Annotated in this window: 49 protein-coding genes, 1 tRNA gene and 1 pseudogene (2 of these 51 running past the window's edge); 25 read left to right on the top strand and 26 right to left on the bottom strand. The window is 69.5% G+C overall.

The window, feature by feature from the left end:
• From J7E91_RS26805 to J7E91_RS26795, 3 genes are all read left to right on the top strand, one after another.
• Nucleotides 1-42, top strand: partial view of a VIT1/CCC1 transporter family protein gene (locus J7E91_RS26805; RefSeq protein ID WP_214909017.1) — the final stretch only. It extends 690 nt beyond the left edge of the window; only the last 42 of its 732 coding nucleotides appear in the window; the start codon falls outside the window, past its left edge; the stop codon is at nt 40-42.
• Between the two features lie 293 nt (nt 43-335).
• Nucleotides 336-4,895 carry a glutamate synthase large subunit gene (gltB, locus tag J7E91_RS26800; RefSeq protein WP_214909015.1) on the top strand — a complete coding sequence of 1,520 codons (4,560 nt, stop codon included), beginning with the start codon at nt 336-338 and terminating at the stop codon, nt 4,893-4,895.
• Nucleotides 4,888-6,348, top strand: a complete 1,461-nt coding sequence (locus tag J7E91_RS26795; protein WP_214909013.1) for a glutamate synthase subunit beta — start codon at nt 4,888-4,890, stop codon at nt 6,346-6,348. Before gltB ends, J7E91_RS26795 begins: the two co-directional genes overlap by 8 nt.
• A gap of 110 nt (nt 6,349-6,458) precedes the next feature.
• Here the strand turns inward: J7E91_RS26795 and J7E91_RS26790 are convergent, their stop codons facing one another.
• Nucleotides 6,459-7,355 (bottom strand): rhomboid family intramembrane serine protease, encoded by an 897-nt coding sequence (locus J7E91_RS26790; protein WP_214909011.1) that lies wholly within the window; start codon nt 7,353-7,355, stop codon nt 6,459-6,461.
• A 198-nt stretch (nt 7,356-7,553) separates the two neighbouring features.
• Between J7E91_RS26790 and J7E91_RS26785 the strand changes: the two genes are divergently transcribed.
• Entirely contained in the window at nt 7,554-8,270 is a 717-nt protein-coding gene (locus J7E91_RS26785; RefSeq protein ID WP_214909009.1) for a VWA domain-containing protein, read from the top strand.
• A complete protein-coding gene (locus J7E91_RS26780; protein WP_214909007.1) occupies nt 8,267-8,836 on the top strand; it encodes a HutD family protein in 570 nt (189 codons plus the stop codon). The genes J7E91_RS26785 and J7E91_RS26780 overlap by 4 nt, the downstream gene beginning before the upstream one ends.
• 48 nt (nt 8,837-8,884) lie before the next feature.
• Here the strand turns inward: J7E91_RS26780 and J7E91_RS26775 are convergent, their stop codons facing one another.
• Nucleotides 8,885-10,381: an FAD-dependent oxidoreductase gene (locus J7E91_RS26775; protein ID WP_214909005.1), complete on the bottom strand. Its 1,497-nt coding sequence runs from the start codon at nt 10,379-10,381 to the stop codon at nt 8,885-8,887.
• A 171-nt stretch (nt 10,382-10,552) separates the two neighbouring features.
• Between J7E91_RS26775 and J7E91_RS26770 the strand changes: the two genes are divergently transcribed.
• On the top strand, nt 10,553-11,044 hold the full coding sequence (locus tag J7E91_RS26770; RefSeq protein WP_214909048.1) for a pyridoxamine 5'-phosphate oxidase family protein: 492 nt from the start codon (nt 10,553-10,555) through the stop codon (nt 11,042-11,044).
• Nucleotides 11,045-11,177: 133 nt separating this feature from the next.
• On the opposite strand, the gene J7E91_RS26765 is transcribed toward J7E91_RS26770, so the two are convergent.
• The 3 genes from J7E91_RS26765 to J7E91_RS26755 are packed head-to-tail and all read right to left on the bottom strand — an operon-like array spanning nt 11,178 to nt 14,160.
• Nucleotides 11,178-12,161: an acyl-CoA dehydrogenase gene (locus J7E91_RS26765; RefSeq protein WP_214909003.1), complete on the bottom strand. Its 984-nt coding sequence runs from the start codon at nt 12,159-12,161 to the stop codon at nt 11,178-11,180.
• On the bottom strand, nt 12,161-13,306 hold the full coding sequence (locus J7E91_RS26760) for an acyl-CoA dehydrogenase family protein (RefSeq protein ID WP_214909001.1): 1,146 nt from the start codon (nt 13,304-13,306) through the stop codon (nt 12,161-12,163). The genes J7E91_RS26765 and J7E91_RS26760 overlap by 1 nt, the downstream gene beginning before the upstream one ends.
• A complete protein-coding gene (locus tag J7E91_RS26755) occupies nt 13,306-14,160 on the bottom strand; it encodes an enoyl-CoA hydratase (protein ID WP_214908999.1) in 855 nt (284 codons plus the stop codon). Before J7E91_RS26755 ends, J7E91_RS26760 begins: the two co-directional genes overlap by 1 nt.
• 46 nt (nt 14,161-14,206) lie before the next feature.
• Between J7E91_RS26755 and J7E91_RS26750 the strand changes: the two genes are divergently transcribed.
• The 5 genes from J7E91_RS26750 to J7E91_RS26730 all read left to right on the top strand — a co-directional run bounded on the left by J7E91_RS26750 (nt 14,207) and on the right by J7E91_RS26730 (nt 19,211).
• Nucleotides 14,207-15,013, top strand: a complete 807-nt coding sequence (locus J7E91_RS26750; RefSeq protein WP_214908997.1) for an SDR family oxidoreductase — start codon at nt 14,207-14,209, stop codon at nt 15,011-15,013.
• 53 nt (nt 15,014-15,066) lie between these two features.
• Entirely contained in the window at nt 15,067-15,678 is a 612-nt protein-coding gene (locus tag J7E91_RS26745; RefSeq protein WP_214909046.1) for a TetR/AcrR family transcriptional regulator, read from the top strand.
• A 32-nt stretch (nt 15,679-15,710) separates the two neighbouring features.
• Nucleotides 15,711-16,868: an acetyl-CoA C-acetyltransferase gene (locus J7E91_RS26740; RefSeq protein WP_214908995.1), complete on the top strand. Its 1,158-nt coding sequence runs from the start codon at nt 15,711-15,713 to the stop codon at nt 16,866-16,868.
• 265 nt (nt 16,869-17,133) lie between these two features.
• Complete coding sequence (locus tag J7E91_RS26735; protein ID WP_015607926.1) at nt 17,134-17,337, top strand: cold-shock protein; 204 nt, start codon at nt 17,134-17,136, stop codon at nt 17,335-17,337.
• 89 nt (nt 17,338-17,426) lie between these two features.
• Entirely contained in the window at nt 17,427-19,211 is a 1,785-nt protein-coding gene (locus tag J7E91_RS26730; RefSeq protein ID WP_214908993.1) for a DEAD/DEAH box helicase, read from the top strand.
• A 270-nt stretch (nt 19,212-19,481) separates the two neighbouring features.
• On the opposite strand, the gene J7E91_RS26725 is transcribed toward J7E91_RS26730, so the two are convergent.
• Genes J7E91_RS26725 through J7E91_RS26710 form a run of 4 tightly spaced genes read right to left on the bottom strand, consistent with a single transcriptional unit; the run spans nt 19,482 to nt 22,955 of the window.
• Nucleotides 19,482-20,573, bottom strand: coding sequence for a nitronate monooxygenase family protein (locus J7E91_RS26725; protein ID WP_214908990.1), 1,092 nt, complete (start codon nt 20,571-20,573; stop codon nt 19,482-19,484).
• Nucleotides 20,570-21,328: a CoA-transferase subunit beta gene (locus J7E91_RS26720; RefSeq protein ID WP_214908988.1), complete on the bottom strand. Its 759-nt coding sequence runs from the start codon at nt 21,326-21,328 to the stop codon at nt 20,570-20,572. The genes J7E91_RS26725 and J7E91_RS26720 overlap by 4 nt, the downstream gene beginning before the upstream one ends.
• Nucleotides 21,325-22,173, bottom strand: coding sequence for a CoA transferase subunit A (locus J7E91_RS26715; RefSeq protein ID WP_214908987.1), 849 nt, complete (start codon nt 22,171-22,173; stop codon nt 21,325-21,327). Before J7E91_RS26715 ends, J7E91_RS26720 begins: the two co-directional genes overlap by 4 nt.
• Nucleotides 22,170-22,955 (bottom strand): enoyl-CoA hydratase family protein, encoded by a 786-nt coding sequence (locus tag J7E91_RS26710; RefSeq protein WP_214908986.1) that lies wholly within the window; start codon nt 22,953-22,955, stop codon nt 22,170-22,172. The genes J7E91_RS26715 and J7E91_RS26710 overlap by 4 nt, the downstream gene beginning before the upstream one ends.
• Nucleotides 22,956-23,011: 56 nt before the next feature.
• Here J7E91_RS26710 and J7E91_RS26705 point away from each other — a divergent pair, with 56 nt between their 5' ends.
• The 3 genes from J7E91_RS26705 to J7E91_RS26695 all read left to right on the top strand — a co-directional run bounded on the left by J7E91_RS26705 (nt 23,012) and on the right by J7E91_RS26695 (nt 25,350).
• Nucleotides 23,012-23,842 carry an SDR family oxidoreductase gene (locus J7E91_RS26705; protein WP_214908985.1) on the top strand — a complete coding sequence of 277 codons (831 nt, stop codon included), beginning with the start codon at nt 23,012-23,014 and terminating at the stop codon, nt 23,840-23,842.
• Nucleotides 23,839-24,765: an SDR family oxidoreductase gene (locus tag J7E91_RS26700; RefSeq protein ID WP_214908984.1), complete on the top strand. Its 927-nt coding sequence runs from the start codon at nt 23,839-23,841 to the stop codon at nt 24,763-24,765. The genes J7E91_RS26705 and J7E91_RS26700 overlap by 4 nt, the downstream gene beginning before the upstream one ends.
• A gap of 189 nt (nt 24,766-24,954) precedes the next feature.
• Nucleotides 24,955-25,350 carry a ribonuclease domain-containing protein gene (locus tag J7E91_RS26695; protein WP_214908983.1) on the top strand — a complete coding sequence of 132 codons (396 nt, stop codon included), beginning with the start codon at nt 24,955-24,957 and terminating at the stop codon, nt 25,348-25,350.
• 135 nt (nt 25,351-25,485) lie between these two features.
• Here the strand turns inward: J7E91_RS26695 and J7E91_RS26690 are convergent, their stop codons facing one another.
• Together J7E91_RS26690 and J7E91_RS26685 are read right to left on the bottom strand one after the other, a co-directional pair.
• Complete coding sequence (locus tag J7E91_RS26690) at nt 25,486-27,000, bottom strand: ankyrin repeat domain-containing protein (RefSeq protein ID WP_214908982.1); 1,515 nt, start codon at nt 26,998-27,000, stop codon at nt 25,486-25,488.
• A 23-nt stretch (nt 27,001-27,023) separates the two neighbouring features.
• Complete coding sequence (locus J7E91_RS26685) at nt 27,024-27,932, bottom strand: hypothetical protein (protein WP_214908980.1); 909 nt, start codon at nt 27,930-27,932, stop codon at nt 27,024-27,026.
• Between the two features lie 209 nt (nt 27,933-28,141).
• Between J7E91_RS26685 and J7E91_RS26680 the strand changes: the two genes are divergently transcribed.
• Nucleotides 28,142-28,969, top strand: a complete 828-nt coding sequence (locus tag J7E91_RS26680; protein WP_214908977.1) for a serine protease — start codon at nt 28,142-28,144, stop codon at nt 28,967-28,969.
• Between the two features lie 188 nt (nt 28,970-29,157).
• On the opposite strand, the gene J7E91_RS26675 is transcribed toward J7E91_RS26680, so the two are convergent.
• Nucleotides 29,158-30,933 carry a beta-galactosidase family protein gene (locus J7E91_RS26675; protein ID WP_214908975.1) on the bottom strand — a complete coding sequence of 592 codons (1,776 nt, stop codon included), beginning with the start codon at nt 30,931-30,933 and terminating at the stop codon, nt 29,158-29,160.
• Nucleotides 30,934-31,120: 187 nt separating this feature from the next.
• Between J7E91_RS26675 and J7E91_RS26670 the strand changes: the two genes are divergently transcribed.
• From J7E91_RS26670 to J7E91_RS26640, 7 genes are all read left to right on the top strand, one after another.
• Nucleotides 31,121-32,008, top strand: a complete 888-nt coding sequence (locus tag J7E91_RS26670) for an AraC family transcriptional regulator (RefSeq protein ID WP_214908973.1) — start codon at nt 31,121-31,123, stop codon at nt 32,006-32,008.
• A gap of 11 nt (nt 32,009-32,019) precedes the next feature.
• Nucleotides 32,020-32,334: a chorismate mutase gene (locus tag J7E91_RS26665; RefSeq protein ID WP_028813969.1), complete on the top strand. Its 315-nt coding sequence runs from the start codon at nt 32,020-32,022 to the stop codon at nt 32,332-32,334.
• A gap of 108 nt (nt 32,335-32,442) precedes the next feature.
• Nucleotides 32,443-32,739: a type II toxin-antitoxin system Phd/YefM family antitoxin gene (locus J7E91_RS26660; protein ID WP_214908972.1), complete on the top strand. Its 297-nt coding sequence runs from the start codon at nt 32,443-32,445 to the stop codon at nt 32,737-32,739.
• The gene (locus J7E91_RS26655) at nt 32,736-33,137 is read left to right on the top strand and encodes a type II toxin-antitoxin system VapC family toxin (protein ID WP_214908970.1); all 402 of its coding nucleotides are present in this window, start codon (nt 32,736-32,738) and stop codon (nt 33,135-33,137) included. Before J7E91_RS26660 ends, J7E91_RS26655 begins: the two co-directional genes overlap by 4 nt.
• A 199-nt stretch (nt 33,138-33,336) precedes the next feature.
• Nucleotides 33,337-35,838, top strand: coding sequence for an aminopeptidase N (gene pepN, locus J7E91_RS26650; RefSeq protein WP_214908968.1), 2,502 nt, complete (start codon nt 33,337-33,339; stop codon nt 35,836-35,838).
• A 654-nt stretch (nt 35,839-36,492) separates the two neighbouring features.
• On the top strand, nt 36,493-37,923 hold the full coding sequence (locus J7E91_RS26645) for an aminotransferase class V-fold PLP-dependent enzyme (RefSeq protein ID WP_214908967.1): 1,431 nt from the start codon (nt 36,493-36,495) through the stop codon (nt 37,921-37,923).
• Complete coding sequence (locus tag J7E91_RS26640) at nt 37,920-39,335, top strand: lysine N(6)-hydroxylase/L-ornithine N(5)-oxygenase family protein (protein ID WP_214908965.1); 1,416 nt, start codon at nt 37,920-37,922, stop codon at nt 39,333-39,335. The genes J7E91_RS26645 and J7E91_RS26640 overlap by 4 nt, the downstream gene beginning before the upstream one ends.
• 50 nt (nt 39,336-39,385) lie before the next feature.
• On the opposite strand, the gene J7E91_RS26635 is transcribed toward J7E91_RS26640, so the two are convergent.
• The 3 genes and pseudogenes from J7E91_RS26635 to J7E91_RS26625 all read right to left on the bottom strand — a co-directional run bounded on the left by J7E91_RS26635 (nt 39,386) and on the right by J7E91_RS26625 (nt 42,932).
• On the bottom strand, nt 39,386-40,120 hold the full coding sequence (locus J7E91_RS26635) for a hypothetical protein (protein ID WP_214908963.1): 735 nt from the start codon (nt 40,118-40,120) through the stop codon (nt 39,386-39,388).
• 23 nt (nt 40,121-40,143) lie between these two features.
• Nucleotides 40,144-40,938, bottom strand: coding sequence for a hypothetical protein (locus J7E91_RS26630; RefSeq protein WP_214908961.1), 795 nt, complete (start codon nt 40,936-40,938; stop codon nt 40,144-40,146).
• Nucleotides 40,939-41,121: 183 nt separating this feature from the next.
• Nucleotides 41,122-42,932: pseudogene (locus tag J7E91_RS26625) on the bottom strand (bifunctional UDP-sugar hydrolase/5'-nucleotidase).
• A gap of 171 nt (nt 42,933-43,103) precedes the next feature.
• Between J7E91_RS26625 and J7E91_RS26620 the strand changes: the two are divergent.
• Together J7E91_RS26620 and pyk are read left to right on the top strand one after the other, a co-directional pair.
• On the top strand, nt 43,104-43,814 hold the full coding sequence (locus tag J7E91_RS26620) for an SIMPL domain-containing protein (protein ID WP_214909042.1): 711 nt from the start codon (nt 43,104-43,106) through the stop codon (nt 43,812-43,814).
• A 158-nt stretch (nt 43,815-43,972) separates the two neighbouring features.
• Nucleotides 43,973-45,418 (top strand): pyruvate kinase, encoded by a 1,446-nt coding sequence (gene pyk / locus J7E91_RS26615; RefSeq protein WP_214908959.1) that lies wholly within the window; start codon nt 43,973-43,975, stop codon nt 45,416-45,418.
• 61 nt (nt 45,419-45,479) lie between these two features.
• On the opposite strand, the gene J7E91_RS26610 is transcribed toward pyk, so the two are convergent.
• Nucleotides 45,480-46,268, bottom strand: a complete 789-nt coding sequence (locus J7E91_RS26610; RefSeq protein ID WP_214908957.1) for a helix-turn-helix domain-containing protein — start codon at nt 46,266-46,268, stop codon at nt 45,480-45,482.
• Between the two features lie 81 nt (nt 46,269-46,349).
• Nucleotides 46,350-46,432 (bottom strand) — tRNA-Leu (locus tag J7E91_RS26605).
• Nucleotides 46,433-46,519: 87 nt separating this feature from the next.
• On the opposite strand from J7E91_RS26605, the gene J7E91_RS26600 reads away from it, so the two are divergent.
• Entirely contained in the window at nt 46,520-47,176 is a 657-nt protein-coding gene (locus J7E91_RS26600; protein WP_138895096.1) for an ANTAR domain-containing response regulator, read from the top strand.
• A 76-nt stretch (nt 47,177-47,252) separates the two neighbouring features.
• On the opposite strand, the gene J7E91_RS26595 is transcribed toward J7E91_RS26600, so the two are convergent.
• From J7E91_RS26595 to J7E91_RS26555, 9 genes are all read right to left on the bottom strand, one after another.
• The gene (locus J7E91_RS26595) at nt 47,253-47,969 is read right to left on the bottom strand and encodes an ABC transporter ATP-binding protein (protein ID WP_214908955.1); all 717 of its coding nucleotides are present in this window, start codon (nt 47,967-47,969) and stop codon (nt 47,253-47,255) included.
• Entirely contained in the window at nt 47,966-48,901 is a 936-nt protein-coding gene (locus J7E91_RS26590; protein WP_214909040.1) for an ABC transporter ATP-binding protein, read from the bottom strand. Before J7E91_RS26590 ends, J7E91_RS26595 begins: the two co-directional genes overlap by 4 nt.
• A 5-nt stretch (nt 48,902-48,906) precedes the next feature.
• Nucleotides 48,907-50,643 carry a branched-chain amino acid ABC transporter permease gene (locus J7E91_RS26585; protein ID WP_214908953.1) on the bottom strand — a complete coding sequence of 579 codons (1,737 nt, stop codon included), beginning with the start codon at nt 50,641-50,643 and terminating at the stop codon, nt 48,907-48,909.
• 5 nt (nt 50,644-50,648) lie between these two features.
• Nucleotides 50,649-51,581, bottom strand: a complete 933-nt coding sequence (locus J7E91_RS26580) for a branched-chain amino acid ABC transporter permease (protein WP_214908951.1) — start codon at nt 51,579-51,581, stop codon at nt 50,649-50,651.
• Nucleotides 51,582-51,720: 139 nt separating this feature from the next.
• Nucleotides 51,721-52,953, bottom strand: coding sequence for a branched-chain amino acid ABC transporter substrate-binding protein (locus J7E91_RS26575; RefSeq protein ID WP_214908949.1), 1,233 nt, complete (start codon nt 52,951-52,953; stop codon nt 51,721-51,723).
• Nucleotides 52,954-53,405: 452 nt separating this feature from the next.
• Nucleotides 53,406-53,807, bottom strand: coding sequence for a hypothetical protein (locus J7E91_RS26570; RefSeq protein ID WP_214908948.1), 402 nt, complete (start codon nt 53,805-53,807; stop codon nt 53,406-53,408).
• Between the two features lie 52 nt (nt 53,808-53,859).
• Nucleotides 53,860-54,738, bottom strand: coding sequence for a trypsin-like serine protease (locus J7E91_RS26565; protein ID WP_214908945.1), 879 nt, complete (start codon nt 54,736-54,738; stop codon nt 53,860-53,862).
• A 183-nt stretch (nt 54,739-54,921) separates the two neighbouring features.
• Nucleotides 54,922-55,392, bottom strand: coding sequence for a PaaI family thioesterase (locus tag J7E91_RS26560; RefSeq protein ID WP_214908943.1), 471 nt, complete (start codon nt 55,390-55,392; stop codon nt 54,922-54,924).
• Between the two features lie 50 nt (nt 55,393-55,442).
• Nucleotides 55,443-57,441 carry the 3' portion of an FdhF/YdeP family oxidoreductase gene (locus tag J7E91_RS26555; protein ID WP_214908941.1) on the bottom strand. Its footprint extends 281 nt past the window's final position, so the window shows 1,999 of its 2,280 coding nt (coding positions 282-2,280); its start codon lies off the right edge, out of view; the stop codon is at nt 55,443-55,445.

Below are 57,441 nucleotides of genomic sequence, written 5' to 3'. Positions count from 1 at the left end.
ACGTACGCCCTCGGTGCTCTGTTCGGAACAGCCGTAGGGTGAGACACTATGCGGGGCTCCACATAAGTAATCTGTTACTCGGTGGTTTCGTCTTCGCCATCGCCGGGCAAGAGCCCACGACACCGCAGGCAATGAGGCCTGCTCTGTGACGACCCAGACAAGTGTCGGTCTGTCCGCACGTGAACCACCTGCACCGCTATGCGTGGTGTCCGCATGTTGGAATGCGCTATCCACTTCGCGAGAAGCCAGCCATCATGTAACCTGCACGAAATTTCGCGGAGGGCCAACGTCGTCCCTCGGTAGTTGCATATGCCACGACGACGACGGGAGTGCCGATGCGTTCCGACGCCTGGTCGCCCATGGACGGTCGCCCCGCCCAGCAGGGGATGTACGACCCCCGTAACGAGCACGACGCCTGTGGCGTCGGCTTTGTGGCCACCCTTACCGGTGTGGCCAGCCATGAGCTGGTCGAGCAGGCGCTGACCGTACTGCGCAACCTCGAACACCGCGGTGCCACGGGATCCGAGCCCGACTCCGGCGACGGCGCCGGAATCCTGCTCCAGGTCCCCGACGCCTTCCTCCGCGAGGTCACCGACTTCGACCTCCCCGAGGCCGGGGCGTACGCCGTCGGCATCGCCTTCCTTCCCGCAGACGGCTCCGCACAGGCCGTCTCGGAGATCGAGACGATCGCCGCTGACGAAGGGCTCGACGTCCTGGGGTGGCGTGAGGTTCCCGTCACTCCCTCGCTGCTCGGCAATGGGGCCCGCGCCACCATGCCCGCCTTCGCTCAGATCTTCGTGGCAGACGGAACGTCGACCGGGCTGGACCTGGACCGCAAGGCCTTCGTGCTGCGCAAGCGCGCCGAGCGTGAGGCCGGTGTCTACTTCCCGTCGCTCTCCGCGCGCACCATCGTCTACAAGGGCATGCTCACCACCGGGCAGCTCGAACCGTTCTTCCCGGACCTGTCCGACCGGCGCTTCGCGACGACGGTGGCTCTGGTCCACTCGCGGTTCTCCACCAACACCTTCCCGAGCTGGCCGCTCGCCCACCCGTACCGCTTCGTCGCGCACAACGGCGAGATCAACACGGTCAAGGGCAACCGCAACTGGATGCGGGCCCGTGAGTCCCAGCTTGCTTCCGATCTGTTCGGAGCCGAGAAGCTGGAGCGGATCTTCCCCGTCTGTACGCCCGACGCGTCGGACTCCGCTTCCTTCGACGAGGTACTGGAGCTGCTCCATCTCGGCGGGCGCTCGCTGCCGCACGCGGTGCTGATGATGGTCCCCGAGGCGTGGGAGAACCACGACTCCATGGACCCGGCCCGGCGGGCCTTTTACCAGTACCACGCCACGATGATGGAGCCCTGGGACGGCCCGGCCTGCGTCACCTTCACCGACGGCACCCAGGTCGGCGCCGTACTCGACCGCAACGGTCTGCGTCCCGGTCGCTACTGGGTGACCGACGACGGGCTTGTCGTGCTGTCGTCCGAGGTGGGTGTGCTCGACATCGACCCCGCGAAGGTGGTCCGCAAGGGACGGCTGCAGCCCGGCAAGATGTTCCTCGTCGACACCGCCGAGCACCGGATCATCGAGGACGACGAGATCAAGGCCGGTCTGGCCGCCGAGGCTCCGTACCAGGAGTGGCTGGAAGCCGGCGAGATCGAGCTGGAGGACCTGCCCGAGCGTGAGCACATCGTGCACACGCACGCCTCGGTCACGCGTCGCCAGCAGACCTTCGGGTACACCGAGGAAGAGCTGCGCGTCATCCTCGCGCCGATGGCTCGTACGGGCGGCGAGCCGCTCGGTTCCATGGGTACGGACTCGCCCATCGCGGCGCTGTCCGAGCGGCCCCGGCTGCTCTTCGACTACTTCACCCAGCTCTTCGCGCAGGTCACCAACCCGCCGCTGGACGCCATCCGCGAGGAGCTCGTCACCTCGCTGCGTTCCTCGCTCGGCCCCCAGGGCAACATCCTGGAGCCGACCGCAGCGACCTGCCGCAACGTCACGCTGCCGTTCCCGGTGATCGACAACGACGAGCTGGCCAAGCTGATACACATCAACGCCGACGGTGACATGCCGGGCCTGACGGCCGCCACGCTGTCCGGCCTCTACCGCGTGAGCGGCGGCGGCGACGCGCTGGCCGCCCGTATCGAGGAGATCTGCACCGAGGCCGACGCCGCCATCGAGGCCGGCGCCCGCCTGATCGTGCTCTCCGACCGGCACTCGGACGCCGAGCACGCGCCGATTCCGTCGCTGCTGCTGACCTCCGCCGTGCACCACCACCTGATCCGTACGAAGCAGCGCACCCAGGTGGGGCTGCTCGTCGAGGCCGGCGATGTGCGCGAGGTGCACCACGTCGCGCTGCTGATCGGTTTTGGTGCTGCCGCCGTCAACCCGTACCTGGCCATGGAGTCCGTGGAGGACCTCGTCCGGGCGGGTACGTTCATCGAGGGCGCCGAGCCCGAGCAGGCCATCCGGAATCTGATCTACGCCCTGGGCAAGGGTGTCCTGAAGGTCATGTCCAAGATGGGCATCTCGACCGTCGCCTCCTACCGGGGCGCGCAGGTCTTCGAGGCCGTCGGTCTGGACGAGGCCTTCGTCGAGAAGTACTTCAACGGTACGGCGACCAAGATCGGCGGCGCCGGTCTCGACATCATCGCCAAGGAGGTCGCCGCCCGGCACGCCAAGGCGTACCCGGCCTCCGGCATCGCCGCCACGCACCGCGCGCTGGAGATCGGCGGCGAGTACCAGTGGCGGCGCGAGGGCGAGCCGCACCTGTTCGACCCGGAGACGGTCTTCCGCCTCCAGCACGCCACGCGCAACCGCCGGTACGACATCTTCAAGCAGTACACGGACCGGGTTAATGAGCAGTCCGAGCGGCTGATGACGCTGCGTGGGCTGTTTGGGTTCAAGAGTGGGCGTGAGGCCATCTCGATCGACGAGGTCGAGCCCGCTTCCGAGATCGTCAAGCGCTTCTCCACCGGCGCCATGTCGTACGGCTCCATCTCCCAGGAGGCGCACGAGACCCTCGCCATCGCCATGAACCAGCTGGGCGGCAAGTCCAACACCGGTGAGGGCGGCGAGGACGCCGAGCGGCTGTACGACCCGGCGCGGCGCTCCAGCATCAAGCAGGTCGCCTCCGGGCGGTTCGGTGTGACGAGCGAGTACCTGGTCAACGCCGATGACATCCAGATCAAGATGGCGCAGGGTGCCAAGCCCGGTGAGGGCGGTCAGCTGCCCGGTCACAAGGTCTACCCGTGGGTCGCCAAGACCCGGCACTCGACGCCGGGCGTAGGGCTCATCTCGCCGCCGCCGCACCACGACATCTACTCCATCGAGGACCTGGCTCAGCTGATCCACGACCTCAAGAACGCCAACCCGGCCGCGCGTATCCACGTGAAGCTGGTGTCGGAGGTCGGTGTCGGCACGGTCGCGGCGGGTGTGTCCAAGGCGCACGCCGATGTGGTGCTGATCTCGGGTCATGATGGTGGTACGGGTGCTTCTCCGCTCACTTCGCTGAAGCACGCGGGCGGTCCCTGGGAGCTCGGGCTCGCCGAGACGCAGCAGACGCTGCTGCTCAACGGGCTGCGCGACCGTATCGTCGTCCAGACCGACGGTCAGCTGAAGACCGGCCGCGACGTGATCATCGCCGCGCTGCTCGGCGCCGAGGAGTTCGGTTTCGCGACCGCGCCGCTCGTCGTCTCCGGCTGCGTCATGATGCGCGTCTGCCACCTCGACACGTGCCCGGTCGGCATCGCCACGCAGAACCCGGTCCTGCGCGACCGGTTCTCCGGCAAGGCCGAGTACATCGTCAACTTCTTCCAGTTCATTGCGGAGGAAGTACGCGAGCTGCTGGCCGAGCTCGGTTTCCGTACGCTCGAAGAGGCCGTCGGCCACGCCGAGCTGCTCGACACCGACGCGGCCGTGGAGCACTGGAAGGCGCAGGGTCTCGACCTGGAGCCGCTCTTCTACGTCCCCGAGCTGCCGGAGGGCGCGGTCCGTCACCAGATCACCGTCCAGGACCACGCGCTGGAGAAGGCGCTCGACAACGAGCTGATCAAGCTCGCCGCCGACGCCCTGGCCGTGGACAACGCCGAGGCCGCCGGGCCGGTCCGCGCGCAGGTCGCGATCCGCAACATCAACCGGACCGTCGGCACGATGCTCGGTCACGAGGTGACGAAGAAGTTCGGCGGGGCGGGTCTGCCCGACGACACCATCGACATCACCTTCACGGGATCGGCCGGTCAGTCCTTCGGCGCCTTCATCCCCCGTGGCGTGACGCTGCGGCTCGAAGGCGACGCCAACGACTACGTGGGCAAGGGCCTTTCGGGCGGCCGGATCATCGTCCGGCCGGACCGGGGCGCCGACCACCTCGCCGAGTACTCGACGATCGCGGGCAACACGATCGCGTACGGCGCGACGAGCGGTGAACTCTTCCTGCGGGGCAGGACCGGTGAGCGCTTCTGCGTCCGTAACTCCGGCGCCACGGTCGTCTCGGAGGGCGTGGGCGACCACGGCTGCGAGTACATGACCGGCGGCCGCGCGGTGGTACTGGGCGAGACCGGGCGCAACTTCGCGGCCGGCATGTCCGGCGGCGTCGCGTACGTCATCGACCTCGACCCGGACAACGTCAACTCCGGCAACGCCGGGGCCGTCGAGGCGCTCGACGACGCCGACAAGCTGTGGCTGCACGATGTGGTGCGCCGCCACGAGGAGGAGACCGCGTCCACGGTCGCTTCGAAGCTGCTGGCCGAGTGGGACACCGCCGTGACCCGCTTCAGCAAGATCATCCCGTCCACGTACAAGGCAGTGCTCGCCGCCAAGGACGCCGCTGAGCTCGCCGGTCTCTCCGAGCAGGAGACCACCGAGAAGATGATGGAGGCGGCGACCAATGGCTGACCCCAAGGGCTTCCTGACCACCGGCCGTGAGGTCGCCAAGACCCGACCCGCCGGTGAGCGCGTCAAGGACTGGAACGAGGTCTACGTTCCCGGCTCCCTGCTGCCGATCATCAGCAAGCAGGCGGGCCGCTGCATGGACTGCGGCATCCCGTTCTGCCACAACGGCTGCCCGCTCGGGAACCTCATCCCCGAGTGGAACGACTACGCCTACCGCGAGGACTGGGCGGCGGCGAGCGAGCGGCTGCACGCCACCAACAACTTCCCGGAGTTCACCGGGCGGCTGTGCCCGGCTCCCTGCGAGTCGGCGTGCGTGCTCGGCATCAACCAGCCGGCCGTCACCATCAAGAACGTCGAAGTCTCGATCATCGACAAGGCGTGGGGGAACGGTGACGTCACGCCGCAGCCGCCCGAGCGTCTTTCGGGCAAGACCGTCGCCGTCATCGGGTCGGGGCCTGCGGGTCTCGCCGCAGCTCAGCAGCTGACGCGGGCCGGTCACACGGTCGCGGTGTACGAGCGCGCCGACCGCATCGGCGGACTGCTGCGCTACGGCATCCCCGAGTTCAAGATGGAGAAGGTGCACATCAACCGGCGCATCGAGCAGATGCGCGCGGAAGGCACCAAGTTCCGTACGGAAGTGGAGATCGGCCGCGACATCGACGCCGCGAAGCTGCGGCGTCGTTACGACGCGGTGGTCATCGCCGCCGGCGCGACGGTCTCCCGCGACCTGCCCGTACCGGGCCGTGACCTGAACGGCATCCACTTCGCGATGGAGTACCTGCCGCTCGCCAACAAGGTGCAGGAGGGCGACCTGACGGCCTCCCCGATCACCGCCGAGGGCAAGCACGTCGTGGTCATCGGCGGCGGCGACACCGGCGCGGACTGCGTGGGCACCGCCCACCGCCAGGGCGCGGCGTCCGTCACTCAGCTGGAGATCATGCCGAAGCCGGGCGAGGAGCGTAACGCCAACCAGCCGTGGCCGACCTTCCCGATGCTCTACAAGGTCACCTCCGCGCACGAGGAGGGCGGCGAGCGGGTCTACTCCGTCTCGACCACCCACTTCGAGGGCGACGAGGACGGCAACGTCCAGTTCCTGCACCTCGTCGAAGTGGAGTTCAAGGACGGCAAGCTGGAGCAGAAGCCGGGCACGGAGCGGAAGATCCCCGCTCAGCTCGTCACGCTGGCGATGGGCTTCACCGGCACCGACCAGGCGAACGGCCTGGTCCAGCAGTTCGGTCTGGAGCTCGACGCGCGCGGCAACATCGCTCGCGACGCGCAGTACGCGACGAACGTCGACGGCGTCTTCGTCGCCGGTGACGCGGGCCGCGGTCAGTCGCTCATCGTGTGGGCGATCGCCGAGGGGCGGTCGGCGGCGCGTGGCGTGGACCGGTTCCTGACGGGGACGAGCGAGCTGCCCGCCCCGGTGAAGCCGACGGACCGTGCGCTGACCGTCTGACGTACGCCCCGGCAAATAAAACGTCCCGCACAACGGCGTGCGGAACTGAACGCGGCGCCTGCCCTGTCCCCGACCGGACACTGGGTGGGCGCCGCGGCGCGTCCTGACTGTCAGGCCGCGAAGGACGTCAGCGATGACGTCTTCATCAGTACGAGCACGACCAGCAGCACCAGCACCCCGGCGCCCGCGGCCACCTGGATCGCGGTGCGGTTCTTACGGGGTGCGTACGCCAGGGCCAGGCTGACCAGGCCGCCGGTGAGCAGGCCGCCCAGGTGGGCCTGCCAGGAGGCGAAGAGGGCGGACACCACCATCCAGATCATGAGCCCGGCCATGAAGCGGTTGACCGCCTGCATGTCGCGGCCCAGGCGGCGGCAGATCACGTAGTACGAGGCCGAGACGCCGAAGATCGCGCCCGAGGCGCCCACGACGATGCTGTGCGGCGCGATCAGGTAGACCAGTACAGAGCCGCCGAGCGCGGACAGCAGGTAGAGAGCGGCGTAACGGGCCCGGCCGAGCTGGTCCTCGACCGTCCTGCCCACATTCCACAGGCAGAGCATGTTCATGACGATGTGCATGATCCCGAAGCTGCCCCCGGTCGGACGCAGGTGGAGGAACGCGCCGGTGAGCAGCCGGTACCACTCGCCGTCGGCCACCCCGGCGACGGTCGGGGCGGCGTAGCCTCCGCTCTCGGGACCCAGCAGGCCCCAGCCGAGCATGCCGAACCGGCCGACGAGGTCGGGGCGCGCCAGTTCACCGAGGTAGGCGGCAACGTTCAGAGCGATCAGCGCGTACGTCACCACCGGCGCGGCCGCCCCGGCCACCGCGCCACCGAAGACCGTGCGCGCCTGGCGGACGGACTTGTGGCCGTCCTTCACGCACTCGGGGCACTGGTGACCGACGGCCGCCTCCCGCATGCAGTCGGGGCAGATGAACCGTTCGCAGCGCGTGCAGCTCACGTACGTCTCGTACTTGGGGTGGCGGTAACACGTCGTGACGGCGGCTTCCACGGCCGGCTCCTTGGGCTTCTTCAGGACAAACGGGGAGAGCCGGTGGGGTCGGCGCCGCTCAAGATAACGCACGGGTCCGTACCGGCCGCTGCTCGCAGTGCGGGCCCCGGCCGGATGCCGGTGACGTAACCTCAGCAGACCTGCCTGCGCTGCCACTTCCCGCCAGCCCCGTAACCCCGTACGAAACGGAGATCCGACGTGGCGATAAGCCTCCACAAGGTCGAGGAGACCGCGCCCGCGCTCGTCAGCCTGTACAAGAGCGCCGGAGCCTCGGTGCAGAATCACGGGCTGAGCGGGCAGCGCGCGGCCGTCTACCTCGTCCTCGACTACTCGGGTTCCATGAGGCCGTACTACCAGGACGGCAGCGTGCAGGCGCTCGCCGACCGGGTGCTCGGGCTGTCCGCCCATCTCGACGACGACGGCAGCGTGCCGCTCGTGTTCTTCTCGACGGATGTCGACGCGATCACGGACATCGCCCTCGACAACCACCAGGGGCGCATCGACAAGATCGTCGCCGGGCTCGGGCACATGGGCAAGACCAGCTATCACCTGGCCATGGACGCGGTGATCGACCACTACCTGGACAGCGGATCGACTGCGCCCGCACTCGTCGCCTTCCAGACCGACGGCGGTCCCATCAACAAGCTCGCGGCGGAGCGGTACGTCTGCAAGGCCGCGAAGCTTCCACTGTTCTGGCAGTTCGTGGGCTTCGGCAATACGCGAAGCACGCAGTTCGACTTCCTGCGCAAGCTGGACGAACTGGCCGTCCCGGCGAGGCGTGTGGTCGACAACGCGGGCTACTTCCATGCCGGGCTGGACCCGCGCCAGGTCTCGGACGGGGAGCTGTACGACCAGTTGGTGCGCGAGTTCCCCGCGTGGCTGGCGGCGGCGCGGGCGCAGGGCATCGTGCGATGACGGTCCGGGTGCTGAGGGCGGCCGACCGTGAGGCCGTGGCGTGGAAGAACGGCGGCGGGGTCACCCGGGAGATCGCGGCTTCACCCGAGGGCGCCGGGATGGCCGACTTCGACTGGCGGATCAGCCTCGCGGAGGTCGAAGCGGACGGCCCGTTCTCGGCATTCCCCGAGGTGGACCGCATCCTGACGATGGCCGAAGGTGCCGGGATGGACCTCATGGTGGGCGGGGAGCGGCGGCTCGTGGACCAGTGTTACGTCCCGCAGGACTTCCCCGGCGACGTCGCCACCGACTGCCGGCTGCTCGACGGCCGGGTCGTGAACTTCAACGTCATGCACCGCAGGGGCCGCACCACCGCGCGGGTCGCGGTGGTGCGCGGCGGCCTGGATGTCGCAGTCCCGCCCAACGGGACGGTGGTGATCGTCGCACTCGACGGGACCGCGTCGTTCGACGGCATCACCCTCGCCCCGTACGACGCCGTCATGACCGGGTCGCCGGGCGCGCTGTCCGCCCAAGGTCACGCGGCGGTTGTCACCCTCACCCCCACTCTCACCCTCACGACCGGCTGAGCCGCGCGGCCTGCGGGCGACACCCGCGAGCGGGCCGTCCGCGCGGGTTCAGTCGCGCGGTATCGCCCCACGCGTCGCGGGCTTCCAGGAGATCCCCATCTCGCCGGCGGCGGTCGACACGGTGACGGGCTCGCTGCCGGCGGTTTCCGAGGCCCAGGCCGCGTAGCCGTCGGGACGGACGAGCAGAGTCGTACGGCGGTCACTCGCCCAGTGCGCCACGGTGAGCCGCCCGTCGTGGTCGACCTCCGCGCCTCGCGGGGTGATGAGCACGAACCGCCCCGCGCGAAGCTGCTCGTACAGTCGGCCCTCCTGCAGCTCGACGTCCGGAACGCGCTTGCCGGTGAACGGGTGGGCGCCGCGAGGAGCGCCGTACGCGTAACCGATGCCCGTGATCTGGCCGATCGCCCTGCGGGCAGCCGGGCGTACGTTGCCGACGGCCAGGGTCAGCAGGGCGCGGAGTCCGCGCTGCAGCGGGGTGTGGGCCATGGCCAGGCGGAGGAGCGCGCCGCTGCTGCGCAGCACGGCCTTGCCGACCGGGTGCCTTTCGTCGTGATACGAGTCCAGCAGGGCTTCCGGCGCCTGCCCGTTGACCACGGAGGCCAGCTTCCAGCCGAGGTTGGCCGCGTCCTGGAGGCCGGTGTTCATGCCCTGGCCACCGGCCGCGGAGTGCGTGTGCGCCGCGTCGCCCGCGAGAAGGACCCTGCCCACCCGGTACCGCGGGACCTGGCGTTCGTCGCTGTGGAACCGGGACATCCAGCGGGCGTCGTGCATACCGAAGTCGCTGCCGAAGGCGCGCCGGGTGATCGCACGCAGCTCCTCCAGTTCGACGGGCGCCGTGTCGGGGATCGCGCCGCGCGTACGGTCCCAGCCGCCCACGCGCCAGTACCCGTCCTCGAAGGGGATGAGGAAGCCGAAGGCCGTACCCATGCCGTTGATCACGGCCGTACGGTCGGGCTCCTCCGCGAGCAGCACGTCGGCCAGGACGATCGACTTGATGACCGAGTGTCCGGGGAAGGGCATGCGCAGGGCCTTGCGCACGGCGCTGCGAACCCCGTCGGCGCCCACGGCGTAGGCGGCCCGCAGCGCGTCGGCCGTTCCGTCCTCGCGCCGCACGTCGAGGGTCACACCCGTCTCGTCCTGCGTGAGCCCGGTGACCTCCGCTCCGTACACGAACGTTGCGCCGTTCTTCTCGGCCCGGCGCAGGAGCAGCTTGTCCACCTCGAACTGCGGGGTGACCAGCAAGTACGGGAAGCGCGAAGGGAGATCGGAGATGTCGAGGGAGAGCGAGCCGAAGAGCCGCAGCCGGCTGATGATCTGGCCGGTCGCGACCAGCTCGTCGGCGAGGCCGCGGGCATCGAGCTGCTCCAGGGTGCGGGCGTGCACGCCGAAGGCCCGGGTGAGATTGCTGATGCCCTGCGGGCGACGCTCCACCACCGTGACGGGGACACCGGCGGCCGCGAGGTCGCCGGCGAGGAGCAGGCCGGTGGGGCCGGCCCCCACTACGACGACGTTGCGCTGGAAAGTGGTACCGGTCGTGCCGTTCATGGCGACCTCCTGATGCCAACACCTGTTGGTCAACGCTTGTTGGCCCAATGTAGAGCGGAGGGCGGGATGATGTCAACGGGTGTTGGCCTACGCGTGTTGTCGGTTCTGGGACGGCTTCGGTGATACCCGACAGGAGATGTCGGGTATCACGGCTTCAATGTCGCCATGGCTATGAGTTGGGCAGACTTCCAGGCGGCGGAACCGCAGTTCGCGCAGGCCGCGCAGCAGCGGTTCCAGCAGTACAAGCACCATGTCCTCGCGACGATCCGCAAGGACGGATCGCCGCGTGTGACCGGGCTCGAAGTGTCGTTCCTCCATGGCGAGTTGTGGCTCGGCATGATGCCGAACTCGCGCAAGGCGCTGGACCTCCGGCGCGATCCGCGCTTCGCCGTCCAGGCGAACCCGGGTGAGGGCGACGATTTGCGGGACGGGGACGTACGGATCAGCGGCCGGGCGGTGGAGATCACCGACGCCGACGTGATCGCCCGCTACTCCGAGGGGACCAAGCCGCCGGAGCCGTTCCACCTGTTCCGCGTGGAACTGACCGAGGTGGTCGGGACCTCCATCGAGGGCGACTCGCTCGTCGTACGGGCCTGGCGGCCGGGCAGTCCGGTACGGACGATCCGCCGGGGCAACGGCGACGAAGCGCCTCGGGAGGACTGAGGGCCCGGTGGGCAGGGGTGGGGGGCGGGTGCGGATCTCGGTGCGGCGTGGCGGTGCGTCGGCCTGCGGCAAGGACCTGCGGCAGGCACCTGCGGTGCGTCGCGTGCGGCGAGTTACCGTACGCCCGGCGGCGTCATGGGCCAGCCAGTACCTTCGCCCGGCACTCCGACGGCGTCCCCCACGCGTCACGCAGCGGGCGGGCCTTGCGGAGCCAGAGGGAGAGGTCGAGCTCCTCCGTGTAGCCGACCGCCCCGTGCAACTGGAGCGCGGTCCGCCCGGCGGCGTACGCGGCCTCGCCCGCCGTGAGCTTCGCGGCGGCGATGTCGGCAGAGGTCATGGACAGTGCCGCGCCGAAAAGCAGCGGCCGGGCGAACTCCAGCCCGATCAGGGTGTCGGCCAGCCGGTGCTTGACCGCCTGGAAGCCCCCGATGGCCGTCCCGAACTGCGTGCGCTGCTTGACGTACGCCACCGTCCGGTCCAGCAGCGCCAGCCCGGTGCCCAGCGCCTGCGCGGCGGTGGCGAACGCCGCGTGGTCGGCGGCGTACGCGGCGGCCGCCGTCACCGCCGGTCCCGAGGCGAGCAGTTCGCCGCCCGGCTCCGGCCGGTACAGCCGGCGCGCCGGATCCGCCGACGCCTGGAGCGCGCCGTACCCGGGAGCGAGCCGCAGCTCGTCCCCGCGCACGGTGAGGAGGTACGTCGCCGAATCCGCGTCCAGCGCGTACGGGCCGCAGCCCTGAAGCGTGAGCGTCGCGTTCGCCGCGCCCCCCGCCAGCGCCGGCAGCAGCCGCTTCGCGGGACCCGCCTCGCCGTGCTCGGCGAGGCGGGCCAGCAGGACGGCGGCCGCGACGGTCTCCACCACCGGACCGGGCACCGCATGCCGCCCGAGTTCCACACAGGCCACCGCCAGCTCGACCGGCAGCGGCCCCACCCCCTCGTACGCCTCGGGAACGGCCAGCGCGAAGACCCCCGCCTCGGCGAGCCGCACCCACAGCGCGTTCCCGGGAACGGCGTTTGCGGCCGCCCATGCCCGTACGACAGAAGGTGTGTCCGCGGCCGTCAGCAGCGCTTCCAGGGAACGCCCGAAAGCGGCCTGCTCGTCGGTCAGCAGGAACCTCATCAGCGGCGGCCCTTCGGCAGGCCGAGGAGGCGCTCGGCGATGATGTCGCGCTGTATCTCGTTCGTCCCCGCGTAGATGGGCCCGGCGAGCGCGAACACATAGCCCTCCGCCCACTCGCTCCGCGCCAGCTCGCCGTCCGCGCCCAGCAGATCGAGCGCGGTCTCGTGCAGGGCGATGTCGTAGTCGGACCAGAAGACCTTGTTGAGGCTGGACTCCGCTCCAAGGGCCGTGCCCGCCGCGAAGCGCGAAGCGTTGGCGTACGTGAAGAGCTGATACGCGCGCGCCCCGACCACCGCGTCCGCCACCCGGTCGCGCAGCGCCGTGTCCGAAGGATCCGCCGACGTACGCCACTGCTGTACGAGCCGGTCGGCGGCGGCGACGAAACGGCCGGGGGAGCGCAGGGTCAGCCCGCGTTCGTTCCCCGTCGTCGACATGGCGATCCGCCAGCCCTGCCCCGGCTCCCCGATGACGTCCTCGTCCGGCACGAACACGTCGTCCAGGAAGACCTCCGCGAAGGCCGGTTTGCCGTCGAGCCGGCCGATGGGGCGGACCGTGACACCGTCCGCCCTCAGATCGAACATCAGGTAGGTCAGGCCGTGGTGCGGCTTCGCCGCCCCGGGGTCCGTACGGAAGATCCCGAAGGCCCGGTCCGCGAAGGCGGCCCGCGACGACCACGTCTTCTGGCCGGACAGCAGCCACCCGCCCTCCGTCCGTACGGCGCGTGACGTGAGGGAGGCGAGGTCCGATCCCGACTCGGGCTCGGACCAGGCCTGCGCCCAGATCACCTCGCCGCTCGCCATGGCCGGCAGAACGCGGGCGCGCTGCTCTGCGGTGGCATGGTCGAAGAGCGTCGGCGCGAGGAGGCTGATGCCGTTCTGCGAGACCCGCCCCGGAGCGCCCGCCGCGAAGTACTCCTCCTCGAAGAGCAGCCACTTGAAGATGTCGGCGCCCCGCCCGCCGTACTCCCGCGGCCACGACACCACCGACCAGCGGTCCGCGTGCAACCGTGCCTCCCACGCGCGGTGCGCGGCGAAACCCTCCTCCGTCTCCAGGGAGGGGAGCGGCTCCGCGGGGAGGTGCGCGGCCAGCCACGCCCGCGCCTCGGCGCGGAAGGCGTCCTCCTCCGGCGTGTGCCGCAAGTCCATCAGGTACTCGCCTTCTTCATCGCGGACACATCCATCCCGCCGAGCGGGTCCGCGGCGGTCTCGGCGTTGTGGGCGTGGGCGAGGTGGTGCAGTCCGAAGACCGAGTCCATGCCGGTGTGCATGCCCTGAAGGTCCTCCGCCTGGTTCACGGCCCGCTTCGTGAGGGCCAGGCCCAGGCGCGGCATCGCGGCGATCCGGAGGGCCAGTTCCTCGGTACGCTCCGCCAGTTCGGCCCGTTCCACGACGCGGTTGACCATGCCGACCTCGTACGCCCTGCGCGCCGGCATCCGGTCGCCCGTGTAGAGGAACTCCTTGGCGATCCGCGGCGGCATCACCCACGGGTGCGCGAAGTACTCGACTCCGGGGATGCCCATCCGCACCACCGGATCGGCGAAGAACGCGTCCTCGGAAGCGACGATCAGGTCGCAGATCCAGGCGAGCATCAGCCCGCCCGCGACGCACGCTCCCTGGACGGACGCGACGACCGGTTTCGGCAGCTCGCGCCAGCGCCGGCACATCCCCAGATAGACCTCCGACTCACGCGCGAAGCGCGACTCGGCGCCCTGCTTGTCGCAGTGGTCCCACCACAGGCCCGCCTTGCGCTCGAAGGGCAGATGGGCGTCGCGTTCGGGGGTGCCGATGTCGTGGCCGGCGCAGAAGTGCTCGCCGGCTCCGGCCAGCACGATGACCTTCACCTCGGAGTCCGCCGCGGCGCGGTAGAAGGCCGCGTCCAGGGCGTAGGTCATCGCGGAGTTCTGGGCGTTGCGGTAGCGCGGGCGGTTGAGGGTGGCGTAGGCGAGGGGTCCGCGTCGCTCGTACAGCACGGGGGGCTCGTGGGCGGTGGGCGTGGGCATCGGCTCATCCTTCCCTAACAAGTGTTTGGTAGGTTAACGTACGGCCATGAGCAGCGTCGAGGAGTTCCGCGCCCCACGCCCCGAGTACGTACCGGGCCACGGTCTGCTCAAGGGGCGTACCGCAGTCATCACCGCCGCGGCCGGCGCCGGCATCGGCGGCGCCACGGCGCGCAGATTCCTGGAGGAGGGCGCGTGCATCGTCATCGGGGACGCCCACGCCCGCCGCCTGAGCGCGGCCGAGGAGGCGCTCGCCGAGGAGTTCGGCGCCGGGAACGTCGCCTCCCTGCCGTGCGACGTCACCGAAGAGACCGAGGTGCAGGCGCTCTTCGACCGCGCGGTACGCGAACACGGCGGCCTGGACATCATCGTCAACAACGCGGGCCTCGGCGGCACGGCCGAACTCGTCGACATGACCGACGAGCAGTGGTCCAAGGTCATCGACGTGACACTGAACGGCACCTTCCGCTGCACCCGCGCGGCCCTGCGCACCCTGAAGGCGGCCGGCCGCGGCGGCGTCGTCGTCAACAACGCCTCCGTCGTCGGCTGGCGCGCCCAGGCCGGCCAGGCCCACTACGCGGCCGCCAAGGCCGGCGTCATGGCGCTCACCCGGTGCGCGGCGGTCGAGGCGGCGGCGTACGGCGTACGGGTCAACGCCGTCGCCCCCAGCCTCGCCATGCACCCGCACCTGGTGAAGGTCACCTCCGCCGAACTGCTCGCGGAACTCACCGAGCGTGAGGTGTTCGGACGGTACGCCGAGCCCTGGGAGGTCGCAAACGCCATCGTCTTCCTCGCCAGCGGCTACTCCTCGTACATGACCGGCGAGACGGTCTCCATCAGCAGCCAGCGCGCCTAGCCGATGCCCAGGCGGACCGTGCCCGGGCGGACAATGGCAGCGTGCCTAACAACGTGCCTGACAAGAAGAAGAACCAGGTGACCGCCTCGCCCGAGCGGCGCCGTGAACTCCTCGGCACGGCAGCCGAGGTGTTCGCCGCCCAGGGTTACAACGCCACCACCGTCCGCAAGATCGCGGACGCGGCGGGCATGCTCGCGGGCAGCCTCTACTACCACTTCGATTCCAAGGAATCGATGCTCGACGAGATCCTCTCGACCTTCCTGGACGAGCTGTGGCAGGGGTACGACGCCGTGCTCGCCGCCGGGCTCGGGCCGAGGGAGACCATCGAGGCGCTCGTCACCGAGTCCTTCAGGGAGATCGACCGGCACCGCGCCGCCGTCGCGATCTACCAGAAGGAGTCCAGGCACCTGTCCGCGCAGCCCCGCTTCCACTACCTCGCCGACTCGCAGCAGAAGTTCGAGAAGGCGTGGCTGGGGACGCTGGAACGCGGGGTCGCGGCGCGGGTCTTCCGCGCCGACCTCGACATCCGGCTCACCTATCGCTTCGTCCGGGACACGGTCTGGGTCGCCGCGTCCTGGTACCGGCCGGGCGGCCTGCACAGCCCCGAGGAGATCGCCCGCCAGTACCTGTCGATGGTCCTGGACGGCATCGCCCTGCGTACGTAAGACGCGACACGTAACCCGAAGGAGCAGCAGCCATGGCCGAGGCCTACATAGTCGAAGCGGTACGGACCCCGGTCGGCCGGCGCAAGGGAGGCCTCGCGGCCGTCCACCCGGCCGACCTCGGAGCGCACGTTCTGAAGGCCCTCGTCGCGCGCTCCGGCATCGACCCCTCGGCGGTCGAGGACGTCGTCTTCGGCTGCCTGGACACGGTGGGACCGCAGGCGGGCGACATCGCCCGTACGGCGTGGCTGGCGGCGGGGCTGCCCGAGGAGGTGCCCGGCGTCACGATCGACCGCCAGTGCGGGTCCTCGCAGCAGGCGGTGCACTTCGCGGCGCAGGGCGTGATGTCGGGGACGCAGGACCTGGTGGTCGCCGGGGGCACGCAGAACATGACGCAGATCCCCATCGCCTTCGCGTCCCGGCAGGCGGCCGAGCCGCTGGGCCTCACGGACGGCCCGTTCGCCGGCTCGCAGGGCTGGCGGGAGCGGTACGGCTCACTGCCGGTGAACCAGTTTTACGGGGCGGAGCTGATGGCCGGGAAGTGGGGCATCTCGCGGCTCGACATGGAGGAGTACGCCCTGCGCTCGCACCAGCGGGCGGTGCGCGCCATCGACGAGGGGCGCTTCGAGCGGGAGACGGTGGCGTACGGGGACGCGACGGCCGACGAGGGGCCGCGCCGCGACACCACGCTGGAGAAGATGGCGGGGCTGAAGCCGGTTCTGGAGGGCGGCACGATCACGGCGGCGTGCTCGTCGCAGATCTCGGACGGGGCGGCGGCGATGCTGATCGCGTCCGAACGGGCGGTCGCGGTACACGGGCTGACGCCGCGTGCCCGTATCCACCACCTGTCGGTGCGGGGGGAGGACCCGATCCGGATGCTGTCGGCGCCGATTCCGGCGACGGCGTACGCACTGAAGAAGGCCGGCATGGCGATCGACGACATGGACCTGGTCGAGATCAACGAGGCCTTCGCGCCGGTCGTGCTGGCCTGGCTGAAGGAGACGGGCGCGGACCCGGCCCGGGTGAACGTCAACGGCGGCGCGATCGCACTGGGTCACCCGCTGGGGGCGACCGGCGTCAGACTGATGACGACGCTGCTGCACGAACTGGAGCGTACGCAGGGCCGGTTCGGCCTCCAGACGATGTGCGAGGGCGGCGGCCAGGCGAACGTCACCATCATCGAACGTGTCTGAGGGGCTGAGGGGGCTGCTGAGGGGGGCGGGTTCGCGCCTCCGGTGGTACGACGATCTTCTTGCGGCGAAGGGGTGGTGCTCCGGCGTCATCGTGTTAGAGTGAGCGAGTTGCAGTTTTGGTACCCATAAACATTATGTGCGCCTGACGGGAATGCTTCCTCAGGCGCATTTTGTTTTCCGGTTCTCCGGATGGGGCTCATTGCGGCGACGTGGAATCCGTACAGTCCGGATTTCCGGATCTGCCCCAGTTTTTTAGGAGAATGACATGGCTACTGGAACCGTGAAGTGGTTCAACTCGGAAAAGGGCTTCGGCTTCATCGAGCAGGACGGCGGCGGCGCTGACGTCTTCGCTCACTACTCGAACATCGCCACCCAGGGCTTCCGTGAGCTCCAGGAGGGCCAGAAGGTCTCCTTCGACGTCACGCAGGGCCAGAAGGGCCCGCAGGCGGAGAACATCGTCCCGGCCTAATTCGCCGACGCGATACCTCGCTAGCCGGGGCCCGCACCGTGAAGGTGCGGGCCCCGGCTTGTGCTTGTTTCCAGGAAGGCAAAATCTGAATGACCCGCTCCGAACGCCCCGCCGCCGCCACCACCGCACGCTCCGCGCGTCCCGCCCGCAACCGCTCCGCGCAGCCCGCTCGCGGCAAGGCCCCCGCAAAGGGTGCCGCCCGCAGGGCCACGCCTGTGCAGGGTGAATTCGCGATGCCGGAGACGATTACCCCGGCGCTGCCGCCCGTCGAGAACTTCGCCGATCTCGACATGCCCGCGGCCCTCCTCAAGACCCTGGCGGCCCAGGGTGTGACCGAGCCGTTCCCCATTCAGGGCGCGACCCTGCCGAACACGCTCGCGGGCCGCGACATCCTCGGCCGCGGACGCACCGGTTCCGGCAAGACCCTCGCCTTCGGCCTCGGGCTGCTCGCCCGCACCGCGGGCAGGCGCTGCGAGCCGCGCGCGCCGCTCGCCCTGGTCCTGGTGCCCACCCGCGAGCTCGCGCAGCAGGTCACCGACGCGCTCACGCCGTACGCCACGGCCGTGAACCTGCGGATGGCCACGGTCGTCGGCGGCATGTCGATCACCAAGCAGGCGAACACGCTGCGCCGTGGCGCGGAGGTGCTCGTCGCCACCCCCGGCCGCCTGAAGGACCTCATCGAGCGCGGTGACGCGGACCTCGGCCAGGTGTCGATCACCGTCCTCGATGAGGCCGACCAGATGGCCGACATGGGCTTCCTTCCGCAGGTCACAGCGCTGCTGAAGCAGGTCGAGCCGGACGGGCAGCGGATGCTGTTCTCGGCGACACTCGACCGGAACGTCGACCGGTTGGTGCGGATGTTCCTGACCGATCCGGTGGTCCACTCCGTCGACCCGTCGGCGGGCGCGGTGACGACGATGGAGCACCACGTGCTGTACGTCGCCGACGAGACCGACAAGAAGGCCGTCGCCACGCGCATCGCCGCCCGCGAGGGGCGGGTGATCCTCTTCGTGGACACCAAGCGCGCCGCGGACCGCTTCGCGAAGCGGCTGCTGGCCAGCGGTGTGTACGCGGCGGCGCTGCACGGCGGCCGTTCGCAGCCGCAGCGCAACCGCACGCTCGACCAGTTCAAGACCGGGCAGGTCACCGCGCTGGTGGCGACCAATGTGGCGGCCCGCGGCATTCACGTCGACGACCTCGACCTCGTGGTCAACGTGGACCCGCCGACCGACCACAAGGACTACCTGCACCGTGGCGGCCGTACCGCTCGCGCGGGCGAGTCCGGCAGCGTCGTCACGCTGGTGCTTCCCGACGAGAAGCGTGAGATGACGCAGCTGATGTCGGCCGCCGGCATCGTCCCGCAGACCGCGCGGGTCAAGTCCAGCGACGACGAGCTGACCCGGATCACCGGTGCGCGCGAGCCCTCGGGCGTCGCCATCGTGATCGAGGTTCCGCAGCAGCAGCAGGCTTCCGCGAAGCCGAAGCGCCGTCCGCAGCAGAGCGGTGGGCGTGGTGGTGGCGCGGGTCGCGGTGCCGGCGGCGGCCTGGGCGGCGGCGCCCGTACGCAGGGTGGCGGCCGTACGCAGGGCGAGCGCGCCCAGGGTGGCGCTGGTGGTCGTGCGGGTGCTGGTGGTCGTGCGGGCGCGGGCGCGGGTGCCGGTGCTGGTGCTGGTGGCGCGGGTAGTCGTGCCGGAGCCGGTGCGGGTGGTCGTGGTGGCGCCGGTGGCCGTGCGCAGGGCGAGCGTGCCGGTGCGCGGGCACAGGGCGGTGGCCGTGCGGGAGCGGCGCAGGGCGAGCGTGCGCAGGGCAGTGGCGGTCGTGGGCGTGGGCGCGGTGGCCGCGCCCAGGGCGGTAGCCGCAGCGCGGCAGCGTAGGGGCGACCGGCTGCCCTGCGGCGCTTTTCCGCTTCGCGCCGCCCGGCCGGGCTTACGCCCCGCCGGGCTTGCGCCCCGCCGGGCGGCGCGGCCGGACTTTCACCTCCTGGAGCGGAATCAGCAGATCCGGGTGGTGTGTCAATCGGACTGCTTCAGCCACTCACGCACGTTGGCGTCGTACGCCGCGCGATAAGCGTTCGACGCCGACAGCTCCACTCCGCCGTGCGCCCGCAGCAGTACGTAACTCGCAATTGTTTTGCGGAAAAGGATTCATTCCGGTGTCGGCAGCGCGCCGGTCGAGGTGCGGAGTGACGTCGGGGGTGCCGGGAATCGTCCGAGCGTTTCGTTCGCTTCGGCCATGACGCGTGCCACCAGTTCCGCGCAGGACGGCAGATCGTCGATCAGCCCCGCCACCTGCCCGGACGCCATCACACCGACATCGGTGCGGCCCTCCACCATGGAGGCCCTGAGCAGCATCGGGGTGTTGGCGGCCAGCAACACCTGACTCCAGGTCAGGTCCCTGCCGTGTTTCATGGCCAGGCCGTCGCGGACCATCGCGGCCCAGCTCTGCCCCGAGATCCTCTTGAATCCGGCCGCACGGCGCACCGCCTGCGCCAGCGCCTTCGTACGGCCCGCCCCTTCGAGGGAGTTGACGAGGTCCGTACGGAGCATGCGGTGCGGGAGACCGTCGACGGCCGTCGTGAGCGTGACGTCCTTTACGCTCGCCGCCAGGTACCGCGCCTTGACCGTGTCCGGGACCGTCGAGTCGGAGGTGAGCAGGAAGCGCGTGCCCATCCCGATGCCCGCCGCGCCGTACGCCAGCGCGGCGACCAGGCCACGGCCGTCGTAAAAGCCGCCCGCGGCGATCACGGGGATGTCCACGGCGTCGACAACCTGGGGGAGGAGCACCGTGGTTGCCACCTCTCCGGTGTGGCCGCCGCCCTCGCCGCCCTGCACCATGACGGCGTCGGCGCCCCACGCCGCGACCTTCTCGGCGTGCCGGCGCGCGCCGATGGACGGGATGACGACGACGCCCGCGTCCTTCAGCTCCGCGATCAGGTCCTTGGAGGGCGCGAGCGCGAACGAGGCGACCTTCACGCCCTCGCCGATGATGACCCGTACACGACTCCGCGCATCACTCGCGTCGGCCCGCAGGTTGATCCCGAAGGGGGCGTCCGTACGGGACTTGACCTCGCGTACGGCGCGCAGGAGCTGCTCGGTGGTCATCGTCGCGGACGCGAGGATGCCGAGCGCGCCCGCGTTGGCGCAGGCCGATACGAGGCGAGGGCCCGCGACCCAGCCCATACCGGTCTGGACGATGGGGTGTTCGACGCCGGTGAGCTCGGTGAGCGCCGTCTTCATCGGGCCCTGACCTCGCGGTCGCGCAAGCCCTCCGGATCGATGACCTCGCGGATCAGGCGGAGTTCCTCGGCAGAGGGCTCGCGGGTGTACGGGACGTCCGTGGGGACGGTGAGCGCGAAGCCTGTCGCTTCCTGGACCTGGGCGGCCGTGACGCCGGGGTGCAGGGAGGCGAGGCGCATCGAGTGGTCGGGGGTGTCGAAGTCGAGGACGCCGAGGTCGGTGACGACACGTGGGATGCGGTGGTAGCGGGTGGCGCTCGGGCCCGCGGCGGCCGCGCTGTCGTAGCCGACGCCCGACACCATGTCGACCCTGTCGACGAAGACGCGGGTGGAGTGCCTCGGGATCCAGTAACTCGTCGGGTTGTTGAGGGTGTTGACGGGCGCCCCGCGTACCCCGAGGAGCTGGCGCGCGGGCTGCCGCCAGTCGCCGATGCAGGAGATGTTCTGGTTGCCGAAGCGGTCGATCTGGCTCGCGCCCATCATCACGTGACGCCTGCCACCGGTGACCATGGCGAGGTGCTGACGGTACGGAAGCCAGCCCTCCGGCGCCCCGTCGAGACCGACCAGCAGGGCCTCGCCGTCGGTGAGGAGGAGGTCGGGGGAGAAGGTGAGCTTCGCCAGGCGGGCACCGATGGCGGGGATCGCGCCCATGGGACTGGCGAGGACCTCGCCGTTGCCGCGCCAGGCTTCGGCGCAGGCGATGACGCAGTGTTCGGCGCGGGTGGCGGTGTGGGGTGTGGCGGCTTTGGTGGTCACTGCTGCTCCTCGTGCCACGCCTGTACGGCGGACTGATAGGCCTTCTCGCTGCCGGACAGGAAGCGCCCGGCGAACTCGGGCCAGGGGGTGGCGGCGTACACCCGCTGGAAGGCCTCGTCGCGGTCGTAGTCGGGGGCGCACGAGGTGAAATGCGCGCCGTTCGGCGTCTCGATGACGCCGGTGACGTAGTGGCGCTTGACGAGGAGGCTCTGCGGCGGCGCGGACTTCGTCAGTTCCGCCGTCTCGACCACCTGCTCGCAGGAGACGTACGCCGTGTCGGCCGCCTCGCAGAAGAGGTCGTCGAAGTACGGGTCGGGTCCGAGGTACTGGCCGTTGCCGAGCCGGTCGGCGCGGTTCAGGTGGACGAGTGCGGCATCCAGGCGCAGGGCGGGTACGGCGACGAACTCCTCCCCGTCGTCGTACGGCGAAGTGACCGTACGCAGGGCGGGGTTCACGCGCATCACGTCGGAGCCGATGCCGGCCCGGACGGGGAGGAAGGGGAGCCGGTTGGCGGCCGCGTGGAGCCCCCACATGAACATCGCCTCGTCGATCTCGGTGAGGTCGATCGCGCCGTTCTGGCGAGCCGTACGGAAATGCGGCTCCAGGGGGATCGAGTCGAGGGTGACGAAGGCGGTGACGAGCTTGCGGATTTTGCCGGCGGCGGCGAGGAGGCCGACGTCGGGGCCGCCGTAAGAGACGACTGTGAGATCACTGATCTCGGAACGGAGCAGTGCTCGGACGAGGGCCATCGGCTTGCGGCGCGAGCCCCAGCCGCCGATGCCGACGGTCATACCGCTGCCGAGCCGCCCGACGGCTTCTTCCGCTGTCATCGTCTTGTCGGTCATGGACGTATGCCCTCCTGACCCGAGGTGTCAGGGATGGCGTTGCCGAAGGTGTTACGGACGCGGTCGGCGACGCCGCTGAGATTGGCCTCGAAGGTGAAGCCCTGCTCGAAGCGGTAGCTGCGGCGTACGTCCACAGGGTCGATTCCGTTGATGGCAGCCTTGGCCAGCCGGATGAGGGTGCCGTCCTTGCCCGCGATCTCGCGCGCCAGGGCAAGGGCTTCGCCGAGGAGCTCGGCGCGCGGGACGACCTTCCAGACCGACCCGTGGGCGTGCAGTTCGGCGGCGGTGGCGGTGCGCGAGGTGTAGTACAGCGCGCGCATGAGGTGCTGCGGGACCAGGCGCGCGAGGTGGGTGGCGGCGCCGAGCGCGCCCCGGTCCAGCTCGGGCAGGCCGAAGGTGGCGTCGTCGGAGGCGACGATCGCGTCGGCGTTGCCGGCGAGGCCGATGCCGCCGCCGAGACAGAAGCCGCCCACGGCCGCGACGACGGGGACCTCGCACTCGTAGACGGCGGCGAACGCCTCGGCGCAGCCGCGGTTGGCGCCGATGAGGGAGGCGTGGCCCGCGTCGCGCCGCAGCTCCTTGATGTCGACCCCGGCGTTGAAGCCCCGGCCCTCGGCGGCGAGTACGACGCAGCGGACGGCGGGGTTGCGGCCGGCGGCGCGGACGGCGTGGGCGAGGTCGTACCAGCCCTGTACGGGGAGGGCGTTGACGGGCGGGAAGTCGACCGTGACGACGGAAATGCCTGGGTCCGTGGTTTCCGGGCTTGAGGTGGAGACACCCATGGGCGGATCAGCTACCTTTCCACCAAACATTTGTTAGGTGGGGAAGGTAGCAGCGAATGGAACTGAACGGGAGGGTCGCCGTCGTCACGGGCGGCACGCGCGGCGTCGGCGCCGGCATCGCGCGGGCGTTCCTGACCGCGGGGGCGCGAGTCGTGATCTGCGCGCGCCGGCCGCCGGACGAGGTGGTGGAAGCGAGCGGCCGTGAGGCGGAGTTCCGGCCGCTCGACCTGCGGGACCGGGCGGCCGTCCAGGACTTCTTCACCGGCGTCGTGGCGACGTACGGACGGCTCGACGTACTGGTCAACAACGCGGGTGGGACGCCGTACCGGCTGCTCGGGGAGGGGGAGGCGGCCCGTCACGCGCGAGTCGTGGAGCTCAACCTGACCGCACCGATGACGGCCTCTCTGGCGGCGTACGAGCACCTTCGGGCGACCGGGGGATCGGTCGTCATGATCGGCAGTGTCAGCGGGACCAGGCCCTCGCCGGGGACGGCGGCGTACGGGGCGGCCAAGGCGGGGCTGGAGAACCTGGCCAGATCGATGGCGGTGGAGTGGGCGCCCGGCGTACGGGTGAACACGCTCGTCCCCGGCATGGTCCGCACCGAACTCTCGCACCTGCACTACGGCGACGAGGCCGGCGTCGCGGCCGTCGGCCGGACGGTCCCGGCGGGCCGCCTCGCGGAACCCGGCGAGATCGGCGACGCGGCCGTCTTCCTCGCGTCCGGGCGGGCGGCGTACGTGAGCGGCGCGTCCCTCCTCGTCCACGGCGGCGGGGAACGCCCCGCGTTCCTGGACGCGGCGACAGTCAACAGCGGGCAGTCGCGGGGAGAACGAGGAGAACGGGGAGAACGGGGAGAACGGGGACACGCGAAAGGGGAAGGTAAATGACCGGGACCGGTACGGGGATCTGCGCCGGGCGAGTCGTCGTCGTGACGGGCGCCGGACGGGGGCTGGGGCGGGCCCACGCCCTGGCCTTCGCGGCGGAGGGCGCGCAGGTGGTCGTCAACGACCTGGGGGCCGGGCCCGACGGCGCGGGGGCGTCGGCGGGCCCGGCGCAGCGCGTGGTCGAGGAGATCGCGGCGGCGGGGGGAGAGGCGGTGGCCCACGGCGGGGACATCGCGACGGCCGGGGGCGCGGCGTCACTGGTCGCCACGGCGGTCGAGACGTTCGGGCGGCTCGACACCCTGGTCAACAACGCAGGTTTCCTGCGGGACCGGATGCTGGTCAACCTGGACGAGGACGACTGGGACGCGGTCGTGCGCGTACACCTGAAAGGCCACTTCCTGCCGCTGAAGTACGCCGCCGTGCACTGGCGGGCGCAGGCGAAGGCGGGGCGGGAAGTGGCGGCGCGTGTCGTCAACACCAGTTCGGGGGCGGGCCTGTTGGGGAGCGTGGGGCAGGGCAACTACTCGGCCGCGAAGGCGGGGATCGTCGGGCTGACGCTGGTCGCGGCGCAGGAGCTGGGGCCGTACGGCGTCCAGGTCAACGCGATCGCACCGGCGGCCCGTACCCGTATGACGGAGCAGACCTTCGCCGAGACGATGGCGGCACCGGGAACGGACGGCGAGTTCGACGCGATGGCCCCGGAGAACGTCTCGCCGCTGGTCGTGTGGCTGGGCTCGGCGGCATCGGCGGGGGTGACCGGCCGCGTCTTCGAAGCGGAGGCGGGCCGCATCACGGTCATGGAGGGCTGGCGCCCGGGCCCCACGGCGGACAAGGGCGCGCGATGGACCCCGGCGGAGGCGGGCGGTGCGGCGGCGCGGCTCCTGGCCGAGTCCGCGACACCGGGCCGGGTGTACGGGGCGCGGTAGTGGGCGACCGGGCGGGGTGTACGGGGCGCGGTCGCGGGCGCCGGCCTGTGCGGCCGGGCAGCCCCCGATGGTCCGGTCGCGAGAACGTGTGGAGTGTCCGGAGGTTGGCGGTGGGGGAGGTGAACGTACGGAGAACCAGGTCCAGTTGGCATTGACGCGGCACGCTCTACGCGCGTCATCATGATGCGCATGAGAATCCCCCCACGTCTCTCAGCCATCGGCGGCATCGCCGCCCTCGTCTCCGCCCTCCTCGTCGGCGGCCCGGTCACGGTCGCGGCGAGCGCCGCCCCTGCCCCCGCGGTCGGTGACATCTGTTACTCCGCCCTGCCCGCCCAGGCGCACGACACGCTCGACCTCATCGAGGCCGGCGGGCCCTACCCGTACGAGCAGGACGGGACCGTCTTCCAGAACCGGGAGCAGATCCTGCCGGACCGGACCACCGGCTACTACCACGAGTACACCGTTGTCACACCGGGCTCACCGAACCGCGGCGCCCGCCGCGTCGTCACGGGCGAAGCGGCGCAGGAGGACTACTACACGGCCGACCATTACGCGTCGTTCGACCTCGTCGACTACGACTGCTGAGGGGTCCGCGCAGCGTGGTCTTCAGTGTCTCCTCAAGCGCCGGACGGGCTTGAGCCTGCCGGCCTGCCTTCACGGGGCGGCACCTCGCCCGGCCCGTCCGGCGCTTGAGGACCGGAGACCCGGTTACGGGACCCCTCACCGGTAGCGCGGCGGCGTGCGTTGCAGCCGGCGCCTCACCGTCGCGTCCTCGATGTGCTCCAGCGCCTCGACCGCCGTCGCGTACGCGTACCCCTGCGGATCCTCCTCCCGCAGCAGCCGGCCCAGCGCCTCCACCGCCCGGGCGTCCCCGCGCGCCGCCAGACCGCGTGCCGCCTCCGCCACGGTGTCGGGATCGTGGTCCTCCAGGCGGTCCGCCAGCGCCTCGCGGATCTCCGGCGTATCGGCGTCGAGACCGGCGAGCGCCAGCGTCGCCCAGTCGCGCACCTCTTCGTCGGTGTCACCGCTGAGAGTGATCAGCGCCGCCGTACCCTCCCGGTGACCGGCGGGCACAAGACCGATGAGGGCGAGGGCCACCCGGTGACGTACATCGGCGTCGGGGTGGTCGACGTGGCGCAGGATCTCGGGAAGGGCCGCAGGATCACCGTGGTGCCCCAGCGCCAGCACAGCCGCCTGAACCGGCTCGGGACCGGATTCCCGCGCCTCGCGCGCCAGCTCCCGCAGCAGCGGCAGGGACCGCGCGGCGAACGGCTTCCCGCCCTGCTCGAAGCCGAGCTGCGCCAGAACGTCGGCGGCGAACGTCTGCCGCAGAGGATCACCGCTCGCGCACCACTCGGCCGCCGCCCGGAACGTCTCCTCGTCACCGCGCCGCCACAGCGCGGCCACGGACTCCATCCACTCGTCCCGGCCGGGATCACCGCCGCTCAGGGCCCGCTCGGCGAGCTCCTCGAAGGGCGTACGGATGCCCAGCCGCTCCTCCAGGAGCGTGGCGATCGCGGCGTGCCCGGTCTGCTGCTCGGCGCCGGCCGACGACGTGCCGTCCCGCAGCAGCTCGACGACGACCGTCTCCCCGCCGTCCTCCACGATGCGGCTGGTGACTGTCTCGACCTCCGCCACACCGTCCGCGAAGGTCTCCAGAAGGCCCGCCCGCAGCTCGTCCTCCACATCGACTTCGAGCCACCGCAGCGCCTCCTCCAGCGCCTCCCGCCGCGCGGAAGCGCCGTGCCGCAGAAGGGTCCGTACGGTCTCCGTGGACCCGCGCCGCGCGGCGAGCACCAGGGGCGGCTCCGTACCCGGAGCGGGGAGGTCGGGATCGGCGCCGTACTCCAAAAGCGCCTCGACGGTGTCCGCGTGCCCCTGCCGGACGGCCCAGGCCATCGCGGTGAACCCCAGCGCCTCACGCAGGTCGGGCGTCGCGCCCGCCGACAGGAGGGCCTCCACCACCTCCGTGTGGCCGCCGACCGCGGCGCCGCACAACGGCAGGTCACCGCCCTCCTGGCCGCTCGCCCGGTCGGGATCGGCGCCCGCCGCGAGCAGCAGCCGCACCATGCCCGGGCGGTTCTGCACGGACGCTCTGTAGAGCGCGGTCTCGCCTTCGTCGTCGGTCTGCTCGGCCGGTACGCCGGAGCGCAGCAGCCGTACCACGGCGTCGTCCCCGCCGTCGTACACCGCTTCGGACAGGGTCCTCGGACCCGCTTCCGGATCGTTCGTCATGTTCCGACACTACGTGCGCGTGATCAGGTGTCGCATTCGAGAATCGTGCGGCACAGCGCGCAGCGTGCCCGTACCCGGCCGCTCACGGGAACACGGATGCGCTGCTGGCACGTGGGGCACGGGAACGACACGCGCAGCGTGTCGCGCCCGCCGCCCTCGAAGGCGTACGACGCCGACGAGGACGAGGAACCGTGGTCCGTACGGCTGCCGTTCTCCTGGGCGTACCGCCGCTCCTTGGCGTACTTCCGGCGCCCCGCCCAGCCCGCGGCGGTCAGCGGCGGCTGCTGCCCGTCACGACGAGCCTGCGCGAGGCCTTTCGTGTACGCCGTGTAGGCCTGCGCGCTGGTGAACCAGGGCGCGGGGTCCTCACCGAAGGCGATCGCGCGCTTCGCCAGGACGTACCCGAACTCCTCCGGGGTGAGATAGCCGAGTTTCTGGCTGGACGCGCCGTCCTCACGGAACGCGTCGAGCAGCAGCCAGCCCGCCCCGAGGTACGTCGTCACGGTGTCGGTGAGGATCTCGTTGTCACGGGTGCCGGCGAAGGCCAGGCCGAGGCGGTGCAGCAGCACATGGGTGATCTCGTGGGCGAGGGCGGCCCCGATGTCGTCGCGGTGGGTCCTGAAGCGGTCGTTGAGCTCGATGAAGTACTCCGGGCCCGCGGCCAGCTCCACGCTCGCGGCGTGCTCCATCTCGCGGAAACTCACGATCATGCGGGCGTCCGGCAGGCGCAGATGCTGGACGAGGGCGCGGGCCACGCGCTGGGTGCCGAGGTGGAGATCGTCCTGGTCGGAGAAGGCCACGTCGGCGGGGAAGACGCTCGGGGCGTAGGAGTGCACGCCGTCGTACGAGAGCCGTTTGTGGAGCGCGGCGAGGGCGGACCGCACGGTCGTCAGATGCGGATAGCCGTGTACGACCTCGCTCCCGCTGGTCACGTCCGCACTCACCTCCGTACGTCTGCACAACGACGGTGAACCGGTCTCCACTGTAGGCGGATTCGCAGGACGGGTGCCGACGGTGTGGCGGCTGCGCGGGGTGTGGCTGGATTGCCTCCCTTGTCGGCAGGGCGGACAGCTCCGCATAATCCAGCAACGCATTGACGGGCTCATGCCATCTTTTTCGGGTGGTGTGCGCGCTGTCCGTCATGCGCGTGCACAGCGACCCCCCACGTTTTCCCACGAGAGGCAGTTCGTTGAAGAACCTTCTGCGTGCCTTCAAGAGATGTGCCGCCGCCGGCGCAGTGATCCTCGCCGCGGTCAGCATCCAGCCCGCCGGCGCGTCCGCGGCCTCCGCGTCGACGCCGCCCGTCGTCGGCGGAACCCGCGCCGCCCAGGGCGAGTTCCCGTTCATGGTCCGGCTCTCGATGGGCTGCGGCGGCTCGCTCTACGCCAAGGACATCGTCCTGACCGCCGCCCACTGCGTGAGCGGATCCGGCAACAACACCAGCATCACGGCCACCGCCGGTGTCGTCGACCTGCAGAGCTCCAGCGCCATCAAGGTCAAGTCCACCAAGGTCCTCCAGGCCCCCGGCTACAACGGCACGGGCAAGGACTGGGCGCTGATCAAGCTCGCCAAGCCCATCGACCTGCCCACCCTGAAGATCGCCGACACGACGGCGTACAACAGCGGCACCTTCACGGTCGCCGGCTGGGGAGCGGCCAGGGAGGGCGGCGGCCAGCAGCGCTACCTCCTCAAGGCCCAGGTCCCGTTCGTCTCCGACACCAGCTGCAAGCGTTCGTACCCCGAGCTGGTGGCGGGCGAGGAGATCTGCGCCGGCTTCACCGAGGGCGGTGTCGACACCTGCCAGGGCGACTCGGGCGGACCGATGTTCCGCCGGGACAACACCAACGCCTGGATACAGGTCGGGATAGTCAGCTGGGGCAATGGCTGCGCGCGTCCCAACTACCCCGGCGTGTACACCGAGGTGTCGACCTTCGCCGCCGCAATCAAGTCGGCTGCCGCGGGCCTCTGACCCGGACTGGGAACCACCTCTGAGCGTTTGAACGTTCGTCGACCGGGCGGGTGCTGGACGCGTCAGTCCAACACCCGCCCCACCTCTGTCAGGTGTAAGGGGCATAGCTCCAAGAGCGCCGGTGCTTACACGGGACCAGCACAAGGGACCGGCACGAGGGACCGGTGCTCCCGGACGTGTGCTCCCCGTCAGCCGAACTCGACGAAACGCTCACCGGCGCTCTCCAGCTCCAGCACCCACACGTCGTTCGCACCCTCCCGCAGCACGGGCCCGGGAACGTACAGAGCCTCCTGAGGCCCCGCCGCCCAGTACCGGCCCAGGCAGAAGCCGTTCACCCATACGAAGCCCCGCTCCCACCCCGGCAGCCGCAGCGACGCGTCGCCAGCACCCCGGACTTCGAACGTTCCCCGGAACAGCCCCGAGGCCCCAGCCGCCGCTTTCGGGGACCGGTACGCGACCTTCCCGACCGCGTCCGCGTCCTCGAACGCGTCCAGGGACAGCCCCCGCGCCCGTACACCGTGCAGATACTGCCGCTCATGCAGTACGCCGCCCGTGATGCCCTTCGACTCGGCGAGACACGGCCCGTAATTGACCCGCCCCAGCGACTCCACCCACAGCTCCACCGAAGCGGGTCCCGCCACCGGCTCGTCCAGCGCTGTGTACGCGGCGGACTCGCCCGCCCCGCCGCTCAGCACCCCCGCCCGCGCCCCGTCGACGTACACCACAGCCCGGTCCCGCAGCCCCCTCACGCCCAGCGGGTACGCCCGCCGCGGCCCCGGCACGTCCACCCGGTAGCGGACCAGCCCCCGGTCGACACCCAGCTCCTCGAACGTCGGCGGCATCGCGCGCTCCGTCTCCGGCCCGCCGAGCACCTCCAGTACGTCGCCGAGCGGCGCCCACTCCGCGATCTCCGCCCGCACCGGCTCACCCAGCGTGTCCGGCGCGGCCGGTACGTCCGGCAGCGGAGCCCCGCCGCCCTGGTAGCGCGCCAGAATGTCGCGGAACAGCCAGAACTTCTCCGTGGGGCGGCCGAACTCGTCGACGGGCGCGTCGTAGTCGTACGACGTCACGGTCGGCTCCAGCTCCCCCTCGCGGAGCTGCCCGGAACGGTTCGCACCCGACCAGCCCGCGAAGCTCGTTCCCCCGTGCGCCATGTAGATGTTCACCGAGGCGCCGCACTCAAGAATCTCGTTCAGCGCCGCCGCCGCGTCGGCGGGATCCCGTACGACATGCTCCGCCCCCCAGTGGTCGAACCAGCCGCACCAGAACTCCATGCACATCAGCGGACCCGACGGCTGGTACCGCCGCAGGACCTCGAAGCCCTCGCGCGCCCCCGACCCGAAGTTCGCCGTCGCCAGCACCCACGGCACCGAACCACCCGTCAGCATGTGTTCCTCGGGCCCGTCGGAAGTGAACAGCGGCACGGTCACCCCGCACTCCCGCAAGAACTCGGCCAGACGCCGCAGGTACACCTGGTCCGAGCCGTAACTGCCGTACTCGTTCTCGACCTGCACCATGAGCACCGGGCCGCCCCGGTCGATCTGCCGCTCCACCACCTGCGGCAGCAACTGCCCGAACCACCGCTCCACATGCCCCAAGTACTGCTCATCGCGCGTGCGCACGCGCGTGCCGAGCGCACCCGTCAGCCAGTGCGGCAGCCCGCCGTTCTCCCACTCGGCACAGATGTACGGCCCAGGACGCACGATCGCCCACAGCCCCGCCTCCCGCGCCGCGTCCAGGAACCGGCCCAGCGCCCCCGCGTCACGCAGCCGCCCGGGCTCCGGCTCATGCAGATTCCACGGGACGTACGTCTCCACACAGTTCAGCCCCATGGCACGCAGCATCGCGAGCCGGTGCCCCCACTGCCCCTCATGCACCCGGAAATAGTGCAAAGCGCCCGACAGTAGCCGCACCGGCCGCCCGTCCAGCTCGAAATCCGACTCACCCACCGTGAAGTCAGCCACGGTCCCCGCCTCTCGCTCCACTGCCAGGGCTTCAGCCTCACCCCTGGCGGTGGAACGGTCCATGGACAAAGATCAGCGCTGTTTGGACGCAAGGGATCACCAGGGGATCAACAGGGAATCACCAAGGGATCGCCAAGGCATCACCAACGGAACGCCACATGAGCAGGCGGGGAGGAAAACGAAGCGGATGTACCACACCTGGATGCGCTACTTCACCCCCAGCCCCACCCACCACAAGCTCGGACTGGTCTGCCTCGGAGTCGGCCTCCAGCACGGCACACTGCCCACCGTCGGCCCCCGCACCCTCGACCACCACGTCGCCGTCGTCATCAGCGCCGGCAGCGGCTGGTACCGCAGCCCCGACGGGCGGCGCGTCGCCGTAACCGCACCCGCCCTGATCTGGCTCATACCCGGCACACCACACCATTACGGACCGGACCCGGCCACCGGCTGGGACGAGAGCTTCGTCGACTTCACCGGCCCCGCCACCACCACGTACACCGAACTCGGCTACATAGAACCCGACCGCCCCGTCGTCCCCCTCGCCGACACCGCCGCCGCCCGCGCCGCCGTCGGCCGCATCGCCCGTGCCGCACGCCGCGGAAACCCCCTCCTCGAAGTCGAGACCGGAGCCGCCGTCCACGAACTCCTCGTCGCCCTGCGCCGCGCCCGCGCCGACGCGGGAGCCGACACAGACCCCGTACTCCAGGCCCTCGCCCGCGACGCCTTCCAGCCCCTGTCCGTCGCCGAACACGCTTCCCGCCACGGCATGACCCCCGCCGAGCTGCGCACCGCCGTACGCCGCGGCGCCGGATGCAGCCCCAAGGACTACCTCCTCGGCATCCGCCTCGGCCGCGCCAAGGAACTCCTCGCCGCCACCGAACTCCCCGTGGCCGCCGTCGCCCGCCGCGTCGGCTACGACGACCCCGCCTACTTCTCCCGCCTCTTCACCCGCCGCGTCGGCATGGCCCCCGTCCGCTTCCGGGAACAGCAGGGCTGCGCCGTCCACGGCGGCTGGAGCCACCAGATCCCAGATCCCGAACACCCACCGACCATCGCGACCCGACCGACGTAAGCTCGCTGACCATGACCTCCAGCGAATCCAGCGAAATCGACGAGTCCGTCATCGCCGAACTGAGCCGGCTGCGCGACAGCATCGACAACATCGACGCCGCCGTCGTCCACATGCTCGCCGAGCGCTTCAAATGCACCCAGCAGGTCGGCCTCCTCAAGGCACGGCACCAGCTGCCCCCTGCCGACCCGGCCCGCGAGGCCCGCCAGATCATCCGCCTGCGCGAACTCGCAGAAAGCGCCAAACTAGACCCGGCATTCGCCGAAAAACTGCTCAATTTCATCATCGCCGAGGTCATCCGCCACCACGAAACGATCGCCAAGTCCTAGCCGGCCCACCCGGGCGCCGCACTGACGACCCCGAGCAGGCGTACTTCGTACGAGTGGAAGCGCCGCACGTCACTGGCAGGTGCCGCACGCTCCTTCTAGCGTGGGGACGTGACCACACGAGTGCCCATCCGCCAGTTGCAGCAGCACGCGAGCGAACTCATTGAGCGAGTCGCCGCCGGGGAACGGGTTGAAATCACCCGCAATGGCCGCCTTGTCGCTGTACTCGGCCCACCCGACCCGGAGCAGCGCGTCATGGAAGACCTCGTCCGGACCGGCAGCGTGGACCCCGAGAACGCCGAGTCGGCGCGCGGGCTCGGTGACTGGCAGCCGCTGCCGCCCCGCACCGGGCACCCTGCCCGGCTCTCCGAGGTACTGCTCGCGATGCGCGAGGAAGAGGACCGGTGATCTACCTCGACTCCTGCGCCCTCCTCAAGCTCCTGCTACCCGAACCCGAGAGCGACGCCCTGCGCACATTCCTGGCCGCCCGCGCCGCAGAAGGACATGTGACGTCCGCCCTCACCCAAACAGAGGTGGCACGCACGCTCGTACGCGCCGGAGCAGACCCCGAAGTGGGAGAGGCCGCCGAAGACATGCTCGACCGGGTGCTGCGCATCCGCGTTACCGATCCCATTCTGCGCGCCGCCGGAATGTTCCCGCAGCGCAACCTGCGCAGCCTCGACGCCATCCATCTCGCGAGCGCCGAACACCTGGAACAAGCCCTCACCGCGTTCGTCACCTACGACAAACGCCTGGCGGAGGCAGCCGCCGACCGGGACCTGCCCGTGCGGACGCCGGGCCAGTAGGCCCCGCTGGGGGCGTGTCCATGGCAACCGGTGCAGCGCGACGACTGTCACGACGGTCAGCAGGACGAAGGGCGACGGCCGCGTCTGCCGCGCCTGACTCAGCGTGGCCGGTGGCGGGAGCTCCGCCGATCGTTCCGCCGGTGACAACTACGGTGCCTCGGCACATGTGTCACCTCACACCATCGGGCAGCATGTCCCCATGCCCGTACTGACGCGCGACGAAGCGCAGACCCGAGCCCAGCTCATCGACGTACACCGGTACACGATCGAACTCGATCTGACCCGCGGCGAAGAGACCTTCGACTCCCGCACCGTCATCCACTTCACCGCCCGCACCGCCGGGGACACCTTCGTCGAGCTCAAGCCCGCCGTCCTGCGCGCCGTCACGCTCGACGGGCAGCCACTCGATCCCGAAACGCTCGCCGGCAACCGCCTCCCCCTCACCGGCCTCACCACCGGCGCACACGAACTGCGCGTCGACGCCGACATGCGGTACTCCCGCACCGGCGAAGGCATGCACCGCTTCACCGACCCCACCGACGGCGAAACGTACGTCTACACCCAGCTCTTCCTGGAAGACGTCCAGCGCGTCTTCGCCGCCTTCGACCAGCCCGACCTCAAAGCCGTCTTCGCCCTCACCGTCACCGCCCCCGAGGGCTGGACCGTCCTCGGCAACGGCGTGGCCCAGCACCGGCCCGACCAGGGCGCCGGCCGCTGGACCATCGCCCCCACCCCCCTCATCTCCACCTACCTCGTCGCCGTCGCCGCGGGCCCCTGGCACTCCGTACGCACCGAACACGCCGGCCTGCCCTTCGGCATCCACTGCCGCCGCTCCCTCGCGCCGTACCTCAACACCGACGCCGACGAAATCCTCGGCATCACCCGCGCCTGCTACGACCGCTACCACGAGAAGTTCGAAGAGCCCTACCCCTTCGACTCCTACGACCAGGCATTCGTTCCCGAATTCAACGCCGGCGCCATGGAAAACCCCGGCCTCGTCACCTTCCGCGACGAATTCATCTACCGCTCCGCCGTCACCGACACCGAACGCCAGACCCGCGCCATGGTCATCGCCCACGAAATGGCCCACATGTGGTTCGGCGACCTCGTCACCCTCCAGTGGTGGGACGACATCTGGCTCAACGAGTCCTTCGCCGAGTACATGGGCTACCAGACCCTCACCGAAGCCACCCGCTTCACCGACACCTGGACCGACTTCGCCGTCGCCCGCAAGGGCTGGGGATACGACGCCGACCAACGCCCCTCCACCCACCCCGTCGCCCCCGACCCCGACGCCGTCCCCGACACCGCGTCCGCCATGCTCAACTTCGACGGCATCTCCTACGCCAAGGGCGCCTCCGCCCTGCGCCAACTCGTCGCCTGGCTCGGCGAGAAGGACTTCCTGGCCGGCATCAACACCCACTTCGCCCGCCACAAGTTCGCCAACGCCACCCTCGCCGACTTCATCGACAACCTCGCCTCCGCCACCGACCGCGACGTCCACGCCTGGGCCGACCAGTGGCTCCGCACCACCGGAGTCGACACACTCGCCCCCGCGACCGGGCAAGCGGAAGGCATGTGGCACATCACCGTCGACCGGAAAGGCAGCCGCCCCCACCGCCTAGCCGTCGGCGCCTACGACCGCGACCCCCTCGACGGCCGGAGCCTCGTCCTGCGCGAGCGGTTCGAAGTCGACGTACCGCAGGACGAGGCCGTGACGGTACGCCCCGGCCGCCGCCCCGCACTCGTCGTCCTCAACGACAGCGACCTGACCTACGCCAAGATCCGCCTCGACGAGGAGTCCGAAGACGTCGTACTGCGCAACCTCTCCGCCGTCCCCGACCCGCTCACCCGCGCCGTCCTGTGGAACTCCCTGCGCGACATGGTCCGCGACGGCGAACTCGAACCCGCCGCGTACCTGAAAACCGCCCGCGTCCACCTCCCGTACGAAACGGACCTCGCGATCGTCCAGGGCGTACTCGCCTTCGCCCACGCCCAGATCGCCGACCGCTACCTCCACGCGGCCGAACGCCCCGCCGCCCTCTCCACCCTCACCACCATCTGCCGCGACCTCATCCGCCGCACCGAGGACGGCAACGGCACCGGCCTGCGCCTCACCGCCGTACGCCACTTCATCGACGCCGCCACCCAGCCCGACGCCATCCAGGACTGGCTCCACACCGGCAGCGTCTCCGGCGGCCCCGAACTCGACCCCGAACTGCGCTGGCGCATCCTGCGCCGCCTCGCCGTACTCGGCGCCACCGACGAGACCGCCATCGCCGCCGAACTCGACCGCGACCCCAGCGCCACCGGCCAGGAAGGCGCCGCCCGCTGCCGCGCCGCCCTGCCCACACCCGAGGCCAAAGCCGCCGCCTGGACCCGCATGTTCGAGGACGACACCCTCTCCAACTACCTCTTCACCGCCACCGCCCAGGGCTTCTGGCAGCCCGAACAGACCGCTCTCGTACGCGACTACATCCCCCGCTACTACCGCGACGCCAAGGCCGTCGCCGACCGCCGGGGCCCCGCCATCGCCGAAGCCGCGGGCCGCTACGCCTTCCCCCACTTCGCCATCGACAAGGACTCGCTGCGCCTCGGCGAGAACGTCCTGCACGACACCGAAATGATCCCGGCCCTACACCGCAAACTCACCGACCAACTCGACGACCTGCGACGCGCCATCGCGGTACGGGGCGACTGAGCAGCCGGAAGACGCCGGCGGCGCGTGACGGCCGGGCACCGACCTGCGGTTGCGCCGCTGCCCGGCCAGGGGCGGGGCGGGTGCGGTTACAGACCTGCGCCTGCGGCGGCCGCTTGGCCCCAGGGGCCGGTGCAGGTCTGCGGTTGCGGCTGTCGCGCGGCCGGGGCGGTGGCGGGTGCGGTTTGCAGGCGTGTGGTTACGGCGGCTACTTGCGCCGGGGCCTGGTGTCGGCTCTTGATTGCGGTCATTGCCCGTCACCATGGCCGCTTGCCCCCCCAGGGCCCGGCGCCCGTCTGCTGTTGCCGCTGTCGCCCGGGCGGCGCGTGACGGCCCGGGGCGGGTGCGGTTGCAGGCCTGCGGCTACGGCGGGCGCTTGCGCCGGGGCCCGGTGTCGTCCTACGGCTGTAGCCGTCATCCGCCACGGGCATGGCACGGCACCGCACGGCCACCGTGACCGTCCCGGCGACCGCGCGCCATGACGGCCCCCCGCCGGCCCCGCCCCCGCGACCAGGCTCATATCAGCTCTGCCGAATCCAACTCTCGCCAGCCGCGCGGGAGTACCACTTTCGGGTTGAGATCGTTGAGCACTCCGGACGCACCGGCTCATGCCTGTACACGCTGGTGTGCCAGCCCAGCGCACCCGAAGGACCTCGCATGAGTACGCCGCCCCCCGGCACCCCCCTCCCGCCCCTCGCCGGCGGCGCAGGCGGACGCGCTGCCCTGCGGCCCCTGCTCGACACCGTCCTCGACGCGCTCCACGAAGGCGCCCTCGCCCGCGGCGGACCGATCCCCGCCGGCGGCCCCGACACCGTCGCCCAACGCCTCCTGGACGCCACCGCGACCGCACTGCCCGACACCGGCACGGGAGCCGAAGAAGCCCTCCGTACCCTCGTCCAGGCACTCGCCCACGGCGCCGCGGACCCGGCCGACCCCCTGTGCGTCGCGCACCTCCACACGCCGCCGCTCGCCGTCGCCGTCGCCGCCGACCTCGCCGTGTCCGCCCTCAACCCGTCCATGGACTCCTGGGACCAAGCACCCGCGGCCTCCGCCCTCGAAGCGCACGTCACCCGTACGCTCGCCGCCGAGGTCTACCCCCACGGGCCCGCACCCGACGCCCTCGTCACCACCGGCGGCACGGAATCCAACCAGCTCGCCCTCCTCCTCGCCCGCGAACGCCACGGCCCCGTACAACTCGTCCACGGCGCCAACGCCCACCACTCACTGCCCCGCGCCGCCTGGCTCCTCGGCCTCCCCGAACCGGTCGCCGTCCCCGCCCCCGCCGGCGTCATCGACCTCGCCGCACTCGACGAAGCCCTCACCGACCTGCACCACCCCCTCCTCGTCGCCGCCACCGCGGGCACCACCGACACCGGCCGCATCGACCCGCTCCCCGAGATCGCCGACCTCTGCGCACGCCACAACGCCGAGCTCCACATCGACGCCTCGTACGGCGGCCCACTCCTCTTCAGCGACGTACACAAACACCGCCTCGACGGGCTCGACCGCGCCCACACCGTCACCCTCGACCTGCACAAACTCGGCTGGCAACCCGTCGCCGCCGGACTCCTCGCCGTGCCCGGCACCGCCGCCCTGACCCCCCTCGCCCACCAGGCCGACTACCTCAACGCCGACGACGACACCGAAGCCGGCCTCCCCGACCTCCTCGGCCGCTCCCTGCGTACGACCCGGCGCCCCGACATCCTCAAGATCGCCGTAACGCTCCGCGCCCTCGGCCGTCAGGGACTCGCCGCCCTCGTCGACCACACCTGTGCCGCCGCCCAGCACCTCGCCGACCTCGTGGAGAACACCCCCGGTCTCGAACTCCACGACCGCCCCACCATCAGCACCGTCCTCTTCCGCCCCACCAGCGCCAGCGATGACGACATCGCCACCGTCCGCCGCACCCTCCTCACAGAAGGCCGCGCCGTCCTCGGCCGGGCCCGCGCCGACGACCGACTCTGGCTCAAAGCCACCGTCCTCAACCCCCACACCACCGACAACGACCTAAAAGCACTGCTCTCACTCCTCTCACATCCCTCTCTCCCCTCACCCCTTTCACTTCCGGAAGGCAGCACCCACCGATGACCGCCGCCCCACAGCCCCAAGAACCCGAACTGCCCCACGACTTGGTGGGCATCGGCATCGGCCCGTTCAACCTGTCCCTCGCCGCCCTCGCCGACGGCGTACACGGCGGCCTGGCCACCGCTTTCTACGAACAACGCCCCGCCTTCCACTGGCACCCCGGCCTCCTCATCGAAGGCGCCACCCTCCAAGTCCCCTTCCTCGCCGACCTCGTCACCCTCGCCGACCCCGCCAGCCCCTGGTCCTTCCTCAACTACCTGCGCACCCGCGAGCGGCTCTTCCCCTTCTACTTCTCCGAGCGCTTCCACATCCAGCGCGCCGAGTACGACGCCTACTGCCGCTGGGTCAGCGACAACCTCCCCGGACTCCACTTCGGCCACCAGGTCGACGCCGTCCGCTGGAACGCCGAACGCGACGCCTTCGAAGTCGACTTCACCCAACTCGACGCCGACGGCGAAGCCGAAGCCCTCGGCCGCGCCTACGCCCGTAACGTCGCCGTCGGCGTCGGCACCCAGCCCTACATCCCCGAACCACTCAAACCACTCGCCGAAGCCCCCACCGTCCCCGTCATCCACTCCTCCGAGTACCTCGCCCACCGCGAAGGGCTCCTGGCCGCCGAACACATCACCGTCATCGGCTCAGGACAGTCCGGCGCGGAAGTCTTCCTCGACCTGCTGCGCGCCCGCCCCGCAGGCCGCGAGAAAATCACCTGGCTGGCCAGGACCGAGGCCTTCGCCCCCATGGAGTACTCCAAGCTCGGCCTGGAGCACTTCACGCCCGACTACAGCCGCTACTTCCACGCCCTGCCCGAGTCCGTACGCGACGACCTCGGCCCGCGCCAATGGCAGCTGCACAAAGGCATCGACGCCGACACCATCGCCGCCATCCACGACGAGCTCTACCGGCGCACCCTCCACGGCGGCTGGCCCGACGCGGTCCTCACCCCTGGAGTCTCCGTCCGCACCGCCGGCCGCGTCGGCACCACCAAGGTCGAACTCCACCTCGAACACCTCCAGCAGGGCACCCGCTCCCGCCTCACCACCGACGCCGTCATCCTCGCCACCGGCTACCGCGAACGCCCCCTGGGACAGCTGCTCGCCGGACTCGACGCCTACATCCGCCGTGACGCCGCGGAGCGGCCCCGGATCGACGACCAGTTCCGTATCGTTCTCGACCCCGTGGTGACCGGATCGGTGTACGTACAGAACGCCGAGCGGCACACGCACGGCGTCGGCGCACCCGACCTCGGCCTCGCCGCGTGGCGCAGCGCGACGATCCTCAACTCCCTCACCGGCAAGGACCCCTACCCGATGCCGCGCCGCACAGCGTTTACCAGCTTCGGCCTGGAACGCCGCGAGGCCCCTCGGGTCCCCGCCCAGCTACCAGCCCTCACCCCGCTGGTCCAGGGCCGGTAGGAGCCGGCGCCACGAGTCTGCGCACGAGTCGGCGCCGGGCCCCGCTGTCCTCAGGTCCCGACGCGGTCCAGCGCCGGCAGGAACTGGTCGTAGAAGCTCATCTTGAGCTGAAGAGACCGCTCCTCCGCTTCCTTGAAACAGGCGGTCGAATCCTCGCGCGCCAGAAGCTCGCTCAACCGTGTCGCCAGCCGGTCGGAGTGCGTGGTGGACAGCAGGGACACGGTCGCGAGCGAGTGCGCCTTGGCGTCGTGGACATGATGCGGGTAATAGAAGCGCGAGCGGTTCTCACCGCCGCGCGTCAGCACAGGCGCCATCCGCTCCCACAACCGCCCGTACTCGACGGACACCAGCACCTCGCCCCAGAACCGCAGGATCGTCAACAGCCGCACGTCGGCGTCACCCTGGGCACCCGCATCGGCGATCACCTCGAACGTGTCGTCGATCGCCCTCTTCGTCTCCGGCGTCGGCCTCGTCCCCACCACGGCACTCCTCGGAATGCCGAGCTGGAGGAGATCGTCCTTCATGTCCTCGCGGTGCGAACGCGTGTGCCCCTGAGTGTCCGGATACTCCTCGCGCAGGATGATGCGCGCGATCCGCAGCCCCGCCTCGTCGCGCAGGAGATCAATCGCCAGGTCATACGCCGGGGTGAACGCGAGCGACAGGAACCGCCGCTGAAGCAGGATCGCGGCGAAATCCTCCTCCGGAAGCCGCGTGATGTTCGCCAGGACCGGATGCTCCCTGAACCGCTCGATCAGGCCGTCCTCGAACCCGTCCAGTTCACGCATGACCGCAACCTCTCTCTCCCGGATCACAGGCTGATGGTGCTGACCGATGCGCGCCAGTCACGCAGATCCACATCGCAGCCGATCCTCCACAACATGTCCAGCTCCTGCTGAACCTCCCGGCTCATCACGGTGTCGACGCCGTCGATCTCGATCTGGGTGGAGTCGATGGCAAGCCGGCCATGCAGGAACGAGCTGACCAGATAGTGCTCGTCCGCCTTGTACACGGCGATCGACGGCAGCGAGTTGTACACCCGCACCTGGAGCCGCGACCGGTCCTCCTCCGGAACATCCCGGTAAACCGTCTCAAGGATGGACAGGCACCGCTCGACGCTCGCCCGCACGTCCTCCTCAAGAGCGGGATCCCGTACGGTGCGCAACGCCTCGTCGCGCAGTCGCGCCACCGGCGACGACGGGTGCAGCAGCAGAATGCGCACCTGCACCCGCCGGTCGACGATCGCCTTCCGCAACGCGCCGTCGAACCAGTGAAGGTTCGGAATCCAGGTCTGCAGAATGGTCACCTCGTGAGCGGCGGCCTCCACGAACCTGGTGAACGTCGCTTCCGGGAAACGCTGGTGCACCCGGATCACGCCCCCGTAGTGCTCCTGCTTGAGCTCACGGGCGATGGCGTCGATATCGAGCTTCGAAAGCTGCGCGTCGACATGATCCAGCACCTTCAGACGGTCGACCTCCAGCAGGAGGAACAACGTGACCGTACTCAGAATGAGCAACGTGATCTTCGGGAGCGCCCCACCGGGAGCCAGCTCGTCGAGCCAGCCGAAGAGATCGGCGAGCAGTACCACGATGCCCGCCGTGGCCATGACAGCAAGCGCGATCTGCTCGGCCCGGTAGCGAATACCGCTCCCCATCCCCCACCCCAGCCTTCGAAACGCTGACGACGCGACGACCGTACACCGGAAAAATCAAGCCCGTCCGGTGATTGAGGACAACGGAAGACAGCGACAATCAGCGGCAGAGGAACGCGCCCGAAGGTCCCGCGCCGCCTAGAACACCGGCACACCGTCGCGCGTCAGCTTCCACCCCACCGCCGCGAACTCCGCCGGGTCCAGCGTGCCCTTCGCCTTCACCCACGTGATGATCGTGTTCCGGATCTCCTCCGAATTCGCCCACAGCTGCTTCGCGCCCGCCACATGCGGAAACGCCCCGCCGCCACTCGCCCGGTAGTTGTTGACCGCCAGCACGAACTCCGCCGCCGCATCGACCGGCCTGCCCTCGAACGCGAGATTCACGATCCGCGAACCGGCCGGCTTCGCGATGTCGATCTCGTACGTCAGACCCGACACCACGTCGTAGTTGTAGTCGGGGATGTTCCCCGCATTCGTCAGCTTCGCCGTGTCCACCGGAGCCCCCGCCGCGGTCTGCGCGTAGTACCGCGCCGAGAACTCCAAGTACTCCTTCAGCTGCGCACCGGTCAGCAGCCGCGCCTCAAGGGTGTTCTCGAACGGATACAGACCCGCCGCGTCCCTGATCGTCACCTCGCCCGCGGGCACCGCCGCCGTCCGCGAGAAGCACGACGCCTGCGACAGCACCGGCAGCGCCCCGTACGCCCCGCCCGCCAGCGCCGCCTTCACCGTCTCGGCCTGCACGTGATTGATCAGGTCGATCAGCGGCTCGTCCTTCCACGCCGCCTCCGCCGTCGTCATCCTCGCCGTCGACGTACCGATGACCTGATTGACGTACGCCACGACCTTCTCGTGCTCGTCACCGAGCAGCTTCGTGATCTCCGGGTCCTCGTCGACCGTATTGGAGTTGAGGACCTTCGCCCCCACCTTCTCGACCGTCCAGCGGCCCTTCGACCACACCAGATCGAAGTCGAACAGCGTCAGCCGCTGACCCCACTTGAGCGGCTCCGACAGGACGACCTGCTTGCCCGTCTCCTTGTTCTCCACGAAGTACTCGGCAATCTCCGTGTGCGCGTGCCCCACCAGGATCGCGTCGATGCCCGGGACCTGCTCGGCCACCAGACCCGCCGCGTTCTCGACGTACGGAAGCTGGTCACCGTACGAAGACGTACCACTCGAACCCGAGTGCGCCGAAACGATGACTACATCCGCACCCATGGAACGCAGCTTCGGCACCCACTTCGCCGCCTGCTCCTCCAGACCCGGGAACGTCATCTTCCCCTGCACGTTCTGCTTGTCCCAGATCGCGATACCCGGGTTCGTCAGACCGAGCACCGCCACCCGCACATCACGGCCGAGCGGCGTACGCAGCCTCTTCATGAAGTACGGAGGGAACGCCGGACGCAGCGTCTTCGCGTCCAGCGCGTTCGCACCGAGGAGCGGGAAGTCACACTGCTCCTCGAACTTGCGCAGCACCGGTATGCCGTAGTTGAACTCGTGGTTCCCGAGAGCGGCCGCGTCGTACCCGATGGCGTTCATCGACTGCGCCATCGGGTGCACAGGGCCGTGCTGCGCGGTGATCGGGTCGACCTTGGCGTAGTAGTACGACAGCTGCGTTCCCTGGATCGTGTCGCCCGCGTCGATGAGCAGCGTGTTACGGCGGCCCTTCTCCTCGCGGATCTGGTTCACCAGAGTGGAGATCTTCGCCAGGCCCACATCGTTGTGCGCCTTGTCGTCGAACTCCTTGTCCGTGAAGTAGTCCCAGTTGAAGACATTGCCGTGCAGGTCCGTCGTGCCCCCATGACGGTGAAGGAGTACCGCTTGGGCGGACGCCCGTGGCCGTGGCTGTGGTCCTGTGCTCCAGCGGGTGTGGCCACAGCCCCGCCGACCACGGCCACACCGGCCCCGGCGGCGGCCGAGCGGCCCAGGAACGTCCTACGGTTCAGCGGCATTCTCTTGTCTCCTCGATCCGTGCTTCCGTGCTTCCGTGCTTCTCGCACAACGTGACGCGCGTAGATTCTGGCCCAACGAGCCACACCAGCAACACCCCTACCGCGTTTCGATCTGATGACCCCCCGCTGTCACACCCGAGTGCGACAGTGGAGAGCGTGACCGACGAACCGATGAACCCCGACCCCCGAGTCAGCCCCCCAGCCCCCTACGGCACCCCCGAAGCGCCCCGCCTCGCCGTCCAGGGCGAAGCACGCCTCGAATTCGACCCCGAAACCGCCCACATCGGCATCACCGTCAGCGCTCGCGGTACGGACCGCCGCACCGCACTCGAAGACCTCACCCGGCGCAACGCGCTCGCTCTCGACCTCGTCAAGACCTACGGCGACGCTGTCGAGAAGCTGGAAACCGGCGCGTTCTCCATCAGCCCCCAACTCACCAGACACGGCCGCGGCGACCGCGTCCGCTCCTACCACGGACGCGTCCACATCACCGCCGTCCTCACCGACTTCACCGCCCTCGGCGAACTCACCACCCGCCTCGCCGACCTCGAACTCACCCAGGTCGACGGCCCCTGGTGGGCCATGCGGCCCGACTCACCCGCCCACGGCGAAGTACGCCGCCAAGCCGTACGGGAAGCCGTCAAACGCGCCCGCGAATACGCCCAGGCCCTCGGCGCCGACCTCGCCGCCCTCGTGGAACTGGCCGACCCCGGAGCGGAAGACGGCCACCCCGTACCCGTCGCCTACGCCGGCGGCTTCGCACGCCGGGGCATGACCTCCGAAATGGCCGAGGACGCCCCCGCCCTCGACCTCGAACCTCAACGCCAGACCCTCCACGCGCTCGTGAACGCGCGATTCACCATGACCCCGCCCCAACTCTGAGGCCCCAACTCTGAAGCCTCAACTCTGAAGCCCGGCCAATGCTCATCAGAGCACCCCCGCGCACAATTCAACACTTGTCAATAACCTTTCATGCAAAGGTTGTTGGACAGTCACGCACAGCCAATTTCCTACTGGCTGGTAAGCCCTAGGCTCGACGTATGCGCCGAGCCAAAATCGTTTGCACCCTGGGGCCCGCCACCGACACATACGACCAGATCAAGGCACTGGTCGAAGCCGGAATGGACATCGCCCGCTTCAACCTCAGCCACGGCACCTACGCCGAACACGAGGAGCGCTACCAGCGCGTACGCAAAGCCTCCGACGAAACAGGCCGCAGCGTCGGCGTACTCGCCGACCTTCAAGGCCCGAAGATCCGCCTCGGACGCTTCCGCGAAGGACCCGTACTCCTTGAACGAGGCGACGAGTTCACCATCACCGTCGAACCCGTCCAAGGCGACCGCCACACCTGCGGCACCACCTACCAAGGCCTCGCCACCGACGTCACCACAGGCGAACGCATCCTCGTCGACGACGGCAAAGTCACCCTCGAAGTCACCGGCGTCGAAGGACCCCGCGTCCAGACCCTCGTCATCGAAGGAGGCATGGTCTCCGACCACAAAGGCCTCAACCTCCCCGGAGTCGCCGTCTCCGTACCCGCCCTCTCCGAAAAAGACATCGACGACCTCCGCTGGGCCCTGCGCACTGGAGCCGACATCATCGCCCTCTCCTTCGTACGCAGCGGACGCGACATCCAAGACGTCCACCGCATCATGAAGGAAGAAGGCCGCCACCTCCCCGTCATCGCAAAGATCGAAAAGCCCCAAGCCGTCGAAAACATCGACGACATCGTCGCCGCCTTCGACGGCATCATGGTCGCCCGCGGCGACCTCGGCGTCGAAATGCCCCTCGAACAAGTCCCGATCGTCCAAAAGCGAGCCATCAAACTCGCCAAGCGCAACGCCAAACCGGTCATCGTCGCCACCCAAATGCTCGACTCGATGATCGACAACTCCCGGCCCACCCGCGCCGAAGCCTCCGACGTCGCCAACGCCGTCATCGACGGCACAGACGCCGTCATGCTCTCCGGCGAAACCAGCGTCGGCAAATACCCCATCGACACGGTCCGGACCATGAGCCGCATCGTCGAAGCCGCAGAGGAAGACATCCTCGCCAAAGGCCTCCCGCCCCTCACTGAACGCAACAAACCGCGCACCCAAGGCGGAGCCGTCGCCCGCGCCGCAGCCGACATCGGAGACTTCCTCGGCGCCAAATTCCTCGTCGCCTTCACCCAGTCCGGCGACACCGTCAAGCGCCTGTCCCGCTACCGCTCACCCATCCCGCTGCTCGCTTTCACACCCGACCCCGCGACCCGCTCCCAGCTCAACCTCACCTGGGGCGTCGAGACCTTCCTCGGCCCGCACGTCGACTCGACCGACGCCATGGTCGCCCAGGTCGACGAACACCTCCTGCGCATCGGCCGCTGCCAGAAGGGCGACGTCGTGATCATCACCGCCGGCTCCCCGCCCGGCATCGCGGGCTCCACGAACCTCGTCCGCGTCCACCACATCGGCGAGGACGACACCGTCACGGCCACCGCCAAGTAACACCGCTGACCGCGACACGGGCAAAGGGCCCCCACACCCCCCAGGGGGCCCGGCCCGCACCTCAGTGCTTCGGCCCGACGTGAGCGTCCATCAACGCGACGGATGCGCGCTTGGCGACCGAGACGTTGTAGGGCTTCCCGTGGCGAGTGCAGTGCTTCCACTCGACGCCGAGGCGGTCGAGGGTGTCGGTGTAGAGCTGACGGATGTCGTCCGAGACGTTGGTGAACCAGTAGCGGGGGTACTCGTACCGCTTCCGCTCTCCGCGCACCATGCGAGTGGTCCAGTTCATGTTCCGGCATCCGTCGGAGTGGATCAGCCCGCGGACGAACTCCCATGGGTGTTCATTGACTATGTCCTGCTGCCAGTGCTCCAGCGCGATCTTACGGGCGTGCTTCCTGCCGGGGCCGTGCTGCGGAAACAGGCAGGGGAGGTGCTTCGAGTACACCTTGATGTTGTGGCAGCCCGTCTTGCGGACCCTGCACGTGGCGTTCTCCGGGAACACTGCGCGCAGAGCGGCTTCGGCCTCGTTCTGTACGCCAGGCCAGGAGTCGTCGAGCGTGATCATGAGGCTTGGGGATCTGTGCTTTGAGTAGTGACTGATATGGCCGTCGCCGAGATAGAGCCCGAGCAGGTACGAGTAGGACGCATGGTCCAGTGGACGACCATCGCAGCGCGGACACTTCGCGCCCTGCCTGCCTGGGCATTCGCCACGCTTGGCGCGGTCCATGTGGAGCCAGTAGCCGATGGTGCCCTTCGGCACGTTCAGCTGATGGGCTACCTCAGCATTCCTCGCTCCACCTCTGAGGAGGGTGAGAGCCTTCTGCCGTACCTCTGTGCCGTGGAAGTTCACACCGAGACTCTGCGTGACAGCCGGTTGCGATGAGCGACAAAAAGCGGATGTTCACGAGAACGTGAACATCCGCTTCTGGAGTGCCCGGTGTGGGATTCGAACCCACATGCCCGAAGGCACGGTGGTTTGAGCACCGCGAGTATAGCCAATTCCTCCAACCGGGCCCGCAGCCGGAAGTGTACCGGGTGACTGCGGGTGGCCGCAGCTAGGTAGGCTCTGGGAGCAGTACCTGCCCCGGAACGAGGAGCCCCGTGACCACCCCCGAGTCGCCCCAGCCTGTCGCCGACGACGACAACAAGTCGCACGTCCCGCCGCTGACGACCCGCGTCGTCATCGCCGAGGACGAAGCCCTCATCCGCCTCGACCTCAAAGAGATGCTGGAGGAAGAGGGCTACGCGGTCGTGGGCGAGGCCGGTGACGGGCAGCAGGCCATCGAGCTCGCCCGGGAGCACCGGCCCGACCTCGTCATCCTCGACGTGAAGATGCCAGTCCTGGACGGGATCTCCGCCGCTGAGAAGATCACCGAAGAGTCCATCGCCCCCGTTCTCATGCTGACCGCGTTCTCGCAGCGTGATCTGGTGGAGCGGGCGCGGGATGCCGGTGCGATGGCGTACCTCGTGAAGCCGTTCAGCAAGAGTGACGTCGTACCGGCCATTGAGATGGCGGTGTCGCGGTTCACGGAGCTGAAGGCGCTGGAGAACGAGGTCGCGGACCTCACGCAGCGGCTGGAGACGCGGAAGCTGGTGGACCGGGCGAAGTCGGTGCTGCAGACGCAGTACGGGCTGACGGAGCCGGCCGCGTTCCGGTGGATTCAGAAGACGTCGATGGATCGTCGCCTGTCCATGCAGCAGGTGGCGGAGGCGGTTATTGAGGACGCCGAGGAGAAGAAGGCCGCGAAGGGCGAGTAGCACGGTACGGCGTACGTATAGAGGAGAGGCCGCCCCCACGCTGCGTGGGGGCGGCCTCTCCTTGTGCTCGTGCCGGTCAGTCCTCGCCGAGGTACGTCTTGCGGACGGACTCGTCGTGGAGCAGTTCGCTGCCGGGACCGGAGAGCTTGATGGTGCCGACTTCCATGACGTGGGCCTGGTCCGCCAGCGAGAGCGCGGCCTGGGCGTTCTGTTCGACGAGCAGGATGGTGGTGCCCTGTGCCTTGAGCTCGACGATGGTCTCCATGATCTTCTGCATCATGATCGGGGAGAGGCCCATCGACGGCTCGTCGAGCATCAGGAGCTTGGGCTGGGACATGAGTGCGCGTCCCATGGCCAGCATCTGCTGTTCGCCGCCCGAGAGGGTGCCCGCGGCCTGCTTCCGGCGTTCTCCCAGGATGGGGAAGAGGTCGTAGGCGCGCTGGATGTCCTTCTCGATGCCCGCTTTGTCCGTCCGGAGGAACGCTCCGAGCTGGAGGTTCTCCGTGATCGTGAGGCGGGGGAAGATGTGCCGGCCCTCGGGGGAGTGGGCCAGCCCCAGGGACACGATCTTGTGCGCGGGGACTCCGCCCAGCGGTTTGCCGTCGAAGGTGATGCGGCCGCCGGAGGGCTTGAGCAGTCCGGACAGTGTCCGCAGGGTGGTGGTCTTGCCCGCACCGTTGGTGCCGATGAGGGTGACGACCTGGCCTGCTTCGACGCTGAAGGAGATGCCCTTGACGGCTTCGATCTTGCCGTAGGCGACCCGGAGGTCCTCGACCTCGAGGAGAGCGGTCACTGGGTTTCCCCTTCCGGGCTGGTGGTGCTGGTGGTGCTGGTCTCGCCCGTGGTGCCGGTCTTGCCGGTGGTGCTCTGCGCTTCTTCGGCCGCTTCGACTTCCGCAGCCTCCTCCGCGCCCGGTGCGCCTTCGAAGGGCGTGCCGAGGTAGGCGGCGACGACCCGCTCGTCGCCCTGGACGACGGCGGGTGTGCCTTCGACGAGCTTCTCGCCCTGGACCAGGCAGGCGACGCGGTCGCAGAGGTTGAAGATGAAGCGCATGTCGTGCTCGATGACGAGTACGGCGATGCCCTGGTCCCGGATGGCGAAGATGAGTTCTTCGGTGACCCGGGTTTCCTGCGGGTTCATGCCGGCGGTGGGCTCGTCGAGGAGCAGCAGGCCGGGGTCGCTGGCGAGGGCGCGTGCGATTTCGAGCTTGCGCTGTTCGCCGTAGGGGAGGTTGCGGGCGAGGTGGTCGGCCTTGTGTTCGAGACCGATGAACTCGAGCAGCTCCATGGCCCTCTTGTGGGAGGCCGCTTCGGCCTTCTTGAAGCCGGGGCCGCGCAGGAGGGCCGACCAGAGGCCTTCCTTGGTCCTGGTGTGGCGTCCGACGAGGACGTTTTCCAGGACGGTCATGTTGGCGAAGAGCCGGATGTTCTGGAAGGTACGGGCGATGCCTGCCTGGGTGACGAGGTGGGGCTTGGGCGGCAGGACGGTGCCCTTGTAGGAGACCTTGCCTTCGGTGGGGACGTAGAGCCCGGTGAGGCAGTTGAAGAAGGTGGTTTTGCCGGCGCCGTTGGGGCCGATGAGGCCGACGATCTCGCCGGCGTTCACCTTGAGGTCGACCGAGCGTACGGCGGTGAGGCCGCCGAAGCGCATGGTGACGCCGCTGGCGTCGAGGACCGCGGGGGTCTCGGTGGTGTTTTCGACGGTGTTCTCGGTGGTGGTCGTCATGTCGTTCACGCCCCCGCCTTCGTGATGCCGACGCCGGAGTCGGTCAGGCCCTTGTCCGGTACGTCGAGTTGGTCGGTCTCGTGGTACTCGAGCTGGGCGCGCCGGTTGGCGATGAGGCCTTCGGGGCGGAAGCGCATGAGGAGGATCAGCGCGATGCCGAAGCCGAGCAGCTGGTAGTCCTGGAGGAACTGCAGCTTGGCGGGGATCATGTAGAGCAGCGTGGCGCCGATGAGGGGTCCGCTGATGGTTCCCATGCCGCCGAGGATGACGGCGGCGAGGAGGAAGGCGGAGTTGGGCGGTACGGGCCCGGCGAAGACGTACATCTCGGGGACCACGGTGCTTTGGACGTGTGCCTGGACGGTGCCGGCGAGGCCGGCGAGGGTGGCGCCGAGGGCGAAGGCGATGAGCTTGACCCGGAAGCCGTTGATGCCCATGGCGGTGGCGGCGGTCTCGTCTTCGCGGATGGCGACCCAGGCGCGGCCGATGCGGGAGCTGCCGGCGCGGCTGAAGACGAGGACCACGAGGATCATCGCGAGCAGCATCAGCAGGTAGTAGTTGGCGTACGACCCGAGTTCGATGCCGGCGATGGTGTGTGCCTCGCCGAAGTCGTATCCGAAGAAGACGAGGTCGGGGACGTTGGGTACGCCGTTGGGGCCGTTGGTGACCTGTGGTCCGGATACGCCGTCGAGGTTGCCGACGGTGATGCGGAAGATCTCGCCGAAGCCGAGGGTGACGATGGCGAGGTAGTCGCCGCGGAGCCGCAGGGTGGGGGCTCCGATGACGACGCCGAAGATCAGGGAGACGGCGCCGCCGGTGAGGACGGATGCCCAGAAGGGGAACTGGACGTCGAAGGCGGATGCGGTGGTGCCTGATACGAGGGCGGCGGTGTAGGCGCCGACGCCGAGGAAGGCGACGTATCCGAGGTCGAGGAGTCCTGCCAGGCCGACGACGATGTTCAGTCCGAGTGCGACGGTCGCGAAGATGAGGATGTTGACCGCGATGAGGGTGAACTGGTCGGTGTTCTGGGTGAAGGGGAAGGCTGCTGCGGCGACGAAGGCGGCTGCCACGGCGATGGAGCGGTACTTGGTGGTGAGTGCCGAGAGTCGTGCCATGAGGCCGGCCTTGTAGAGCGCGGCGATGGCGAAGCCGGCGGTGATCATGTAGCCGGTGAAGAGTTCGGCGTATTCGGTGTCGATGCCGTAGGTGACGACGAACAGCCCGATCGCGAAGGCGGCGACGATGATCAGGATTTCGGCCCAGGAGGGCAGTTCCTTGGGGCGCTGGGCCTTGCGGGTGTCGTCGGGCAACTGGAACGCGGCGGCGACGGGGATGACGGAGACCACGGCTGCGACGAAGCCGCCGGGTTCGAGGTTCACTATGCCGCCGAGTTCGACGGCGATGGCGATGACGGTGAACCAGGTGGTGCCGAGGGCGCCGAGGGCGAGCAGCTGCAGGGCTTTGGTGGTGCCGGTGGGCGCGAGCCAGCGCAGGCCCTTGATGTCCAGTGCGGCGAGGGCGTACAGGGTGGTGAGGAGGCCCGCGACGAGGGTGAGGACCTGGAGGCCGCCGGGGTATCCGTAGACGGTGAGGTCGCCGGGGAACTCGTCGGTGTAGGTCCAGGCCAGGAAGGTGCTGGCCGTGGTGGCGAGGCCGCCGGCGACGGTGAGCCAACGGAACATGCCGGCACGGGAGTTGCCGTTGGCCGGTGCGGTCTCGGCTGTCTGCGTGGTGTCGGTTGTCATGGCTCTCACGCCCGATCCGCGACGCGCTCGCCGAGCAGGCCCTGTGGCCTGACGAGGAGCACGACGATGAGAAGTACGAATGCCCAGACGTTGGCCCAGGCGCCGCCGCCGAGCTGCTGCATTCCGGGAATCTCTTCGATGTAGGCGATCGAGAGGGATTCCGCGAGGCCGAGGACGACTCCGCCGACCATGGCGCCGTAGATGTTGCCGATGCCGCCGAGGACGGCTGCGGTGAAGGCCTTGAGACCGAGAATGAAGCCCATCTCGAAGTTGATCTGGCCCTTGTCGAGGCCGTATGCGACGGCTGCGACGGCTGCGAACGCGGCACCGATGGCGAAGGCCATGACGATGATGCGGTCGGTGTTGATGCCCATCAGCTTCGCTGTGTCGGGGTCCTGCGCGGTGGCCTGCATGGCGCGGCCGCTGCGGCTCTTGGCTACGAAGAGGCCGAGGGCGAGCATGCACAGGGGGGCGAGGACGAGGACGAAGGCGTCGGCGCGCTGGAGGTACAGGTTGTCGAAGATCTTGAACGACTCGCCCTGGAACTCGGGGAAGCTGCGCGGCTTCTTCGCGTCGGGGTAGAGGCCCCAGACGAGCTGCTGGAGAACGATCGAGAGGCCGATTGCGGTGATGAGCGGTGCCAGCCTGGGCGCGCCGCGCAGCGGTCGGTAGGCGAAGCGTTCCGCGGCGGTGGCGACGGCGACGGATGCGATGGCGCCACCGACGATCATGAGGGGAATGGCCACGAGGAGCGACGTTCCGCTGGGGAGCGCGATGTAGGCGGTGAGGGCGCCGAAGCCCCCGATCATGAAGATCTCGCCGTGGGCGAAGTTGATGAGCTGGACGATGCCGTACACCATGGTGTACCCGATGGCTATGAGGCCATAGAGGGCGCCGAGGGCAAGGCCGTTGGCCAGCTGTTGCGGCAGTTCGTGCACCGCAGGGCCTCCGATGAGCTTGTCGGATATGACTCCGCGCGAGGGCGCTGTTGCGCCCTCGCGCGGTTGTTTTCAAGTGGGGCGGGTGGCGCGGGGCGTTCAGGTGGTGCGGTGGTGCGGTGGTGCGGTGGTGCGGTGATCAGTCCTTGAAGGTGGCGGACTTGACGTCCTTCCAGACCTTGCCTTCGACCTTGTAGACCGTGAGCTGCTTGTTCGTGGTGTCGCCGTACTTGTCGAAGGCGACCTTGCCGGTCACGCCGTCGAAGGAGACCTTGGACATGGCCTCGACGACCTTGGCACGGGCGTCCTCGGGGAGCTTGCCGTCGTTGGCGGCGACGACGGACTTGACGGCCTGGATGATGGCCCAGCCGGCGTCGTAGGAGTAACCGCCGTACGCGGCGTACGGGTCCTTGTAGCCGGCGGCCTCGTAGTCCGCGATGAACTTCTTGGCGGTCGGGAGCTTCTCGACCGGGTAGCCGATCGAGGTGGCGAAGTCACCGTCGTTCGCCACGCCGGAGGCGCTGATGAAGGCCGGGTCGTAGATGCCGTCGCCGCCCATGGTGGGGATCTTGGCGCCGGTCTTCTTGATCTGGTCGGAGAGCAGGCCGCCCTCGGGGTACTGGCCACCGAAGTAGACGGAGTCGGCCTTCGACGACTTGACCTTGTCGGCGGTGCTGGAGAAGTCGGTCTCCTTCACCGTGACGTGGTCGGTGCCTGCGATCTTGCCGCCGAGCCGCTTGAACTCGGCGGAGAAGATCGCGGCGAGGCCGGCGCCGTAGGTCTGCTTGTCGTCGACGACGTAGACCTTGCGCTTCTTCGCGTCGTTGTAGAGGTACTGCGCGGCGAACTTGCCCTGGACGACGTCCGTGGCAGCGGTGCGGAAGTACGTCTTGAACGGACGCTTCAGCTCGCCCTTGCCCCAGTTGTCTCCCTGGCTGAGCGCCGGGTTGGTGTTGGCCGGGGAGACCTGGACGACGCCGGCCCTCTCGAAGTCGCCCTGCATGGACTGGGCGACGCCGGAGTTCAGTGGGCCGACGGCTCCGATGACGTCCTTGTTGCCGACGAGCTTGGCGGCGTTGGCCTTGCCGGAGGCGGGAACGGCCTGGTCGTCGAGTGCTTCGATCTTGAACTCGATGCCGGGGACTTCGTTGTTCTTGTTCGCGGTCTTGGCCGCGAGGTCCACGGAGTTCTTGATTCCCTGGCCGAGCGCGGAGAGGGAGCCGGTCAGCGGTGCGTCGACACCGATGACGACGGTGGTTTTCTTGCTGCTGTCACCCTCGCCCTTGTTGTCGTCGCGCGACCCACAAGCCGTGAGAGTCAGTGCTCCGGTCGTGAGCGCTGTGGTGAGTATGAGCAAAGAACGGTGTCGCACGAAAGGTCCTTTCCCTGGCGCGGCCTCCTCTGCTGAGGTGCCGTGACGATCGCCGGGCCGTACTGGTCGATACAGGGGCCTTGCAGCAGACACGCCCGGCGGCGCGGTGACTGGCCGTGACTCTAGGCGGAGGTGGAGGGGTCGTGGAGGTGTGAAGTCAGGATGTGACTCTCTTGTTATGCCAAGGCCAACGCTGGGTGGGGCAGTGTGGACACATCCGCCGATAACTTCACCGCCGGAAGATCCCACATGCTGAGAACCCCCAGTTCCGCTACGGCGCTTGAGGTGATCTTGGTGTCGGCGGCGCCCGCGTGGCTGAAAGGGCACTGGCCGGAGTACCGGCGCGGCTGATGCGCGCGGCGACCGAATGCTTGATTGCATCATTGTTACGGAGTGTTACACCCGGGGGGAGTCGCTTCGCGCCGCGCGTTACGTTCCGGCTGGGCGGCCTGTCATCCAGGTGGACGCCAGTTCTCCGAGCTGCCGGTGGCGCCGTTGCGGGCGGTGCATTTCTGCCGGGCCAGGCGGTCGGCCAGCCTGAGGCCCGCGGCGCGCCCGTGGCGCTTCACCTCGGCGCGACCTGCGGCGATGATCTCTTCGTGCAGGGCGTACTGCTCGTTGGACAGCCCCTTTTGTTCCCAGTCGAGGCCCGACCATTTGCTGCCCTTGAGTGTCTCTTTCGCCCAGTAGGAGACGAGTTTCGTGCATGTCTCCTCGGCGGAGGGGCTCTGCGGAGCGGGGCTCGATGTCGCGGGCCGGGGGGCCTGAGGAGGCCCCGTACAGCCCGCGACAACCAGTGCGGCCAGGAACGCGCAGGCGGCGTATCCGGCATGCGTGTGCGGTCCGGTCCCCATGAGGAGACGCTAGGTCGTCACGATGTGTGACACAACAGGCAGAGCGTCGCCCTTACGGCAGTTTTGTGTACGGGGAGAGGAACGCGCGGGCGCCCGGCGTGTCCAGCCGGTAGGTGACGTTCGTGGCGTAGCAGGGGGTGTCGCCGGTGATCGTGGTGGCGACCAGGGTGCGCTTGCCGGCGAGGGTGGCGAAGTTGGGGCCGCCCGAATCGCCGTAGCAGGCACCGCCGTTGCCCTGCGGTGCGGTCATGGAGAGCCGCAGCCAGGCGTCGTTGAGCGCGTTGTACGTGACGGGGGCCTTCATGCGTACGCCGCCGCCGGGGTGGGTGTGGCCGCCGGGTCCGCGCCGGGCTTCCTGGGTGCCGTACCCGGCGACGGTGAAGGAGGTGTCGTCGAGACCTTGGGGGCCGAGGGCGGTCAGGGCGCCGGCCTTGGGGAGGGAGGCGGGCGTGAAGGTCCACCGGGCCTTGAGCTGGGCTGCCGGCACTTCGACGACGGAGATGTCGTGGGTGTCGGAGGCGGGGCCCGGGTAGGCGGGGTGGTTGTGGGCGGTGCCCTGGACGGCGACCGCTTCGGCGACGGCCGCCGGGTTGCCGGGGTGCTGGGCCGCGGCCTTGTCGAGGCCGGCCTGCACGTCCTGGTCGAGGGAGACGTAGAACCTCACGTTGTCGGGCCAGTCGGTGGTGCAGTGCGCGGCGGTCAGGAACGTATCCGCGTCGATCATGGTGCCGGAACAGACCCAGTCGACGCGGTCGGGCGTGGTGGGGTTCGCGTCGTTGTCCCACGTCGCGACGAGGGCTCCGACTTCGGTGCGCTCGGGTGCGGGCGTGGCGTTGTAGGAGTTGATCGCGGAGGACGGCAGGGCCGCCGCCAGCACGAGTGCGCAGGCTCCGGCGGTGACGGCGGTGAGGCGTATGCGTACTGCGGTCAAGAGAACCCCTTGGGTGACGTGTGATGTGTGTGATGGGACCGGCGGCGCTCTCCTGTGGGGGTGGGGGACAGTGAACCGGTTGTGCCGGTGGTGGGACAAGGGGGCTGGGGGGCAAGGGTGTTGAGGTCGCGTGACGGCTCGCTGACCGTGTCCCTGCTCGCTGATCACCCGGCCGTACGCGCTTCAGCCCTTGCTGCCGTCCGCGTTGCGCAGCAGGCAGGTCAGGCGGGCCGTGCAGACCCGCTTGTCCTGCTCGTCGGTGATGACGATTTCGTAGGTCGCGGTGGAGCGTCCGCGGTGGACGGGGGTGGCCACACCGGTCACCAGGCCACCGCGGGCGCCCCTGTGGTGCGTGCAGTTGAGGTCCACGCCGACGGCGATCTTGGCGGCGCCGCCGTGCAGCATCGAGCCGATGGAGCCGAGGGTCTCGGCGAGTACGGCGGAGGCGCCGCCGTGCAGCAGGCCGTACGGCTGGGTGTTGCCCTCGACGGGCATGGTGCCGACGACGCGCTCCGCGGAGGCCTCGACGATCTGTACGCCCATGCGGGTGCCGAGGTCTCCGGCGGAGAACAGGGCGGGCAGGTCGACGCCCAGCTGGGCGTACTCGTCGATGACCTCTTGCGGGAACTTCACAGCTGCGGTCTGCTCGCCCATGGGGCCCGGCTCCGATCGTCGTACGGCGTCCATCGTCCTTAAGCGAACGCTTAGGCGGTGCGTGATTGTTCCAGACGGACGATGACGGACTTGCTCGCGGGGGTGTTACTGGTGTCCGCGGTGGCGTCGAGCGGCACCAGTACGTTGGTTTCGGGGTAGTAGGCGGCGGCGCAGCCGCGCGCGGTGGGGTAGTGCACGACGCGGAAGCCGGGGGCGCGCCGCTCGACGCCGTCCTTCCATTCGCTGACCAGGTCGGTGTACGTCCCGTCGGCGAGGCCCAGCTCGCGGGCGTCGTCCGGGTTGACAAGCACGACGCGGCGGCCGCCCTTGATGCCCCGGTAGCGGTCGTCGAGGCCGTAGATCGTGGTGTTGTACTGGTCGTGCGAGCGCAGCGTCTGGAGCAGTAGCCGGCCTTCGGGAAGCTTGGGGTACTCGACGGGCGCGGCGGTGAAGTTGGCCTTGCCAGTGGGGGTGGTGAAGCGGAGTTCGTCGCGCGGGCCGTGCGGCAGGGTGAAGCCGCCGGGACGGGCTACACGGGCGTTGAAGTCTTCGAAGCCGGGAACGACGCGGGAGATCCGGTCGCGGATCGTGCCGTAGTCCTTCTCGAAGTCCTCCCACGGCGTGGCCGAAGCGGGGCCGAGGACGGCCCGTGCCAGGCGGGCGACGATGGCCGGCTCGGACAGCAGGTGCGGGCTCGCGGGGGCGAGGTTGCCGCGCGAGGCGTGCACCATGCCCATGGAGTCCTCGACGGTGACGAACTGCTTCCCTGCCGCCTGTACGTCCTTGTCGGTACGTCCGAGGGTGGGCAGGATCAGCGCGCGGGCGCCGGTGACGGCGTGCGAGCGGTTGAGCTTCGTCGACACGTGGACGGTCAGGCGGGCCCGGCGCATCGCGGCTTCGGTGACGTCGGTGTCGGGGGTCGCGCCGACGAAGTTGCCGCCCATGGCGAAGAAGACCTTCGCCTCGCCGTCGCGCAGGGCCTGGATGGACCGTACGACGTCGAATCCGTGGTGGCGCGGTGAGGTGATCCCGAATTCCTTGTCGAGCGCGTCGAGGAAGGCGGGGGCGGGGCGTTCGAAGATGCCCATGGTGCGGTCGCCCTGCACGTTGGAGTGGCCGCGCACGGGGCACACTCCGGCGCCGGGGCGGCCGATGTTGCCGCGCAGCAGCAGGAAGTTGACGACTTCGCGGATGGTCGGCACGGCGTGCTTGTGCTGGGTCAGGCCCATGGCCCAGCACACGATGGTGCGCCGGGAGGTGAGGACCATGGCGAGGGCCTGCTCGATCTTCGCGCGCTCCAGGCCGGTGGCGGCGAGGGTCTCGTCCCAGTCGGCACCGCGCGCGGTGGCCGCGAACTCCTCGTACCCGTGGGTGTGTTCGCGTACGAACTCTTCGTCGACGGCGCCGTCCGCTTCGATGATCAGCTTGTTGAGCAGGCGGAACAGGGCCTGGTCGCCGCCGAGGCGGATCTGGAGGAAGAGGTCGGTGAGGGCGGCGCCCTTGATCATGCCCTGGGGGGTCTGCGGGTTCTTGAAGCGTTCGAGTCCGGCTTCGGGCAGCGGATTCACCGAGATGATCTTGGCGCCCGTTGCCTTGGCCTTCTCCAGGGCGCTGAGCATCCGCGGGTGGTTGGTGCCCGGGTTCTGGCCGGCGACGATGATCAGGTCGGCCTGGTGCAGGTCTTCGAGCGAGACGCTGCCCTTGCCGATGCCGATGGTCTCCACCAGGGCCGAGCCCGACGACTCGTGGCACATGTTGGAGCAGTCCGGCAGGTTGTTGGTGCCGAATTCGCGGGCGAAGAGCTGGAGCAGGAACGCCGCTTCGTTGCTGGTGCGGCCCGAGGTGTAGAAGACGGCCTCGTCGGGGGAGCCGAGTGCCTTGAGCTCCTCCGCGATGATCTCGAAGGCCCGCTCCCAGGTCACCGCGTCGTACCGGTCGGCGCCCTCCGCCAGATACATCGGCTGTGTGATGCGTCCTTGCTGGCCCAGCCAGTACCCGCTGCGCGTGGCGAGGTCGGCGACGGGATGGGCGGCGAAGAAGTCGGGGGTG

It is taken from the genome of Streptomyces sp. ISL-99 (genome assembly GCF_018614005.1).
Taxonomy (GTDB): Bacteria; Actinomycetota; Actinomycetes; order Streptomycetales; family Streptomycetaceae; genus Streptomyces; species Streptomyces flavidovirens.
This window is presented reverse-complemented; position numbering and strand designations above follow the sequence as displayed.

Coding starts and splice junctions, on each gene's coding strand:
- J7E91_RS26725 (WP_214908990.1), bottom strand. CDS start 20,573: ATGAAGACGGCGCTCACCGAGCTCACCGGCGTCGAACACCCCATCGTC.
- J7E91_RS26700 (WP_214908984.1), top strand. CDS start 23,839: ATGACCGGGACCGGTACGGGGATCTGCGCCGGGCGAGTCGTCGTCGTG.
- J7E91_RS26620 (WP_214909042.1), top strand. CDS start 43,104: ATGAACCCCGACCCCCGAGTCAGCCCCCCAGCCCCCTACGGCACCCCC.
- J7E91_RS26710 (WP_214908986.1), bottom strand. CDS start 22,955: ATGGGTGTCTCCACCTCAAGCCCGGAAACCACGGACCCAGGCATTTCC.
- J7E91_RS26755 (WP_214908999.1), bottom strand. CDS start 14,160: ATGCCCACGCCCACCGCCCACGAGCCCCCCGTGCTGTACGAGCGACGC.
- J7E91_RS26670 (WP_214908973.1), top strand. CDS start 31,121: ATGTACCACACCTGGATGCGCTACTTCACCCCCAGCCCCACCCACCAC.
- J7E91_RS26780 (WP_214909007.1), top strand. CDS start 8,267: ATGACGGTCCGGGTGCTGAGGGCGGCCGACCGTGAGGCCGTGGCGTGG.
- J7E91_RS26640 (WP_214908965.1), top strand. CDS start 37,920: ATGACCGCCGCCCCACAGCCCCAAGAACCCGAACTGCCCCACGACTTG.
- J7E91_RS26750 (WP_214908997.1), top strand. CDS start 14,207: ATGAGCAGCGTCGAGGAGTTCCGCGCCCCACGCCCCGAGTACGTACCG.
- J7E91_RS26590 (WP_214909040.1), bottom strand. CDS start 48,901: ATGACGACCACCACCGAGAACACCGTCGAAAACACCACCGAGACCCCC.
- J7E91_RS26740 (WP_214908995.1), top strand. CDS start 15,711: ATGGCCGAGGCCTACATAGTCGAAGCGGTACGGACCCCGGTCGGCCGG.
- J7E91_RS26765 (WP_214909003.1), bottom strand. CDS start 12,161: ATGAGGTTCCTGCTGACCGACGAGCAGGCCGCTTTCGGGCGTTCCCTG.
- J7E91_RS26715 (WP_214908987.1), bottom strand. CDS start 22,173: ATGACCGACAAGACGATGACAGCGGAAGAAGCCGTCGGGCGGCTCGGC.
- J7E91_RS26695 (WP_214908983.1), top strand. CDS start 24,955: ATGAGAATCCCCCCACGTCTCTCAGCCATCGGCGGCATCGCCGCCCTC.
- J7E91_RS26730 (WP_214908993.1), top strand. CDS start 17,427: ATGACCCGCTCCGAACGCCCCGCCGCCGCCACCACCGCACGCTCCGCG.
- gltB (WP_214909015.1), top strand. CDS start 336: ATGCGTTCCGACGCCTGGTCGCCCATGGACGGTCGCCCCGCCCAGCAG.
- J7E91_RS26680 (WP_214908977.1), top strand. CDS start 28,142: ATGCGCGTGCACAGCGACCCCCCACGTTTTCCCACGAGAGGCAGTTCG.
- J7E91_RS26665 (WP_028813969.1), top strand. CDS start 32,020: ATGACCTCCAGCGAATCCAGCGAAATCGACGAGTCCGTCATCGCCGAA.
- J7E91_RS26690 (WP_214908982.1), bottom strand. CDS start 27,000: ATGACGAACGATCCGGAAGCGGGTCCGAGGACCCTGTCCGAAGCGGTG.
- pyk (WP_214908959.1), top strand. CDS start 43,973: ATGCGCCGAGCCAAAATCGTTTGCACCCTGGGGCCCGCCACCGACACA.
- J7E91_RS26645 (WP_214908967.1), top strand. CDS start 36,493: ATGAGTACGCCGCCCCCCGGCACCCCCCTCCCGCCCCTCGCCGGCGGC.
- J7E91_RS26775 (WP_214909005.1), bottom strand. CDS start 10,381: ATGAACGGCACGACCGGTACCACTTTCCAGCGCAACGTCGTCGTAGTG.
- pepN (WP_214908968.1), top strand. CDS start 33,337: ATGCCCGTACTGACGCGCGACGAAGCGCAGACCCGAGCCCAGCTCATC.
- J7E91_RS26635 (WP_214908963.1), bottom strand. CDS start 40,120: ATGCGTGAACTGGACGGGTTCGAGGACGGCCTGATCGAGCGGTTCAGG.
- J7E91_RS26770 (WP_214909048.1), top strand. CDS start 10,553: ATGAGTTGGGCAGACTTCCAGGCGGCGGAACCGCAGTTCGCGCAGGCC.
- J7E91_RS26735 (WP_015607926.1), top strand. CDS start 17,134: ATGGCTACTGGAACCGTGAAGTGGTTCAACTCGGAAAAGGGCTTCGGC.
- J7E91_RS26585 (WP_214908953.1), bottom strand. CDS start 50,643: ATGACAACCGACACCACGCAGACAGCCGAGACCGCACCGGCCAACGGC.
- J7E91_RS26760 (WP_214909001.1), bottom strand. CDS start 13,306: ATGGACTTGCGGCACACGCCGGAGGAGGACGCCTTCCGCGCCGAGGCG.
- J7E91_RS26560 (WP_214908943.1), bottom strand. CDS start 55,392: ATGGGCGAGCAGACCGCAGCTGTGAAGTTCCCGCAAGAGGTCATCGAC.
- J7E91_RS26570 (WP_214908948.1), bottom strand. CDS start 53,807: ATGGGGACCGGACCGCACACGCATGCCGGATACGCCGCCTGCGCGTTC.
- J7E91_RS26630 (WP_214908961.1), bottom strand. CDS start 40,938: ATGGCCACGGCGGGCATCGTGGTACTGCTCGCCGATCTCTTCGGCTGG.
- J7E91_RS26705 (WP_214908985.1), top strand. CDS start 23,012: ATGGAACTGAACGGGAGGGTCGCCGTCGTCACGGGCGGCACGCGCGGC.
- J7E91_RS26795 (WP_214909013.1), top strand. CDS start 4,888: ATGGCTGACCCCAAGGGCTTCCTGACCACCGGCCGTGAGGTCGCCAAG.